The sequence below is a fragment of the Treponema sp. OMZ 857 genome (genome assembly GCF_024181085.1).
In the GTDB taxonomy this organism is placed as follows: Bacteria; Spirochaetota; Spirochaetia; order Treponematales; family Treponemataceae; genus Treponema.
On record NZ_CP051147.1, the window covers coordinates 2,652,891 to 2,709,403 of the forward strand.

At 45.0% G+C, this 56,513-nt stretch carries 67 protein-coding genes and 1 tRNA gene (2 of these 68 cut by a window edge); 19 read left to right on the plus strand and 49 right to left on the minus strand.

Going from position 1 to position 56,513, the window contains the following annotated elements; all coding sequences use genetic code 11:
- From E4N66_RS11975 to E4N66_RS11985, 3 genes are all read left to right on the plus strand, one after another.
- Positions 1-1,871, plus strand: partial view of an asparaginase domain-containing protein gene (locus tag E4N66_RS11975; RefSeq protein ID WP_253728207.1) — the 3' portion only. The gene continues 514 nt to the left of window position 1, outside the view; only the last 1,871 of its 2,385 coding nucleotides appear in the window; the start codon falls outside the window, past its left edge; the stop codon is at positions 1,869-1,871.
- A gap of 13 nt (positions 1,872-1,884) precedes the next feature.
- Entirely contained in the window at positions 1,885-2,277 is a 393-nt protein-coding gene (locus tag E4N66_RS11980) for a GrdX family protein (protein WP_253728208.1), read from the plus strand.
- 62 nt (positions 2,278-2,339) lie between these two features.
- The gene (locus E4N66_RS11985; RefSeq protein ID WP_253728210.1) at positions 2,340-2,975 is read left to right on the plus strand and encodes a HEAT repeat domain-containing protein; all 636 of its coding nucleotides are present in this window, start codon (positions 2,340-2,342) and stop codon (positions 2,973-2,975) included.
- 54 nt (positions 2,976-3,029) lie between these two features.
- Here E4N66_RS11985 and E4N66_RS11990 read toward each other — a convergent pair whose 3' ends face one another.
- The 4 genes from E4N66_RS11990 to E4N66_RS12005 form a co-directional block, all read right to left on the minus strand.
- Entirely contained in the window at positions 3,030-3,971 is a 942-nt protein-coding gene (locus E4N66_RS11990; RefSeq protein WP_253673530.1) for a hypothetical protein, read from the minus strand.
- 140 nt (positions 3,972-4,111) lie between these two features.
- A complete protein-coding gene (locus E4N66_RS11995) occupies positions 4,112-4,510 on the minus strand; it encodes an ISAs1 family transposase (protein WP_253728211.1) in 399 nt (132 codons plus the stop codon).
- On the minus strand, positions 4,491-4,958 hold the full coding sequence (locus tag E4N66_RS12000) for an ISAs1 family transposase (protein ID WP_253728213.1): 468 nt from the start codon (positions 4,956-4,958) through the stop codon (positions 4,491-4,493). The genes E4N66_RS11995 and E4N66_RS12000 overlap by 20 nt, the downstream gene beginning before the upstream one ends.
- Positions 4,959-5,002: 44 nt before the next feature.
- Complete coding sequence (locus E4N66_RS12005) at positions 5,003-5,266, minus strand: transposase family protein (RefSeq protein WP_253728214.1); 264 nt, start codon at positions 5,264-5,266, stop codon at positions 5,003-5,005.
- Positions 5,267-5,445: 179 nt separating this feature from the next.
- Here E4N66_RS12005 and E4N66_RS12010 point away from each other — a divergent pair, with 179 nt between their 5' ends.
- Entirely contained in the window at positions 5,446-5,937 is a 492-nt protein-coding gene (locus tag E4N66_RS12010; protein WP_253728215.1) for a prolyl-tRNA synthetase associated domain-containing protein, read from the plus strand.
- A gap of 58 nt (positions 5,938-5,995) precedes the next feature.
- On the opposite strand, the gene E4N66_RS12015 is transcribed toward E4N66_RS12010, so the two are convergent.
- A complete protein-coding gene (locus E4N66_RS12015; protein WP_044017019.1) occupies positions 5,996-6,928 on the minus strand; it encodes a hypothetical protein in 933 nt (310 codons plus the stop codon).
- A 154-nt stretch (positions 6,929-7,082) separates the two neighbouring features.
- On the opposite strand from E4N66_RS12015, the gene E4N66_RS12020 reads away from it, so the two are divergent.
- The 4 genes from E4N66_RS12020 to E4N66_RS12035 all read left to right on the plus strand — a co-directional run bounded on the left by E4N66_RS12020 (position 7,083) and on the right by E4N66_RS12035 (position 11,500).
- On the plus strand, positions 7,083-8,576 hold the full coding sequence (locus E4N66_RS12020; RefSeq protein WP_253728216.1) for a S41 family peptidase: 1,494 nt from the start codon (positions 7,083-7,085) through the stop codon (positions 8,574-8,576).
- Positions 8,577-8,593: 17 nt separating this feature from the next.
- The gene (locus tag E4N66_RS12025; protein ID WP_253728217.1) at positions 8,594-9,418 is read left to right on the plus strand and encodes an RsmE family RNA methyltransferase; all 825 of its coding nucleotides are present in this window, start codon (positions 8,594-8,596) and stop codon (positions 9,416-9,418) included.
- The gene (locus tag E4N66_RS12030) at positions 9,400-10,137 is read left to right on the plus strand and encodes a WecB/TagA/CpsF family glycosyltransferase (protein WP_253728218.1); all 738 of its coding nucleotides are present in this window, start codon (positions 9,400-9,402) and stop codon (positions 10,135-10,137) included. Before E4N66_RS12025 ends, E4N66_RS12030 begins: the two co-directional genes overlap by 19 nt.
- A gap of 76 nt (positions 10,138-10,213) precedes the next feature.
- Positions 10,214-11,500 carry an S-methyl-5-thioribose kinase gene (locus E4N66_RS12035; RefSeq protein WP_253728220.1) on the plus strand — a complete coding sequence of 429 codons (1,287 nt, stop codon included), beginning with the start codon at positions 10,214-10,216 and terminating at the stop codon, positions 11,498-11,500.
- A 79-nt stretch (positions 11,501-11,579) separates the two neighbouring features.
- Here E4N66_RS12035 and E4N66_RS12040 read toward each other — a convergent pair whose 3' ends face one another.
- From E4N66_RS12040 to tuf, 30 genes are all read right to left on the minus strand, one after another.
- The gene (locus tag E4N66_RS12040; RefSeq protein ID WP_253728222.1) at positions 11,580-12,689 is read right to left on the minus strand and encodes an SAM-dependent methyltransferase; all 1,110 of its coding nucleotides are present in this window, start codon (positions 12,687-12,689) and stop codon (positions 11,580-11,582) included.
- A gap of 715 nt (positions 12,690-13,404) precedes the next feature.
- The gene (locus tag E4N66_RS12045) at positions 13,405-13,593 is read right to left on the minus strand and encodes a hypothetical protein (protein ID WP_006188395.1); all 189 of its coding nucleotides are present in this window, start codon (positions 13,591-13,593) and stop codon (positions 13,405-13,407) included.
- A 3-nt stretch (positions 13,594-13,596) separates the two neighbouring features.
- On the minus strand, positions 13,597-14,040 hold the full coding sequence (gene rplQ / locus E4N66_RS12050) for a 50S ribosomal protein L17 (RefSeq protein WP_253728223.1): 444 nt from the start codon (positions 14,038-14,040) through the stop codon (positions 13,597-13,599).
- Positions 14,030-15,085, minus strand: coding sequence for a DNA-directed RNA polymerase subunit alpha (locus E4N66_RS12055; RefSeq protein ID WP_253728224.1), 1,056 nt, complete (start codon positions 15,083-15,085; stop codon positions 14,030-14,032). The genes rplQ and E4N66_RS12055 overlap by 11 nt, the downstream gene beginning before the upstream one ends.
- Positions 15,086-15,100: 15 nt before the next feature.
- Positions 15,101-15,484 (minus strand): 30S ribosomal protein S11, encoded by a 384-nt coding sequence (gene rpsK, locus E4N66_RS12060; RefSeq protein ID WP_006188392.1) that lies wholly within the window; start codon positions 15,482-15,484, stop codon positions 15,101-15,103.
- 16 nt (positions 15,485-15,500) lie between these two features.
- A complete protein-coding gene (rpsM, locus tag E4N66_RS12065; protein WP_016519026.1) occupies positions 15,501-15,866 on the minus strand; it encodes a 30S ribosomal protein S13 in 366 nt (121 codons plus the stop codon).
- A 16-nt stretch (positions 15,867-15,882) separates the two neighbouring features.
- Positions 15,883-15,996, minus strand: coding sequence for a 50S ribosomal protein L36 (rpmJ, locus tag E4N66_RS12070; protein WP_002672206.1), 114 nt, complete (start codon positions 15,994-15,996; stop codon positions 15,883-15,885).
- 42 nt (positions 15,997-16,038) lie between these two features.
- Positions 16,039-17,358 (minus strand): preprotein translocase subunit SecY, encoded by a 1,320-nt coding sequence (gene secY / locus E4N66_RS12075; RefSeq protein ID WP_253673522.1) that lies wholly within the window; start codon positions 17,356-17,358, stop codon positions 16,039-16,041.
- 17 nt (positions 17,359-17,375) lie between these two features.
- Entirely contained in the window at positions 17,376-17,828 is a 453-nt protein-coding gene (gene rplO, locus E4N66_RS12080) for a 50S ribosomal protein L15 (protein WP_044014170.1), read from the minus strand.
- On the minus strand, positions 17,828-18,013 hold the full coding sequence (rpmD, locus tag E4N66_RS12085) for a 50S ribosomal protein L30 (RefSeq protein ID WP_006188388.1): 186 nt from the start codon (positions 18,011-18,013) through the stop codon (positions 17,828-17,830). The genes rplO and rpmD overlap by 1 nt, the downstream gene beginning before the upstream one ends.
- 3 nt (positions 18,014-18,016) lie before the next feature.
- Positions 18,017-18,538: a 30S ribosomal protein S5 gene (rpsE, locus tag E4N66_RS12090; protein ID WP_016522586.1), complete on the minus strand. Its 522-nt coding sequence runs from the start codon at positions 18,536-18,538 to the stop codon at positions 18,017-18,019.
- Positions 18,539-18,546: 8 nt separating this feature from the next.
- Positions 18,547-18,909, minus strand: a complete 363-nt coding sequence (rplR, locus tag E4N66_RS12095; RefSeq protein ID WP_044014173.1) for a 50S ribosomal protein L18 — start codon at positions 18,907-18,909, stop codon at positions 18,547-18,549.
- Between the two features lie 11 nt (positions 18,910-18,920).
- A complete protein-coding gene (rplF, locus tag E4N66_RS12100) occupies positions 18,921-19,463 on the minus strand; it encodes a 50S ribosomal protein L6 (protein WP_253673519.1) in 543 nt (180 codons plus the stop codon).
- 9 nt (positions 19,464-19,472) lie between these two features.
- Positions 19,473-19,871 (minus strand): 30S ribosomal protein S8, encoded by a 399-nt coding sequence (rpsH, locus tag E4N66_RS12105; protein WP_006188384.1) that lies wholly within the window; start codon positions 19,869-19,871, stop codon positions 19,473-19,475.
- Positions 19,872-19,881: 10 nt separating this feature from the next.
- Entirely contained in the window at positions 19,882-20,067 is a 186-nt protein-coding gene (locus E4N66_RS12110) for a type Z 30S ribosomal protein S14 (RefSeq protein ID WP_081984397.1), read from the minus strand.
- Positions 20,068-20,078: 11 nt separating this feature from the next.
- A complete protein-coding gene (rplE, locus tag E4N66_RS12115) occupies positions 20,079-20,630 on the minus strand; it encodes a 50S ribosomal protein L5 (RefSeq protein ID WP_006188382.1) in 552 nt (183 codons plus the stop codon).
- Positions 20,630-20,944, minus strand: coding sequence for a 50S ribosomal protein L24 (gene rplX, locus E4N66_RS12120; protein ID WP_253728225.1), 315 nt, complete (start codon positions 20,942-20,944; stop codon positions 20,630-20,632). The genes rplE and rplX overlap by 1 nt, the downstream gene beginning before the upstream one ends.
- A 15-nt stretch (positions 20,945-20,959) precedes the next feature.
- Complete coding sequence (gene rplN, locus E4N66_RS12125; protein WP_044014180.1) at positions 20,960-21,328, minus strand: 50S ribosomal protein L14; 369 nt, start codon at positions 21,326-21,328, stop codon at positions 20,960-20,962.
- A gap of 21 nt (positions 21,329-21,349) precedes the next feature.
- Positions 21,350-21,622: a 30S ribosomal protein S17 gene (gene rpsQ / locus E4N66_RS12130; protein WP_006188379.1), complete on the minus strand. Its 273-nt coding sequence runs from the start codon at positions 21,620-21,622 to the stop codon at positions 21,350-21,352.
- Positions 21,623-21,632: 10 nt separating this feature from the next.
- A complete protein-coding gene (rpmC, locus tag E4N66_RS12135; protein WP_162664401.1) occupies positions 21,633-21,839 on the minus strand; it encodes a 50S ribosomal protein L29 in 207 nt (68 codons plus the stop codon).
- Positions 21,840-21,854: 15 nt separating this feature from the next.
- Entirely contained in the window at positions 21,855-22,274 is a 420-nt protein-coding gene (gene rplP, locus E4N66_RS12140; protein ID WP_006188377.1) for a 50S ribosomal protein L16, read from the minus strand.
- A gap of 3 nt (positions 22,275-22,277) precedes the next feature.
- A complete protein-coding gene (gene rpsC / locus E4N66_RS12145; protein ID WP_253728226.1) occupies positions 22,278-23,018 on the minus strand; it encodes a 30S ribosomal protein S3 in 741 nt (246 codons plus the stop codon).
- 2 nt (positions 23,019-23,020) lie between these two features.
- The gene (rplV, locus tag E4N66_RS12150; RefSeq protein WP_253728227.1) at positions 23,021-23,386 is read right to left on the minus strand and encodes a 50S ribosomal protein L22; all 366 of its coding nucleotides are present in this window, start codon (positions 23,384-23,386) and stop codon (positions 23,021-23,023) included.
- Positions 23,387-23,395: 9 nt separating this feature from the next.
- The gene (gene rpsS / locus E4N66_RS12155; RefSeq protein ID WP_006188374.1) at positions 23,396-23,686 is read right to left on the minus strand and encodes a 30S ribosomal protein S19; all 291 of its coding nucleotides are present in this window, start codon (positions 23,684-23,686) and stop codon (positions 23,396-23,398) included.
- A 10-nt stretch (positions 23,687-23,696) separates the two neighbouring features.
- Positions 23,697-24,518, minus strand: coding sequence for a 50S ribosomal protein L2 (gene rplB / locus E4N66_RS12160; protein WP_044014188.1), 822 nt, complete (start codon positions 24,516-24,518; stop codon positions 23,697-23,699).
- 33 nt (positions 24,519-24,551) lie between these two features.
- The gene (locus E4N66_RS12165; RefSeq protein WP_044014190.1) at positions 24,552-24,836 is read right to left on the minus strand and encodes a 50S ribosomal protein L23; all 285 of its coding nucleotides are present in this window, start codon (positions 24,834-24,836) and stop codon (positions 24,552-24,554) included.
- Complete coding sequence (rplD, locus tag E4N66_RS12170) at positions 24,836-25,474, minus strand: 50S ribosomal protein L4 (protein WP_044014192.1); 639 nt, start codon at positions 25,472-25,474, stop codon at positions 24,836-24,838. Before rplD ends, E4N66_RS12165 begins: the two co-directional genes overlap by 1 nt.
- Positions 25,475-25,489: 15 nt before the next feature.
- Entirely contained in the window at positions 25,490-26,116 is a 627-nt protein-coding gene (rplC, locus tag E4N66_RS12175; RefSeq protein ID WP_044014194.1) for a 50S ribosomal protein L3, read from the minus strand.
- Positions 26,117-26,189: 73 nt separating this feature from the next.
- On the minus strand, positions 26,190-26,498 hold the full coding sequence (gene rpsJ, locus E4N66_RS12180) for a 30S ribosomal protein S10 (RefSeq protein ID WP_044014196.1): 309 nt from the start codon (positions 26,496-26,498) through the stop codon (positions 26,190-26,192).
- Positions 26,499-26,557: 59 nt separating this feature from the next.
- Positions 26,558-27,745, minus strand: coding sequence for an elongation factor Tu (gene tuf / locus E4N66_RS12185; RefSeq protein ID WP_044014198.1), 1,188 nt, complete (start codon positions 27,743-27,745; stop codon positions 26,558-26,560).
- Positions 27,746-28,280: 535 nt separating this feature from the next.
- Here tuf and E4N66_RS12190 point away from each other — a divergent pair.
- The 3 genes from E4N66_RS12190 (at position 28,281) to E4N66_RS12200 (ending at position 32,970) form a co-directional block, all read left to right on the plus strand.
- Positions 28,281-30,299, plus strand: coding sequence for a DUF4139 domain-containing protein (locus tag E4N66_RS12190; RefSeq protein ID WP_253728228.1), 2,019 nt, complete (start codon positions 28,281-28,283; stop codon positions 30,297-30,299).
- A 90-nt stretch (positions 30,300-30,389) separates the two neighbouring features.
- The gene (locus tag E4N66_RS12195; protein ID WP_253728229.1) at positions 30,390-31,184 is read left to right on the plus strand and encodes a hypothetical protein; all 795 of its coding nucleotides are present in this window, start codon (positions 30,390-30,392) and stop codon (positions 31,182-31,184) included.
- Between the two features lies 1 nt (position 31,185).
- A complete protein-coding gene (locus E4N66_RS12200; RefSeq protein WP_253728230.1) occupies positions 31,186-32,970 on the plus strand; it encodes a hypothetical protein in 1,785 nt (594 codons plus the stop codon).
- Here E4N66_RS12200 and pheT read toward each other — a convergent pair.
- Complete coding sequence (gene pheT, locus E4N66_RS12205) at positions 32,945-34,693, minus strand: phenylalanine--tRNA ligase subunit beta (RefSeq protein WP_253728231.1); 1,749 nt, start codon at positions 34,691-34,693, stop codon at positions 32,945-32,947. The genes E4N66_RS12200 and pheT overlap by 26 nt on opposite strands.
- 151 nt (positions 34,694-34,844) lie before the next feature.
- Positions 34,845-35,522: a YoaK family protein gene (locus E4N66_RS12210; protein WP_253728232.1), complete on the minus strand. Its 678-nt coding sequence runs from the start codon at positions 35,520-35,522 to the stop codon at positions 34,845-34,847.
- Between the two features lie 316 nt (positions 35,523-35,838).
- On the opposite strand from E4N66_RS12210, the gene E4N66_RS12215 reads away from it, so the two are divergent.
- The 4 genes from E4N66_RS12215 to E4N66_RS12230 are packed head-to-tail and all read left to right on the plus strand — an operon-like array spanning position 35,839 to position 43,113.
- On the plus strand, positions 35,839-36,876 hold the full coding sequence (locus tag E4N66_RS12215; RefSeq protein ID WP_253728233.1) for an Hsp70 family protein: 1,038 nt from the start codon (positions 35,839-35,841) through the stop codon (positions 36,874-36,876).
- A 40-nt stretch (positions 36,877-36,916) separates the two neighbouring features.
- Entirely contained in the window at positions 36,917-39,085 is a 2,169-nt protein-coding gene (locus E4N66_RS12220) for a flagellar assembly lytic transglycosylase (RefSeq protein WP_253728235.1), read from the plus strand.
- Positions 39,082-39,891: an undecaprenyl-diphosphate phosphatase gene (locus E4N66_RS12225; protein WP_253728236.1), complete on the plus strand. Its 810-nt coding sequence runs from the start codon at positions 39,082-39,084 to the stop codon at positions 39,889-39,891. Before E4N66_RS12220 ends, E4N66_RS12225 begins: the two co-directional genes overlap by 4 nt.
- Positions 39,892-39,927: 36 nt before the next feature.
- Positions 39,928-43,113, plus strand: a complete 3,186-nt coding sequence (locus E4N66_RS12230) for a DNA translocase FtsK (protein WP_253728238.1) — start codon at positions 39,928-39,930, stop codon at positions 43,111-43,113.
- A 95-nt stretch (positions 43,114-43,208) separates the two neighbouring features.
- On the opposite strand, the gene E4N66_RS12235 is transcribed toward E4N66_RS12230, so the two are convergent.
- The 6 genes from E4N66_RS12235 to E4N66_RS12260 all read right to left on the minus strand — a co-directional run bounded on the left by E4N66_RS12235 (position 43,209) and on the right by E4N66_RS12260 (position 50,184).
- Entirely contained in the window at positions 43,209-43,961 is a 753-nt protein-coding gene (locus tag E4N66_RS12235; protein ID WP_253728239.1) for a class I SAM-dependent methyltransferase, read from the minus strand.
- 48 nt (positions 43,962-44,009) lie between these two features.
- Positions 44,010-45,749 (minus strand): tetratricopeptide repeat protein, encoded by a 1,740-nt coding sequence (locus E4N66_RS12240; protein WP_253728240.1) that lies wholly within the window; start codon positions 45,747-45,749, stop codon positions 44,010-44,012.
- The gene (gene nusB, locus E4N66_RS12245; protein ID WP_044014219.1) at positions 45,730-46,173 is read right to left on the minus strand and encodes a transcription antitermination factor NusB; all 444 of its coding nucleotides are present in this window, start codon (positions 46,171-46,173) and stop codon (positions 45,730-45,732) included. The genes E4N66_RS12240 and nusB overlap by 20 nt, the downstream gene beginning before the upstream one ends.
- 2 nt (positions 46,174-46,175) lie before the next feature.
- A complete protein-coding gene (locus E4N66_RS12250; protein ID WP_253728241.1) occupies positions 46,176-47,261 on the minus strand; it encodes an MOSP complex formation periplasmic protein, TDE1658 family in 1,086 nt (361 codons plus the stop codon).
- Positions 47,262-47,334: 73 nt separating this feature from the next.
- Complete coding sequence (locus E4N66_RS12255) at positions 47,335-49,137, minus strand: alanine--tRNA ligase (RefSeq protein ID WP_253728242.1); 1,803 nt, start codon at positions 49,135-49,137, stop codon at positions 47,335-47,337.
- Between the two features lie 171 nt (positions 49,138-49,308).
- Positions 49,309-50,184 carry a TatD family hydrolase gene (locus E4N66_RS12260; protein ID WP_253728243.1) on the minus strand — a complete coding sequence of 292 codons (876 nt, stop codon included), beginning with the start codon at positions 50,182-50,184 and terminating at the stop codon, positions 49,309-49,311.
- A 42-nt stretch (positions 50,185-50,226) separates the two neighbouring features.
- On the opposite strand from E4N66_RS12260, the gene E4N66_RS12265 reads away from it, so the two are divergent.
- Together E4N66_RS12265 and E4N66_RS12270 are read left to right on the plus strand one after the other, a co-directional pair.
- Positions 50,227-50,312 (plus strand) — tRNA-Leu (locus E4N66_RS12265).
- A gap of 177 nt (positions 50,313-50,489) precedes the next feature.
- Positions 50,490-51,428, plus strand: coding sequence for a septal ring lytic transglycosylase RlpA family protein (locus E4N66_RS12270; protein ID WP_253728245.1), 939 nt, complete (start codon positions 50,490-50,492; stop codon positions 51,426-51,428).
- 217 nt (positions 51,429-51,645) lie between these two features.
- On the opposite strand, the gene E4N66_RS12275 is transcribed toward E4N66_RS12270, so the two are convergent.
- The 5 genes from E4N66_RS12275 to E4N66_RS12295 form a co-directional block, all read right to left on the minus strand.
- Positions 51,646-52,782: a zinc ribbon domain-containing protein gene (locus E4N66_RS12275; protein ID WP_253728246.1), complete on the minus strand. Its 1,137-nt coding sequence runs from the start codon at positions 52,780-52,782 to the stop codon at positions 51,646-51,648.
- Positions 52,731-53,054: a hypothetical protein gene (locus tag E4N66_RS12280; protein ID WP_253728247.1), complete on the minus strand. Its 324-nt coding sequence runs from the start codon at positions 53,052-53,054 to the stop codon at positions 52,731-52,733. The genes E4N66_RS12275 and E4N66_RS12280 overlap by 52 nt, the downstream gene beginning before the upstream one ends.
- Positions 53,047-53,667: a zinc ribbon domain-containing protein gene (locus E4N66_RS12285; RefSeq protein WP_253728248.1), complete on the minus strand. Its 621-nt coding sequence runs from the start codon at positions 53,665-53,667 to the stop codon at positions 53,047-53,049. Before E4N66_RS12285 ends, E4N66_RS12280 begins: the two co-directional genes overlap by 8 nt.
- Positions 53,668-53,739: 72 nt before the next feature.
- Positions 53,740-54,159: a hypothetical protein gene (locus E4N66_RS12290; protein ID WP_253728249.1), complete on the minus strand. Its 420-nt coding sequence runs from the start codon at positions 54,157-54,159 to the stop codon at positions 53,740-53,742.
- Positions 54,160-54,420: 261 nt separating this feature from the next.
- Positions 54,421-55,104 (minus strand): DUF2715 domain-containing protein, encoded by a 684-nt coding sequence (locus tag E4N66_RS12295; protein ID WP_253728251.1) that lies wholly within the window; start codon positions 55,102-55,104, stop codon positions 54,421-54,423.
- Between the two features lie 233 nt (positions 55,105-55,337).
- Between E4N66_RS12295 and E4N66_RS12300 the strand changes: the two genes are divergently transcribed.
- Both E4N66_RS12300 and E4N66_RS12305 read left to right on the plus strand, forming a co-directional pair.
- Positions 55,338-55,580, plus strand: a complete 243-nt coding sequence (locus E4N66_RS12300) for a DUF6364 family protein (RefSeq protein WP_253728252.1) — start codon at positions 55,338-55,340, stop codon at positions 55,578-55,580.
- Positions 55,561-55,968: a PIN domain-containing protein gene (locus E4N66_RS12305; RefSeq protein ID WP_253728254.1), complete on the plus strand. Its 408-nt coding sequence runs from the start codon at positions 55,561-55,563 to the stop codon at positions 55,966-55,968. Before E4N66_RS12300 ends, E4N66_RS12305 begins: the two co-directional genes overlap by 20 nt.
- A gap of 144 nt (positions 55,969-56,112) precedes the next feature.
- Here E4N66_RS12305 and E4N66_RS12310 read toward each other — a convergent pair whose 3' ends face one another.
- On the minus strand, positions 56,113-56,513 hold the 3' end of the coding sequence (locus E4N66_RS12310) for a tetratricopeptide repeat protein (protein ID WP_253728256.1). Its footprint extends 1,465 nt past the window's final position; the window shows 401 of its 1,866 coding nt (coding positions 1,466-1,866); the start codon falls outside the window, past its right edge — the gene reads right to left on this strand; its stop codon occupies positions 56,113-56,115.

The window sequence follows — 56,513 nt, forward strand, 5'->3', positions numbered from 1 at the left end:
GACTCCTCACCGATTCCGACAGCAGTCATAAAATCCGCTGCAATGCCTATGTTGCTTCTACCGAATTTCCCAATCCGCCGCAGCACTACGTAAAACTGAGGAACCTTAACTCTTTTAACTTTGTACGGAAGGCGGTAAACGAAGATTTACGGCGGCAGGAAGATATGCTCAAACAGGGGAAGGAGCCGATTTCAGAAAGCCGGTTGTGGAATGCCCGCATGGAGCGTACCGAACCGTATAAAACACGGGATTTTATCGATTACGTTAAAACAAAACCGGTAGAAGAGCAGGCTTTTTACACCGCGCCGGATACGCTGCTGCAAGAGGTATTGCAGACTGCCCCGGAAAATCAACAATCACGGAAGCTGCGCTATATTCAATCCTTCGGCCTGTCCATCCCGATTGTACGGGCGCTGTGTACCGAGGCGCGGCTTGCGAATTTTTTTGAAGCGGTGCTGCAATTCGGAATTGAGCCGAAAATCGCCGCAAACGGCATCCTTGAAGATATTCTCCCACTGCTGAAGCGTGCCGGCAAAACAATCGATTGCCTTGTTTTACAGCCTGAATACTTTGCCCGTATTTTGCGGCTTGCGCAGGAAGGAACGATTAACCATCCGATTAGCCGCACGCTGCTACAAAAGATTATCATAGACGGCGCTGACCCCGCAGCCCTGCTTGCTCAAGATGAATGGATAAAGATATCGGACGAAACAACGCTGAGGACTCTCGTGCAAGAGATGCTTAGCAAACATCCGAAAGAAGCGGAACTGCTCAAAACCGGTTCGATGAAATACCTTGAAATCTTGTGCGGCGCGGTGATGAAGCGGACAAAAGGGTTTGCCGACCAGCAATTGGTAAAACAACTCATTAAAGAAGAATTGAATATCCGCATTATCTATGTGCTTTCGATGGGCGGCGCAATTTCGGCTACCATACAAAACGGACAGGTGAAAGCGGGAAATACCAAAATTTTGTCCGAGCTTTTGGATACCGATATTGCAAAACGGCATATCCGTATCGAACCGAGTATTTCCGACGGGCTTTTTAGCGAAGAGTTGGAACCCGCGGATTGGGCGCAGCTTATTCACGCAATCTGCGAAAAGATCACTTCGGGTACGGCAAACGGCATCGTCATAACACATGGAACCGATACCCTCGTCTATACTGCGCCGCTGATATACTGGCTTTTTGCCGACACACCGGTTTCCATCGTATTGACCGCATCCGGTACCGCCCCTTCGGAATCTGAAGAAGCGCGGCGCAACTTCAACGCGGCAATCAAACTTGCGTGGGAGAAAGAAAACGGCGTCTATGTTTCTTTTAACGGTAAGGTGCTTTCGCCGCTCAATCTCAAGTTCGTCGATTCAGGCGATATCGGCTTTGTAAACTGGAATATGCAAGCGCCGCTCTTTAGAGGTGAAGGCCTGCTTTCGGATTATGAGGAAAGCGATAGCCTTGTTTTTGAAAGCTTATTGAGCGAAGCTGCCGACAATATGTTTTTGATTAAAACCTATCCCGGCATTAGAAGCGACCGGCTCATTCCGTTGCAAAAAGATATACGCACATTCTTCTTAGAGCTGTATGAAAACGGTACGGCAAATATGAAAGACAGTTCGTATTCTATAAAGGAATTTCTTAAACGCGGCAAAAAACGGCAATGCAGGTTTTACTGTACTTCCCAACAGGAAGAAGTCATCGATTTTTCCAGCTATGCCAGCGCACGGAATTTATGGAAGGAAGGAGCCGTACCGATGGGGATGCTCACAACCGAAACAGCCATTGCACTGTACTATGCAGCGTCTCTCGTGTGCGACACCCAAGAAGAACTCGATCGCATTATGGAAACGGCAGCACTCTTAAACGAAAGATAAAAAGGAAAATTACGTGAAGCAACTGATTATCACCAACAACCCTCAAATTGCAGAATATATCGAACGCAACCACGGAGATTCGAATAACAGCACCGAAGCCAAGGATATTAAATTGATCTTCTGTGCCACCCGTGAGGAGCTGTATATACAAGTGCGCGACTATATTCACCGGAACTGGAAGCTGCAAAATCATGCAATGTATGGAAATATTCAGCTGCACAAGCAGCCGTACCGCAGTATGGTGTTAACGGAAGGAACCGAACTGGACACCCGATCTTTGCAGTTATGGGAGCAGGCTATGGAGCGGGTAAACCGCACTAATCCGCCGACTTATTCGGAGAAAGTACTGAAAGATTTTCAAGCACTTGATTTTTCTTTATTTCACAGTATAGTATCACCCACTTAAAAATACATCAGCATTGAACATCTTGCTACATCATCCTCATTATTCATTCATAGGGAGAACACATGAATAGAAATATTGAACGTCTTCAAAGTATTGCGTATACAGCGCAAACAACTCCCACGGAACTGACGAGTGAAGATATTGCATTCGTTACCAAAAGTATTAAAAGCAGCAATGAAAAAGAAGTCGCGCAAGCTTACGAGACTTTAGGCCGCATAGGAAATCATATCCCTGAAAAAATTACACATTTGATAGACGGTGCTTTTACAGCATTAAAAGACAGAAATTGGGAAATTCGGGAACAGGCTGTTTTGGCGATCGGCCGCACGGGGAGGGCGGATATCAATACGGTCAAAAGCAGGTTGGATAAGATTATTCAGCTACACTGCGACCCCATCCCCAAAGTACGGGCGGCCATGCTGGATGCGTGTCAAAGTATTGCTCATGCTAAGGCAGCCGTTTTTAAACCGTACATCGGCTTATTCGAACGTATGCTGGACGATCCTGACAAGCAAGGGGTTCGCGAGCATGCTCCGGACATATTCCGCGTAATCGGGAAGTACGAACCGGAAATGGTTGAACGTTCGTTGGTATTGCTAAAGGAAAAGCTGCGCGATCCTTCCCCTGCAACACAAGCTCACGCCGTCGAAGCCATACGCACAATCGAAACATTTTTGCGCAGGACACCGACGGTGTAAAGCATTCATAAGGGCATTGTTAAAAAAATCTAGCCAAGTTTTTAGAGATGCCCATTAGTTATTGGGGAGATTCACATCGAAGATAATCCCCACACGCTTAAAGACTATCTTGTCCAGCTTACTTTTATCGATTGTACGTTTTTGATAAAATGTTTTTAAATCACCGACTGTATAGTTATGAGCGGTCTTCCATTGTGCAATCAACATGATCGTCAGCTGATCGATCGGTTTAAAGCTGATGATTGGTCCGAATACGACATTATAACGATCTTCACCCCATATACTTTTATCGGCACCGGTAGGAACTTTAAAAAAAGTTTTCTCCGTTTCCAGTCTAAAGGCAATCATATTCATCGGTAGGGGCATTTGATAGCCAAGCACGTATGAAGCACAATAGGTCAAGCCGTTTCTGTTTTCGCCGTCATCATTCTGAAACACCCATGATGTAAGAGGGTCAACACCTGTAACACCCCTATATAAAAAGTACTGATCAACCCTCGCGATTATATGAGTCCAATCAGTCGGGATAATTGCGCCCAAATCAAATTGCAAAGCACCGCCGAAATTTGCAGTGTAAAATGCGTTTTTAAAGTTAATAGGAACTTTGTGCGTTGTGCCGGAAACATCCTGATTTAAGGCAAGGCCGTGCCATCCTGCAAGTGTCCACCCGGATCCAATACTGGCACCTCCATATACTTCCAAAAAGGCGAGCGGAGTCCAGACCACATCAAACTTTCCTTCGACGGTAACCGGCGTAAGTTCCGCCCCTAGTTTAAATTTAATATTATTACCACGCATAAACGGATTATCAAAGTTCAAAACCGGAACTTTAATAACTTCTGTCACATTCAGCTTGCCGGCCCAAGGATAGGTAATAGCCAGATTGATATTTGTCGAATATTTTACCTTTGACTTTTCCTCTGCCCCTTCTTCCTGTGCAGAAAGCGTACTGAGAATCAGCAGGGCACCAATCACCGATGCAATCAGTTTCTTCATAAAACACTCCTTAGACTGCTCGTTTTTTTCACGACAACGTAATATAAAAACAACATTGCATAAAAACGGCACACTATCAAGCCTACACGGATGCTGCTTTTTATGCAAGACCTGCCCAGCCCCCATCCAGGGATTCCGCATTATAACGAGAGCAATACTCTATCAAGGCAATCTTCTCGTTTGTTGCACAGATGTTGCTTATGGAGAAGCGGCATTTTCTTTGTGCTTATGATATCCGAGAAGTCAACCTGTTTGAGAATATTCAAGACAATTTTTCGTAAGACGCTTAAGTTTGCTGCCGCATTGTCTTTCCGTACAAGACAATAATCCTCATCGAGAATCGCATCGAGAACCCAATGCAGGTTATTTTCTATCCCCCAATGAGCCCTCATCGCAAATGCGGCCTTGTGCACATCTGTCAGTGAGGTCAAGAAATATCTTTGTTCAACGGATTTCTTCCCAGTCTTCTTTACCGTTCTTTCGCACACGAGCATTCCAACTCCATTGAGATTCTTCCATTCATCTTTTCTGAAAGCCAATCAATATTCCCGCAAAGATAACAGGTGCGTTTTCAATTCGCCCGTGTCCAATTTCAATGGTATATTCTCCTCGCTGAATATGGTAACACTGACAATACGCACCATCACAAGGGTGCTCAAAGAACTCTTTTACATCCCGGTGTATCGATTGCTGATTTCCTTTCAGAGAAATAACATACTCCGCTTCCTTTTCTGCTATTTTCTCAACGATTTTTTTCTGACAGCCCATCGCATCTATAGTAATAATCATGCCTTTTAAGTCTAACAGATCCAGAAGTTCAGGAATGGCGGTAATTTCATTTGATTTTTCTTCTGTTTTCACCTGCCCGAAGCACACACCCAGAGAATGCGCCCAAGCCGAAACAACATGAGCAGCTTTATGCGGTTTTATTTTCGCCTGTCGATACATATTCAGAGCGCCGGATAGTTTTCCATCAATCGCGACCACTTCATTTTCTGCAATATGCTTGCCAAATGTCTCTCGTGCATATTCTATGAATACTTTTCAAGCTGCTTTGCATCAATCCTTGCAAGCACTCGCAGAATCGTATCGCTGCTGGGGATGCCATTTTCCAGTTTCAGATATTTTTTGAGGGTTTGCTCGCTTAATGTCGCATAAAACTGTATTTGTTCTATACTTTTATAGCCGCACAATACTCCCATAAACACAAGCATTAATATATCGATGAGATTGTGTTTCTTGCATCTGTCGATTCTTTCGTCTTTAATGTTTTCAAATGCTTCTTGTAATGTCATTGTTCCACTCCAAGAACATTTTACCATTATTTATACCATGGGGGCTACTATTTTTTTTGACACGATTTATAATGCGGAATCCCTGAGCCCCCATCCCCCAAAGTATATTCCTGTGTTGTCTTTTCTTTTATTTATGCTATAGTATTTAAAGAACCGGATAAGGTACAAGGAGATTTTTTATGACACCTGCCGAACACGTTTACAAAGCATTGCAAGATATGGGTATCAGTTACGAAGTTGTCGAACACCCGCCGGCTTTAACTACAGAAGAAGCAGACAAATACATTGAAGGCAAAGAAGGGTGCCGGACAAAAACGCTCTTTTTGCGAAACAGAAATAAAAAACAGTGCATTCTACTCATTATGGACGAAATGAAACGGCTTGATATGAAAAAGTGTGCGGAAATGCTCGAAGAAAAAGAATTTAAATTTGCTTCAGCAGAATTATTGGCAGAAAAGCTCGGTCTCGCAGCAGGAGTTGTGTCGCCGTTTGGCCTATTAAACAACACCGCACACGATGTCCCCGTATACTTTGATAAATCAATGCTTGACGAATATCGCATTTTAACCTTTCATCCGAATGAAAATACAGCGACGGTTTTTATCGATTCCGGCGACCTGCAGCGTTTTATCAAAAACACGGGACACGAGTATTTTATCATTAATGCATAAGACTTCTAAAAACAGCTTGATGCGTTTACCCGATGTAGACATCAGGCATATTGGTAAGTTATGTAAGCGGCAAGCGATCGATCTGCAAAACGGCATTTTTTGAGCGTGCATAGCTTTGCAGCCATCGTTTTACGGGAATAGTCCAATCATTTTCATGGGCACCCTCTAAAAGGAGGCGTTCAAACATAAAGTGAATGTGTGACCTCACTTCTTGTTTGACCTGCTCAGAAAGTGTCTTGTCGTCGGCAAACAAACTGTTGATAATATCGACTCCTGCGCTTATCGTAAATCGGCCTTTCAGCACATACAGCATCATATACATTGCCGCAGGAATGCAATTTACACTGTGCTGCTTGATATACAATACACTTTCAATAATATGCCGCGCTCCTTCTTGTAATTCTTCCGTATAGAATTCCCGCTCTTCTTGTGTAAAATCCTCCTGTTTAAACACTTCGGCATAATAAACCGATGCAAGAACAACGATAGAAACGTGCAGACTTGGCACGCACAACAAATGAGGGTCTAAGGCATGAATTATTTTGAATGCCTTATCCGCTTTATAATCAGGGCGGTTTGTTGTCGTCATGCAAAAGCGGTATATCTTTGCAGCCCCTGAATATGCTTGTTCGATAATCGAAAGATATTCGGTGCAATACGGCAGCGCTTTTTTTATTCCAATCCGACGGAACAAAAAGGTCATCGGCCGGATCCAAAAATTCGTAAAATTCAAATAAATTTGTACTTTGTCGGGTGTAAAAGGAATTAATTCATCGAGAGAGTGGGATACGTCCAAAATGGGAATCGTTTTAAAGTGCCATTTTACCGAAAACTGTAGCCAAAAAAAATCGCGTATAACGGTACGTAAAAAACGGAAGAGTACTTTTGCACTTTTGATCCGGAAAGGAATAATCAAATACGGAAGGAACACGCCGTAAGAGTTAATTGTCCGCAGAGAGGATGCTTTTCCACTGACAGTACTTTTTATCATCAGTAATATTGTATCGAAAAGCACAGCGCTATACAAGGCATCGTGTGTTGTACTATCCCATATATCAGGTACTTTACCTCATTTAAATATGCGAACAAAGATACAAACTCGCTAAAGGCTTGACAATTTTCCAATATAATAGAAAATATTTTCTATGAAACCTCGAAAAATTTGGATTATTACCTGTTTATTTTCCGTTATTCTCATTTCTACCGTATCGTATGCACCGTCTATCTTTGCTCAATCTCAGCAGGATCGGACTCAAAGTACGATACCGTATATGCAATACCTGCAATACTTAAATGAGGCGCTTCAACGCTATTATGTCGATGAGGTAAATCCGGAGGTGCTCTTTCAGGGCGCCGCGGAAGGAATGCTCAATGCACTCAAAGACCCGTATACCATGTATATCGACAACGGCAGTTTAACCGGCGTAGGATTGCAGGATACCACAACCGGCTACTTCGGCGGCATCGGTATTACCTTTACCAAGCCTACGGCTTCGGCAGCTGAACGCCCATCCTATATTGAAGTTGCGTCCGCCCTCGAAGGAACCCCTGCATGGAAAGCCGGTATTCAGGCAGATGACTTCATTACCGAAATCGAAGGAGAATCCGTTATCGAGATGACACAGGCGGATGTTGTAGCAAAGCTCCGCGGCAAAATCGGTACATCCGTTACCGTAACCGTTCGGCGCGGAAAGAATATGGAGTTTCCGGTTAAGCTGGTACGGGCTCGGATTGAAGTGCCGACCATTAAATACATGAAGCTCGATAAGGATATCGGCTATATCCGCCTGATAGAGTTTAATCCGAACGGTAGCCGCCGCATACGGGAAGCAATGGAAAGCCTACAAGCGGAAGGAGCAACCAAACTGGTACTCGATCTCCGGAATAATCCGGGTGGACTCATCACCGCAGCAGTTGATACGGCAAGCCTTTTTATTAAAGAAGGATTGATCGTTTCTACAAAATCGCGTATCCCGCAGAATAACCTTGAGTTTAACAAAAACGCTGCGATCGATGCGGTGTTTGCGGATGTGCCGCTTGTTGTGCTTATCAATAAAGGTTCGGCGAGCGCGTCGGAGATATTGGCGGGGGCATTAAAAGATTATAAGCGTGCATACCTCATCGGAGAAACCAGCTATGGAAAAGGTTCCGTGCAGCAGATATTCGATTTGACACAAAAAGATTCTTTTAAGATGACGACTTCACGCTATTATACACCGAGCGACGCAAATATCGACAAAACCGGCATCAAACCGGACAAAGAGGTGCTGCTGTTTCCGCCGCTATCGGCAGATGACGAAAAACAGCTGGAAAAACTGTTCAAAGATGAAAAACTTTCCACCTTTGTCAAGAAGAACCAGGATTTAACCGCGGCACAAATTACCCGATATGCGGAATCGCTCGCAAAAGAATATTCTCTGAACAAAGAATTGCTCCGCATTTTGATTCGGCAGGAATATAATAGAACTCACACCGCTCCCGCGGCTGATATTGAATATGACGCACCGCTACAGGAAGCTGTCAAAATTCTTAAAAGCGGGACATTGCCGCAACTGCTGCGGAACAGCAAAACCGTGCGTCAAATGCAGGACGAAGCAGCTCAAGAAAAAGCCGTAACCGGCTTGAAGAAGGCTTCATAAATCGGTATCACGAAACGATGAAGCAATTTATTATCGAGCAAGAGCCGGACAGTAATGGTATGCTCACCTTGAGCGGCAAGGCTTTTGTATACTTGGTAAAGGTACGGCGTATGAGGGAAGGTGATATACTGTCGGCGGTACTGCCGCAAAGCGGCGCTGCCGATATGGTCATCGATTCGATAAACACCGCAAAGAAAACGCTGCGGTTAAAGCGACGTCCAACGCCCTTCAGTGTGTGCGGGACGGCTGCTGCGGATGCAACCAACGAAGCCGCAAACACTTCGCCTGCGTATGTTGCACCTGCTGCCGAACTTATCTTGCTGCAATGGGTGCTCAAAGGCTCTAAAACCGACACCATTATTAGGCAGGCAACGGAGGCAGGCGTGCGCGCCGTTTTACCGGTAATCGGAGAATTTTCCATTGCAAAAAAACAAAACCCTGCACAGCTGGAACGGTTCAGGCGCATTATCAAAGAGGCGCGGCAGCAATCGGGCTCTCCGATCGATACCATCGTTATGGAACCGGCTCCGCTTGCCGAAATGCTCAACACCTTAAAAACGCTTGTACCGGCTGCTACTACCGTGTTTGCTCAGTGCAGCGAAGCCGCCGCGACATCCGTCGGATTTCACCAACTGCTTGCAGAAAAGCCTTCCCATATCGTGCTCGCAATCGGAGCGGAGGGAGGCATTAGCCCCGCGGAAGCAGCAGTACTTCGCGACGCGGAATTCCAAACCATTCATTTTAAAACGAACGTATTACGTGCAGAAACCGCCGCACTGTATGCAATTGCAGCGGTGCAAACTACTATAAACGAGGCTGACCTGTGGCACTTACCCGTATAAACCTTTTAACAATTCCTATCGATATTCTCCCCGACGAAGATATTGAGCAAACCATATTAGATATGCTGAGCAAAGGAGAACCTCAACATATCGTGTTCATTACAATCTGGGATTTGCTCAGAGCGCGCCGCGATGCGGAATACCGCGCAATGCTTGAACAAGCAGCGCTCTGTCTTCCGCTTTCAAGAAGTTTATTAAAAGCGGCGCAGTTCCTCAAACTTCCCGTACCGATCAGACGCGATTCTTTTGATATGATTATCAGAATTCTCAACATCATCGACTCGCATTATAAATCGCTCTACTTACTGGGCGGACGGGCGCAAAACCTGCTTGATGCCGAACGCAATGTACACGTAACTTTTCCGGGTATCGGTATTGTCGGCCGTTTTAACGGTTTCTACCGCAAGACTATGGAACAGGACATTATCCTTTCGATTGTCAAAGCCCATCCCGCTCTGTTGATTGCCGGAAACGGGCTTCCCGGCGGCGTCCGATGGATTTATCGGAATAAAGCGAAATTACCCGCAAGCATCTTTATCCATGACAACGATATCATCGATATTTTTGCAAAACGTAAAAAGCGTATTTCGGACGCTGCATTTCGGAAAGGTCACGAGTTTTTACCGCAACTGCTGCGTAATCCTTTTAAAGTATTTTACGTATTCCGTTACGCCCTCTTTTTGCTGATTGTGCTGTTCTATCGATTGTTCAGAACATAACGCGGTCTAACTTCGGCTGCTGATACAAAATTCACATTTTGTTCGACCGGTACATTTAAAGGACATACATACAACCATGAAAGCGCATTATTTACTTGATACGGAAACAGTAAAGACCTACCTCGTTGAACAGCTGCGGTTATTTTCCCACGATGACCCGCTCAATGCGGAAGAAATCGGGGACGGAAACATCAACTATGTATTCCAAGTGCGCTCTCGTATCAGTGGAAAAAGCATTATTGTAAAACAAGCAGACCGGTTGCTCCGTTCATCAGGGCGTCCGCTCGACATTACCCGCAGCAAAAGAGAGGCGGACGCGCTCCGCATTTATGCCGCCCTTACCCCGCAGTTCATACCCCGTATTTATGCCTACGATGATACGATGAGCGCTATCTGTATGGAAGATATTTCCTATTGCGGTAATCTACGAAAGGAACTGATGGTGGGGCATTCGCTTCCGGCAAGTTTTGTGGAAAACGTCGCATCCTTTCTGGCGGATGCGGTTTTCGCAACAAGCGATTTGTTTTTGTCTCCGGAAGAAAAGAAGGAGCGGGTAAAAGCTTTTATCAATCCCGAACTATGCGCAATTTCCGAAACGCTCGTGTTTTCCGAACCGTACTGCAACGGAAAAAACCGCAACCGCATCACCCCCGGTAACGAGAGCTTTATTCGAAAAACACTTTACACCGACGAAGCGCTTAAAGCCGAAGTCGCTTCACTGCGGGAAACCTTTATGAATAAGGCAGAGGCGCTTATCCACGGTGATTTACACACCGGTTCGATTTTTATCGGCAATACTATCGGCATACCTATCGATACGAATGCCACTCCCGATAAGAATGCAACGAGCGAACCGTGTATGAAAATTATCGACCCCGAATTTGCCTTTTACGGTCCAATCGGATATGACCTCGGTAATATTATCGCAAATCTTTATTGTTCTTTGATGTACGCTGCTTTCAGCCGCAAAAAGCTCTCCGCTGCTGATGATTTTGATGATTTTATTGAGCGGATAGCCGCCGCAATAGAAGCACTCCCGCAGCTTTTTACCGCAAAGGCGTTGGAACGGTGTAAAACAGTTCCGTTAAGCGACCCGCTCTACAACGAACGGTATATCCGGTGGCGGCTTTCTGAAATACTTGCCGATGCCTACGGCTTTGCCGGTACGGAAATAATCCGCCGCGCGGTCGGGGACACAAAAACCGCTGAATTCGATGCGATGGGGCAGGACACACACCGCATTACTATGGAACGCATCATCATAAAGACAGCCTGTAGGTTAATTAAGCGGCGGCGGCAAGCGAATATCGGAGCGCACACAGTTGCATACTTTAAAAAAACGCTTTTAAACAGCGGTATATAAACGGGAGAAGCATCCCGCTAAACTTGCAAAGCCTTCAGCAATGCCCCCATACCGGTACCCATCATCCATGATATAACGGTCATCCATCAATGAACGGTGCGCACAGCCAAGTCAGCTCATGTTTGTTTGCTGTAAGATGAACAATTTTTGAATGAGAAATTTCCGCAAAACGGCGGATCGTATCGAAGTCGGGTGCTCCCTGCATTTTGATTGTGCAGATAAATTTTGAACAAAGACCGCTTGCTCGCCACCGTTCAATCCATTCCAGTAAACGGGGCGGATAACAAATAACATCGGAACATACCCAATCCTGTTTACCGAGACTTTCGGGAGTTAATGTAAACGCGTCATGCTGCATAAAGGTAATCCGCGGTTCACGCATCAAAAAATCCGCCAGCGGGCTCCGGTCGATAGCGGTTATCTCTGCCCCCAGATTATTCAGTACCCATGTCCAGCCGCCGGGACAGGCCCCCGCATCCACACAATGGGAACCGCGCTGAGGTAATGCCCAGTCTACCGGTATTACCGATGGAACAGCCCCTCCCTTTTGCTCTGCAGCACGCCGATAGTAAAAGTCTAACAGAGTTAAGGCTTCCCATAATTTAAGGTAGGCACGGCTTGGTGGATTTTGATGGTCTTCGGTAAAGCGGATAACGCCGAGCGGAAACGGTGAGGAGGTTTTCGCAGACGCAAGCAAGGTATGTTCATCTAGCAACGACCACACCCCCATACCGGCAAGCGGCACGGTATAAGGAAACGGTTTTTCTTTTTTGCTGATATACGGCAGCTTTGCACCAATCAATTCCGCCCGCCTAAAACAGTTCAGCGGATAGTGCGCCCAATTCCGCTGAACACCTCGCAATAGCTCCGCAGCTTCTCCAATACTACGGAACCGCACTACAAACGGTTCTTCCCAGCACAGCTGCTTCCAAAATACTTCCTGCCGTATATCCTCACAGTACACAAGCTTGCTTGACTGAACCGGTACATCGCTCAACTTAAAATCACTCTGGACTTCGGAAGCGGAAGAAAAGCGCCACATACGCCCGGACGAACCATCAGCCTGCAAAGCCAGCTCATCATCCAAATGCGATTCAAAACCTTGTACCGGTATCCATGCCTTACCGGCTAACTTACAAACAGAACCATAAGGTTTTGCAGCAGCAATTTTACACAAATCAATCATCATAATAGTCTTTTCTTTTGTATCGGCAAAAACAATAGGGCATAAATGAGATTAAATCAATAGTATGGTATAATAAGAATCCGAGGTATAAGCAATGAACAGATATAAACAATTGTATTATAAGCTTTTTACAAAATTTGATCATGTTCATCACAGTTGGACAAACTTACATTTCTATTATTATGATTATTCCATAACAGTAGATTTTTCGGCGATAATGGATTCATTTCCGAATTTTTTACAATGGATTAAGCGTGTCGAAAATTTAGAAATACATAAAAGGGCATATGTGAATATCGATCAGGAAGGATACTATAAAAGATTAACATGCAAAAAAATTAGTGAAACGTTGCTGAGTTTTACTATTCAATCCGATAACCGTTTTAGTTTTAAAATTGAGGGAATCGATTCAAGATATTTTATATGTCAATTACTTAAAACGTTACATAATTACACTGTACAGTTTCCGAACGAGCCATGGACAGGAATCAAGCTTGATAAATTAATATATACTGAATGCGGCTCTCTAATAGAAAAATATAAAACGACCTGTAACGCCTGCCTAAAACAATGCGAGCAATTTCAAAATTCAGTTTGTTTATATGATACATGAGCAAAACTATCAGTATGACGAGCCGCACTACCGCTATGGCAAAAACAATAGGGCATAAAAAAACGCTCGGCAGAGCGAGCGTTTTTATTCAGAGCGCAGCGTTATTTACGCCTTAGCTTCGGCGGCCTTCTTGTTTTTTAGCATTGCACGGCCGACTTTTGAGATATTGACTTTCTTTCCGTCAATTTCCTGTTCATACAGGAGTTTAACACCGGTTTGGCCGGTTACGGGACAGGTTCCCCGCCCATGGTTGGGAACACTTTTAATTCCCTTTCCGCGATGTGCTTTCGACATAGTTTAGCCCTCCGCTGCCTTTGACTTTGCAGCACCCTTGTCTGCACTGTCTTTCTTTGCGTCTGCCGACTTCTTCGTGCTCTTATCGAGCGTATAGTCAACCAGCTCTAAAATTGCAACCTGTGCGGCATCGCCCTCGCGTAACCCTAATTTAAGCACACGAGTATATCCGCCGTTCCGCTCCTTCATACGCGGCCCGATGTCGGTAAACAATTTATTCAAGATTGCCTTATCCCAAATATAGGTTGCAGCCTGCCGCCGATTATGTACTGAATCGACCTTAGCACGGGTAATAAGCTTTTCTGCGGTTCGCCGAATCTCCATCGCCTTTTGTTTTGTCGTAGTAATCCGCTCGTACTTAAACAGTGATGTAACCATGTTACGATGCAATGCGCGGCGATGTGCACTGGTACGTGAAAGCGGATTAAAGCCGTTTTTATGCTTCATCTGTTTCTTCCTTCTGTCTCGATAACTTGATCGAATTCTTTAAATGACTGTAATCAGTCATACCCAAACTCAAATTACGTTCCGCCAACTTTTCTTGTATTTCCTGCAAACTCTTCTTTCCGACATTTCGAGTTTTCGAAATCTCATCCTCGGTCATCATTGTCAAATCACGGATTGTTGAAACGTTTGCGTTTTTCAAACAATTAGAAGCCCGCACGGAAAGATCAAGCTCAGTTATCGGTGTGTCAAGCAACTGCTTTATCATTTCATCGCTTTCATCGGATTCATCATCGCTGATCAATTCATTTTCGTTAAAATTGACAAAAACGGTAAAATGTTCTTTTGCAATTTTTGCAGCTTCCGCTAGTGCATCTTCAGGCCGTATAGTACCGTCCGTCCAGATTTCAAGTACAAGCTTATCGTAATCGTTACGCTGCCCTACTCTGCACGGCTGAATTTCATAACTGACTTTTCGAACCGGACTAAAAATGGTATCTAACGAGATTGTCCCGACAACTTCGACATATTTTTCATTCGTTTCCGCCGGTACATAACCGCGGCCAAAATCAACCTGAACTTCCAGCTCAACATGAGCATTATCCATTAACTCCATAATATGAAGATCATCGGATAAAATCTCAAGCTGGCCGGGTTTAGCAAAATTGGCTGCGCTAACCGAGCAGGGACCTTTAAAATCAAACAAAAAAACGTCTTGTTCAATTTCATTAGGAAGTCTCAACCGCATTTGCTTGAGGTTATTCAAAACTTCCATCGTGTCTTCGGTTACGTTTGGAATTGCTTCAAACTCGCTCGATATACCATGCGGAACATCATCAGCGCCGTAAGAGGTAATTTTTACAGCGGAAATAGCATACCCTTGTATCGAAGACAACAAAACACGCCGCAAACAATTGCCGATCGTTGTGCCGAATCCTGTTTCAAAGGGAGACGCCGTAAACTTACCATAGCTGTCATTTGAGACATCTGCTGCAAATTCCAGACCTTTTGGTTTTTTGAATCCTTTCAAAAGATTTTTACGAGCCATTTAAACTCCTTTTTATTAGATGCGGCGGGTCTTGCGGGGACGGCAACCGTTATGCGGAATAGGGGTTACGTCATTAATGGAGCGAACTTTAAGCCCCATAACGCCAAGTGTTCTGATTGCAGATTCGCGGCCGACACCCGGCCCCTTCACAAATACGTGAACTTCCCGTAATCCATACTGCTGAACGCGCTGTACAGCCGTTTCTGCGACTGTTTGTGCAGCGAAGGGGGTAGATTTTTTCGCACCGTTAAATCCCAAGCCGCCGGAGGATGCCCAAGACAACGCATTGCCCTTCAAATCGGTTATGGTAATAATGGTATTGTTAAAGGTTGCCTGAATATAGACATTTCCTTCATATACGCTTTTCTTTTCTTTTCGTTTTTTTGCGGTTGTAGCCACAGCTTATCCTCCAAAATTACTTCTTCTTACCGGCAACGGTCTTTTTCTTACCTTTGCGAGTACGAGAATTAGTTCTTGTGCGTTGTCCGCGGACGGGCAAGCCTTTACGATGTCGTAAACCGCGATAGCAGCCGATATCCATCAAGCGCTTGATGTTCAGAGCGACTTCGGTACGAAGCCGGCCTTCAACCTTGTAATCCTGGTCGATAACGGCACGGATGGCGGCAAGTTCATCCTGATTTAAATCGTTGATCATCCGCATCGGATCAATTTTTGACTTTTCGCAAATTGCTTTTGCAGATGAGTGAGATATTCCATAGATATACGTCAACGCGATATTAACATGTTTATTGGGGAGGTCGACCCCAGAAATACGAGCCATTCTTCAGTTTCCTCCATTAGCCTTGTCGCTGCTTGTGTTTGGGATTCGTGCAGATAATCCGCACAATTCCGTTGCGTTTAATAACCTTACATTTATCGCAAATAGGCTTTACGCTGGTTCTTACTTTCATATTGTTCTTCTCCTTAACAAAAGAATAACCTTTCCTGAAATACTACAGATTCCGTGATCTGAGCTTTCCTCGTTTTACCAACCCCTCATGATGGTGCATTTTAAGCTGCGCTTCAATTTGACTCATCGTATCAAGATCAACGCCAACCAAGATGAGAAGCGATGTTCCACCCATCAGCATTGAAATCGACTGAGGGAAGCCGAAAATAGTCTGTATCACAGTCGGTAAGACGGCGATCAGCGCCAGATACAAAGAACCGGGCAAAATCAAACGATTTAGAATTCTTTGCAAGTATTCCTCAGTTTTATCGGTTCTAATTCCGGGAATCGAGCCTCCATTTTCCCTTATCTGCTTTGCAATTTCTGTGGGGTTTAACGAAATCTGTGTATAAAAATATGCAAAGAACACAATAAGGATCAAATAGAAAATATTGTACCACAAACCGTTCGGACGCAAAAAATGCGCAAGACTGTTCAACCATCGGACATTCGGTCCTATCGTTGTCGCAATCGAAATCGGGAAGGTCAAAAACGATGATGCAAAGATGATCGGAATAACACCTGATGGATTAATCTTAAACGGAATATAGGTGTTTTGACCACCATACATTTTTCGCCCGACAACCCGCTTCGCATAGTGCACCGGTATCTTCCGCTGTCCTTGCTGCTCATAAACAACCAGTACGATAATGCCGACAAACATAATCAATGCTATCACGACAAATACAAGGTTCAACTCACCGAGCCGCACCAGCCGGATCATCTGAGAAACGGCATGAGGCAACCGGACAATAATACCGGCAAAGATAATCATTGAAATACCGTTTCCGATACCGCGAGCTGTAATCTGCTCACCCAGCCAAACCGTTATCATCGTACCTGTTGTTACGGTAAGCATCGTAACAAAGATGTACATAAACCGGCTCTGAAGTACAATAGCGCCGGGTATCATATACGCATAAAAGGTTACCGCATACGATTGAATCAATGCGACAAATACGGTAAGGATACGCGTCCATACCTGTATCTTTTTCCGGCCGCCGTCATCTTCCGCAATCTTTTTCAAACTCGGAAATACGAACAACGCAAGCTGCATCAAAATTTGAGTTGAGATATACGGCATAACGCCAAGCATGAATACGGAAAAGTTGGAGAACGCCCCGCCGACAAAGAAGTCCATATAATCGACAAAAGCATTTCCCCGTACCTGCGATTGGAAATATGCCGATAAAGCATGGGGATCAATACCGGGAATAGTAAGTACCGATCCCAAGCGGAAAACGATCAAAACTCCAATCGTAAACAGGATACGATCGCGTAATTCTTTTATCCGAAATACATTTACAAGTGCATTGTTAGCCATGTATGAAGCCCGCCTGTTTAGCCGTTTTGTTTAACGACCGTCCCGCCGGCTTTTTCAATCTTTGCCTGCGCCTGTGCGGAAACTTTATCTACATCAACCGTCAACTTTTTTGTAAGCTCTCCGGAAGCGAGCACTTTTACCAAAGCAGTCTGCTTTTTTACCAGTCCCTTTGCTTTCAGCGTTTCTTTATTAACGGTTTCCCCATCGGAATATTTTTCGTCGATCATAAATAAATTTACAACCGAATAAACTTCCTTAAAGGGATAGTTAGAAAAGCCTTTTTTCGCAACGCGACGATACAACGGCATTTGTCCGCCTTCAAAACCGATATAGGTTTTACCGCCGGAGCGTGCATTCTGGCCTTTGTTTCCCTTACCCGATGTCGTTCCCCGACCGGATGAAGAACCGCGGCCTACAATGCGCTTCTTTTTATTTGCCCCTTTCGGCGCATTCAATATAAAATCAGACATTAATCAAGCTCCTCTGTTTCAACTAAGTGAGAAACCGCCCGTACCATACCCAAGATAGCGGGAGAAGCGGAGTGCTCAACTACGGAATGCAATTTTCCAAGTCCCAAGGAACGAACGGTTGCGCGAACCGGCTTTTTTTGTCCAATGGTACTTTTAACTAACGTAATCCTAATTTTCTTTGCCATAGTTTACCCCCAGACATCCGTAATAGACTTTCCGCGGTTCTTAGCAATAGTTTTAGCATCCATTAATTCCGATGCAGCCTCGAAGGTCGCACGAACCACATTTACTGCGGAGTTTGACCCCAAGGACTTTGAAAGAACATTCGCCGCTCCGGCTGCTTCCATAATCGCACGGATAGTACCACCTGCAATAATTCCCGTACCGGAACGAGCAGGGCGAAGCAATACTGAAGAACCCTTGAACTTAGCCTGCACTTCATGCGGGATAGTACCGTTTTTCAGCGGAATATAAATCATATTGGCTTTCGCCTTTTCAATGCTCTTCTTAATAGCCTGACTTACATCATTCGCCTTGCCGAAACCGTATCCCACGTGTCCATTCTGATCACCGACAACCGTTAAAGCAGAAAAAGAGAAACGGCGTCCGCCCTTTACAACCTTTGCAGTCCGGTTTAACTTAACCAGCTTTTCTACCAGTTCCTTCTCGCGATGTGAACTGTCTCTGTTAAAATCTTTCTGACGATCCATATCCGCTCCTAGAAATTTATTCCCGCTTTCCGGGCACCGTCTGCAACTGCCTGTACCACACCGTGATACAGATAACCGTTTCGATCAAAAACAACCGTCGTAATATTCTTTTCTTTAAGACGCCGACCGAGTTCTTCCCCGATTTTTGCTCCGGACTCGATATTTGCTTTTAAGGGCTTAAAATCTTTTTCGAGTGTGGATACCGACGCAACAGTTACACGTGCATCATCATCGATAACCTGCACCGAAATATTCTTATTACTGCGGAAGACAGTCATACGCGGACGTTCAGCTGTTCCATAAATCCGTTTACGGATATGAACTTTACGCTTAAATCTCTTTCTATCTTTCTCGATTCGCTTTTTAAACATAGTACCTATCCTTATTTAACACCGGTCTTACCGACTTTGCGTTTAATGACTTCGGTTTCATAACGGATACCCTTTCCCTTGTAGGGTTCGGGTAATCTGAGTTTACGGATCTGCGCTGCAAATTCGCCGACTTTTTCCTTATCAATACCGGAGATAATAATTTTATTTCCCTGCGGTTCAACCTTTACTTCAATGCCTTCGGGGATCAATGCGATAAAATCGTTTGAATAGCCCAAAGCCATTACCAACAGTTTGCCCTGTACTTCGGCACGGTAACCAACGCCGTTTACAACCAAGGTTTTAGAAAAACCCTGACTGACGCCCACGACCATATTGTGAATTAAATTCCGATACAGACCGTGAAACGAACGGGCTTCTTTGGTATCGTTCACCCGTGTTACGGAAACCTCAGAGTTTTCAAACTTTACCTGTACCAGAGAATTATAGGTACGGGAAAGCTTCCCCTTGGGGCCTTCAACGGTCAATGCACCATCGGCAATATTGATTTTTACTCCGGCAGGAACAGCTACCGGAAGTTTTCCAATTCTTGACACACTCGCCTCCTACCAAACTTTGCAGATAAGCTCGCCGCCAACCTGCTTTTCGCTTGCGTGCTTGCCGGTGATAACGCCCACCGAAGTTGAAAGAATAAGAGTGCCGTACCCGTTATATACGCGGGGAAGCATCTTATATCCTGAATATACGCGGCGTCCGGGTGTAGACACTTTTTCAATACCATGAATAACGGGTAATTCGTTATCATCATATTTTAAGAACATCCGGATTGTACTTTCGCCGGCTTCGTTAAGTCTTTTAAAATTCTTAATAAAACCTTCGGTTTTCAAAATCTTCACAATTTCAAGTTTTAACTTTGAAGAAGGCACATCGACTTTCTCATGACCGGCTGCCGCTGCATTCCGAATCTTTGTAAGCATATCTGCGACGGGATCTGAAACGCTCATCTTTTACCTCCTACCAACTTGATTTTGTAACGCCAGGTATCTGGCCTTCACTTGCTAATTTGCGAAAACAAATACGGCACATCTGAAATTTCCTCATATATCCGCGCGGACGACCACATACTCTGCAGCGGTTGTATTGGCGGCTGGAATACTTCGGCGTACTGTTTGCCTTATTTATCATTGCTGTTGTTGCCATGAAAACCTCTCTTACTTTCTAAAGGGCATACCGAACTTCAAAAGAAGCGCCCGTGCTTCTTTATCGGTTTTTGCCGTCGTTACGACGTTGATATTCAACCCCGCAATCTTTTCGATTTTATCGAAGTCGATTTCAGGGAAAATAATCTGTTCCGTAACACCTAATGAATAATTTCCTCTCCCGTCAAACCCGTTCGGATTGACACCGCGGAAATCCTTAACACGAGGCAGCGCAACATTAATAAAACGATCCAAAAATTCATACATTTTGGCGCCGCGTAATGTTACCATCGCCCCGATTTCATGCCCTTCACGAAGTTTAAAGTTAGCGATACTTTTCTTTGCCTTTGTTTTTACCGCTTTTTGGCCGGTAATAGTACCAAGATCGGTTACCGCAGCATCAAGCAATTTCTTATTTGTCAATGCTTCGCCAACTCCCATACTGAGTACGATTTTAACAAGCTTCGGCACCTGCATAACCGTAGTATAGCCGAACTCTTTTGTAAGCTCAGGCGTTATCGTTTCCGTATAGATTTTCTTAAGCCGTGGCACATAATTGCTCATTATAATACTTCTCCACCCTTACGGCAAAAACGCACTTTTTTATCGCCGTCCATCTTATATCCAATGCGGGATACGCCACTTTTCTTACCGACTATCATGACATTTGAAATATGTATCGGCATCTCAATTTCGGCAATTCCGCCCTGATCCTGCTGAGAACGCTTGCGCATTGCTTTTTTACCCATATTAACGCCCTGAATAATCACTTGATTTTTTTCAGGTAAAACACGCAATACGGTGCCGCGCTTTCCTTTCTCGCTGCCCGCAATCACTTCTACCGTATCGTTCTTACGGATCTTGATTTTTCCTTCCATAAACACTCAATCTCCTTATAGAACTTCAGGCGCAAGCGATACGATTTTCATAAAATCCATATCACGCAGCTCACGTGCAACAGGCCCGAAAACACGCTTACCCTTGGGGTTTTTATTCGCATCAACCAACACACAGGCGTTATCGTCAAAGCGGATATATGTCCCGTCAGGACGGCGATATTCTTTAGAAACGCGAACGATAACCGCTTTTTCTACAGAACCCTTTTTAATTGTAGACGTCGGAAGCGCATCCTTTACCGCTACTACAATAATATCACCGATACCGGCATACCGGCGGTGAGATCCGCCGAGCACCTTAATACACTGTACAATTTTTGCACCCGAGTTATCGGCAACGTTTAATCTTGTTTCTACTTGAACCATAATATAGACGCTCCTTACTCGTTATTTTGCACGCTCAATAATCTCCGCCAAACGCCAGCATTTTTCTTTGCTGATCGGACGGTTCTCTACAATACGCACCGTATCACCAATGTGAGCTGTATTTTGTTCGTCATGCGCCTTATACTTTTTTGTATTGAGCACATACTTTTTATACAGCCGATGAAGTTTCTTGGTAGCGACCTGCACAACAATGGTTTTATCCATTTTATCGCTGGTTACCAAACCAACAAACTCGCGGTTCCCGGATTTCTTTTTTGCCGTTGTTTCTTCCACGGGCCTGCTCCTACTCTGCACTTACGCCGGCCAATTCTTTCTGCCGGATAAATGTGTTCAGCGCTGCAATTTCGCGGCGCATAGACCGTTTCAGCATAGGGTTCTCTACGTGTCCCACTACAAACTGAAACCTCAAATCCATATATTTTTGTTTAAGTTCGCTCCGCTTTGCCTGCAATTCGGCAAGGGATAAATCTTTATAGTTCGGCTTTTTCATTCGGAAAACTCCATCTTAGTTATCGCGCGGCTGCTCGGCAAAGCGTGTCTTAAACGGAAGTTTACTTCCTGCCAAACGCATAGCCTCTTCCGCAAGCGAGCGATCAATACCGGTAAGCTCAAACAGCACCGTTCCGGGCTTTACAACAGCAACCCAATACTCCGGAGCTCCCTTACCTTTACCCATACGTGTTTCAGCCGGTTTTTTTGTATACGGCTTATCGGGAAATACGCGAATCCACAACTTACCGCCGCGCTTTACCTTTCTGTTTAAAGCAACACGAGCAGCTTCGAGCTGGCGATTAGTCAGCCAAAAGGGTTCAAGCGATACCAATGCAAACTCACCAAAGTCAATATGATTACACCGTGTTGCGTTTCCCTTAACTCTACCGCGCTGAATTTTGCGGTATTTTACTCTCTTAGGACTTAAAGCCATCGCTTAATCCCTCCCTGCTTCCGCACGCTCGCCGCGGCTTTTTTCCGACCGAGGAGCGCGTTCCTTGCGCTGTTTTTTTAACAACAAACCGGCGTCATCTTTTTGGTCGCTGCCGTACATCATACCGCTATAGAGCCAAACTTTTACACCGATTTTTCCGTAGGTGGTATGCGCTTCCGCAAAACCGTAGTCGATATCCGCACGGAGTGTGTGCAAGGGTATCCGCCCTTCCTTCATTTCTTCGGTTCGGGACATTTCCGCACCGCCAAGACGGCCTGAAACACGGATTTTAATTCCCTGGGCACCGGCTTTCATCGTAGAAAAGCAGCCTTGCTTTAAGGCTTTTCTAAAGGAAGCACGTCCCATCAGCTGACGGGCAACATTCTGGGCAACGAGAGAAGCATTCAATTCAGCACGCTTCACCTCTTTAATCTTGATCTGAACTTTTTTATTCAGTTCTTTCTGAATAATAGCACCGATTTTTTCAATATTGGCACCTTTGGTTCCGATGATCACACCCGGCCGCGCGGTATGAATAACAATTGTTACACGCTGGGGATGACGAATAATTTCGATATCGGCAACATCCGCATTTTTACACTCAGGCATTGTCTGGAGCATTGCACGAATCTTTAAGTCTTCATGCAATAAATCAGCATACTCTCTCGGACTTGCATACCAGCGAGACGACCATGTTTTATTAATTCCAAGTCTTAACCCGATAGGGTTTACTTTCTGTCCCATACTTACGCTCCCGCCTTTTCGTCAACTATTACCGTAATGTGACACATTCGTTTTAATTGAACATCCGCACGTCCGCGACCGCGGCACCATAAGCGCTTGAGTCTCGGGCCTTCATCGATACGGATCTCTTTGATATAGAGCATATCTTCATCCAATTTTTTATTACCGTTCAAAGCATTCGAGGCAGCCGACTTAACTGTTTGTGAAATCAGTGCAGCCCCTTTATTGGGTATATGCTCTAAGATCGCCATTGCATCGGTATAAGACTTACGTTTAATCACATTTGCAACCGGCCGAACTTTTGTCGGAGAAGCAATAAAATACTTTATCGTAGCGCGGTAACCGTTCTTTGCAGTCGTATCAGTCATTATATCCACCTACTTTTTTGCCACTTTCTTATCCGAGCCGCCGTGCCCGCGGAAAATACGGGTAGGAGCGAACTCGCCAAGCTTATGTCCAACAAATTCCTCTGTGATATACACAGGGATCCATGATTTACCGTTATATACCGAAATAGTAAAACCAACCATCTCAGGTATAATCGTGGAGCATCGGGAGTAAGACTTAACCATCTTTTTTGTTTTCTGATCTCCCGTCTTGCTCATTTCAACAACCTTTTTGTACAAGCTTTTTTCTACAAAAGGGCCTTTTTTAACAGATCTTGACATTCTCTACTCCCTACTTCCGCCGTGAAACAATAAACCGATCCGAAGTATTCTTCTTCTTACGGGTTTTATATCCCTTACAAGGCTGACCCCACGGAGTAACAGGATTGCGTCCCTTTCCGCGTCCTTCACCACCACCAAGCGGGTGATCGACAGGGTTCATAGCCATACCGCGTACGGAAGGACGAATACCGCGCCAACGTGCACGTCCCGCCTTTCCTAAATTGATATTCATGTGATCGGCATTTCCAACCTCACCGATTGTTGCATAGCATTTTTTATGCACCAAACGGGTCTCACCTGAAGGAAGGCGCAACGTTACATAATCGCCTTCTTTTGCAGCAATAAGCGCAGCAGCACCGGCAGAACGAGCCATTTGTCCACCCTTTCCAAGCGTCAACTCAACATTATGGACGGTAAAACCGACCGGTATGGATTCAAGCGGTAACGCATTCGCAAGCTCAAGCGCAGCCATCGTGCCGCTCATAATCTTTTGTCCGACCTTCAAACCTTTAGGAGCAAGGATGTATCGTTTTTCGCCGTCAGCGTAAAAGATCAATGCGATATTTGCACTGCGGTTCGGATCATATTCGATAGTTCGGACAGTTCCCGGAATACCGTACTTGTTACGTTTAAAATCAATTTCACGATACTTCCGCTTATGTCCACCGCCCTGATGCCGAACAGAAATACGCCCATGGCTATCCCGCCCCGCATTGGCTTTTTTTCCGGTTGTAAGGCTTTTTTCAGGTTTCTGCGCAGTGATTTCATCACGCAGCAAGTCAATTCGACCGCGCATACCCGGTGTTATAGGCTTATATAATTTAAGAGCCATTTATCTTCCCCTTCAAAGCAGCGATAAGTGCTGTTATGCACCTTCAAAAACTTTAATCGATTCGCCTTCAGCAAGCGTCACAATAGCTTTTTTCCAGCTTGCAGTCTTACCTGCCCGATAGCGAACTCGACGCATTTTTCCGTCGACGTTTACAACAGCACAATCAAGCACTTTAACATTAAAAAGCTTCCGTACTGCTTCCTTAATCTGCACCTTTGTAGAGCGCGGATCCACCTTAAAAACATACTTACGCTGCTCACGCATCTCGTTTGATTTTTCCGTAAGCACAGGCGCTATAATAACATCAGTATATTGCATTACTCAGCCCCCTCAACCGCATAAAAACTCGAAAGATTTTTTGCAGCAGACTCAAGCATCAGCACTTTCCGCCCATAAAACAGATCATGCGCACGCAAACGGTTATACGTCAAAAACGACAGTGTAGGAATATTCTTCCCCGCACGCTTCAACATTGCATCATCATCTTTCAACACAAGCACAGTGCGCTCATCCTGAACAAATGCCTGCAATATCTTCACAAGATCTTTCGTTTTACCGGTTTCAACCGTAAAATCTTCTATGACAACAAGGCGATCTTCATCCTGAGCCTTCAAACTCAAGATAGATTTCATTGCCAACCGCTTTGCTTTTTTCGGAATTGCATAGCTATAATCACGCGGCTTCGGCCCAAAAATCGTACCGCCGCCGACCAAAAGCGGTGATTTTTTATCACCACGGCGGGCACGCCCGGTACCCTTCTGCTTATACGGCTTCGCATTAGAACCGTTTACCTCAGCACGACCTTTTGTACATGCCGTACCGACACGCATATTTGCTAATTCATTTGTAATGGCATAGTAAATGACATCTTCATTAACAGGCAAACCGAACACAGCATCGTTAAGCTCAATTGTCCGCAATTCCTTACCATCAATCGAATAGACTTTCTTTTCCATTCTCTTCTCCTGCCGTTATCTTTCCCGTTTTACAGCGGATTTAAGGAACACAACCGCATCCTTTTTACCGGGAACGGAACCACGTACCATAACGACGCCCAATTCGGGATCTATTTTTTCAATCCTCAAATTCTGTACCGTTACTCGTTCGGCACCCATGTGACCGGGCATCTTAACGTTTTTAAACGATCGCCCCGGACTGGTACACTGCCCTGTCGAACCAGGCTCACGGTGAAACTTTGAACCATGAGAAGCGCGTCCACCGCCGAAACCATAGCGCTTTACAACACCCTGAAAGCCCTTTCCTTTTGAAATTGCGGTAATATCAAGATACCGGACAGATTCCAAAACTTCGACGCCAATTTTCGCACCAACGGTAACTTCTTTATCAAAACCTCTAAATTCTTTTAAAAGACGGACAGGCGCAACACCTTCTGCAAACTGATTTGCATATACCTTTGAAACACGTCCTTCTTTCAATTCACCCGTTCCCAACACAACTGCTTCATAACCGAAATGATCCGCATCTTTTACTGCGACCACTGTATTCGGCACTACTTGCAAAACGGTAACAGGTGTCAGCCGCCCCTCGTCATCAAACAACTGGGTCATGCCGATTTTTTTACCAATCAGACCAACCATAACTCACAACTCCTTGAGAAACTCATCGCTTCTCCGGTACGCACATCCTGATTAAATGCCGTCTACCGTTCTTTTATTGTTTAATTTCTACATCAACCCCTGCCGAAAGCTCTAATGCCATCAAAGCATTCATCACTTCTGCAGAAGGTTCAATAATATCGATCAACCGCTTGTGCGTCCGCATTTCAAACTGCTCACGCGACTTTTTATTTACGTGCGGAGAGCGAAGCACGGTAAATTTATTAATACGTGTAGGAAGCGGAACGGGACCTAACACCTTCGCCCCAACCTTCTGCACAGCCTGCACAATCGCTTTAGAACTTTGATCAACCAACTCAACATCAAATCCGCGAAGCTTAACGCGAATCTTTTCCTTAGCCATATTTCCTCCGTACAAAAACAAGCGGCCGAATAGCGCCTACCCGACCGCCTTGTTTTTTATTACGCTAAAATCTCCGTAACCTGTCCGGAGGCGATAGTCCGGCCGCCTTCACGAATAGCAAGCTTAAGACCCTTATCCATAGCGATAGGATGGATCAGCTCACCGATAATCTTGGTATTATCACCCGGCTTAACCATATCAACGCCCTGAGGCAGCGTAACGGTTCCGGTAATATCGGTTGTTCTGAAATAGAACTGCGGGCGATAACCCGAGAAGAACGGGCTGTGACGACCGCCTTCATCCTTAGAAAGAACGTAAATTTGCGCTTCAAATTTAGTGTGCGGCTGAATAGTACCCGGCTTAGCCAATACCTGACCTCTTTCAACCTCTTTCTTATCAATACCGCGGAGCAAGAGACCGACGTTATCACCGGCCATACCCTGATCAAGCAGCTTGTTGAACATTTCGATACCGGTAACAACGGTTTTCTTCGTCGGCTTAATACCGACGATTTCGACTTCTTCGTTAAGATTGATAACACCACGCTCGATACGTCCGGTAACAACAGTACCACGTCCGGAAATCGTGAAGATATCTTCAATCGGCATCAAGAAGGGCTTTGCATCATCACGGACAGGATCAACAAAGTAGCTATCCATAGTCTTCAGCAATTCATCGATACAAGCAGTATCTTCAACGGAAGCGCCGTCAGCCAATGCCTTAAATGCGGAACCTTTGATAATCGGCGTATCGCGGGGGAAGCCGTAAGACTCAAGAGTTTCGCGAACTTCTTCTTCTACCAATTCGATAAGTTCAGGATCATCAACAAGGTCAACCTTATTAAGGAAAACGATAATAGAAGGAACACCAACCTGACGAGCAAGCAGAATGTGCTCTTTAGTCTGAGGCATAACCGAGTCCGGAGCAGAAACAACAAGGATTGCACCATCCATCTGAGCAGCACCGGTGATCATGTTCTTAACATAGTCAGCGTGTCCGGGACAGTCAATGTGAGCATAGTGGCGCTTGTCGGACTGATACTCCAAGTGACGAGTATTAATAGTAATACCGCGAGCCTTTTCCTCCGGCGCATTATCAATCTCATCATATTTAAGAAGCTTATCACCATACTTCTTTGCACAATGAGTAGTGATCGCTGCCGAAAGAGTTGTCTTACCATGGTCAACGTGACCGATGGTACCAACATTCATGTGAACTTTTGTTCTCTCGAACTTTTCCTTTGCCATGTAAATCCTCCTAACAGACAATAGGCAACTAACAAAAACCCCGCCCATCAAACAGCGAGACCATTTCCATATTGAAAATGAAAAAATGTTATAAACCGGATACCAAATACAGAAAAGAATAGAATGCGGATAATCAGACAGTAAACACCGTTGTAAAAGACGTGTTGCGTAAGCCCGTCATAGCAATTCGACAAGCCTTATTCGGATCCACCTGATCATCATCAGAATCCATTCCGATGACTGGTTTGGCATCCTGCAGAGTAATAGGGCGAACCCCTTAATACTTTTAACAGTATTAACACGGAAACCTGCCTTAAAAAGGCTTTACGGCACCGGAGAACTCTTAAAGAATACCGGATAAACGACTTTTAGCCATTTATCCAATTGAACAGAGCGACTATACTATTTTGAATAACAAATGTCAAGGCTTTTGAAAATATACACACATCTCTATAAATTACAAGAGGGATTGCCGCATACCCTTTCATTTTTCCCCATCGGTTAGTATAATCAGAATATGAATAAGGGAGCTTTCATGAAGAATATGATTTGTATGATTTTATCTGCTGCTTGTATAGTCGGTGTCGCAGCCGACCCTGCGAAAAACTTTAGCGGGGACGATATTCCGCTTAAAAAGGTAACACTCTATTCGTCAGGCGTTGCACACTATATGCATGAAGGGACTGTGTCCGGTTCGGGGAATATAGAGCTATTATTTTCACCCGCTCAAATTAACGATGTGCTAAAGTCTCTTGTCGTTACTGATCCCGGTGCAAAAAACTTAGCAGTCAATTATCAATCCGAAGACACGCTGAGGAAAACGCTGGAAAGTTTAAAAATAGACCTTTCCGCCGCTACAACGCTCTACGATATTTTAAAAGCGCAAAAGGGCGCCGAAGTGGAACTGTTTACGCCTCATCAAATTACCGGAAAGATTTTGAGCGTCGATAAAAACAGCTCAAAAGAAACGGACTCTTTCTTTATTTCGCTTGCAGCGAAAGACGGCATCCACCTTATCGCTTTTTCGGACATTCAATCCTTTAAATTTACCGATGCCAGACGAAATGAAGATTTAAATACCGCTTTGGCGCTCATCCTCGACGCTTCGGCAAAGAACCGCAAAAAACTGGACATTAAAATCGATGCGCAAGGTGAGCGGAAAATCGGTCTTTCATACGTTATGGAAGCGCCGGTATGGAAAGCAAGCTATCGGCTCGATATGGGTACCGATAAAGCAGCGTTTCAGGCATGGGCGATTATCGACAATTCAACCGACCTCGACTGGAAGAATATTACACTCACCCTCACGACGGGAAGGCCGGTCGGTTTTACGCAAAACCTCTATGTGCCTTACTATACATACCGCCCCGAAGTACCGCTTGCAATTGCGCAAACTGCGAAAGCGGAAACATTTGCCTCGGCTGATACGGCTGTCGAATATGCCGCAGCTATGCCTCTCGCAGAAAACCGGTCGATGATGATGAAAAAAGAAGCGTCTAGATATGCATCTGAAGCGTATGATGAAGCGGAATATCAAGACTTAGAGGAAAGAAACAATTCAGCTTATTTTGAAAATCAAGCTGAAGCCGGTAATGCGGGAGAAATGTTTGCCTTTACGCCGTCAAAACCGATTACACTTGAGCGGCAGCAAAGCACGATGATTCCCCTCACCATAGCCTCTCTTCCTGCAGAAAAGTATTCGGTATTTTCTTCCATTCCATACAACGAGCGTGTTAATCCCAAATTCTGTATCAGTATTGAAAACACATCGGGCTTAAAACTTCCTGCCGGTCCCATTACGGTTCTTGACGGGGGGGAATATGCAGGCGATGCTCTTTTGGAGTTTTTACCCGAAGCCGAAAAACGCCTAATTGCTTACGGAGACGATATTGAAGTAACCGGTTCAAAGCGAGCCGACTCCACAAGGACGATTGAAACTATAAAGCTGGCTGACGGAGTGATGACAACTTCGTACCGGCAAGTCCAAAGCACGATCTATTTGATACGAAATGCCAATAAGAAAGAAAGAACCGTTATCGTCGAACACGCGAAGAACGCAGGGTTTGAGCTTACGACAAAACAAGCCCTTGCGGAAACGACTGCAAACAAATATCGGTTTAAGTTTAAAGCTGCAGGCAATACCGGCACCGAGTTAAAAGTAGAAGAAGCTCGCACCTATCAATCAACTCAAAAAATATTCGATATGAATTCAAATACATTCATTTCCTACACGACCAATTCCGAAATTCCCGAAAAGGTTCGAAAAGCCTTTGCTTCGATTATAACGGAAAAAGAAAAAGTGACTGCGGCAGAAAAAGCGCTCAAGACTTTGCAGGATCGTCAGACGGAAATCGGAAAGGAACAAGACCGTGTACGGAGGAATCTTGAGGCAGTCGGTTCGGAAAGCCAGCAAGGGAGAGCGTTCTTAACCAAGCTGCTCAAGCTCGAAACCGAACTGGATAACCTAAAAACAGACATTGCTGACGCAACAGAGCAGCTCAACAAAGCACAGCAAAAATTTACCGCATTCGTAAAGAATATTCGGATCGAATAGTAAAATCGATATGTAACAAAGGAGATGCGCCGTTTATTTCAAAAGGCACCCTTGAGATTGTATCTATAACGTGTTACTCTAAGGATACCTATGAAGAATGCTTTACTGGTTCCCGGCGTTTTTTTCTTAAGCCTTTTAAGCACGGTTGTTATCTTTGCCTTTTTCGGCGGAATAGCCTTGCGCTATGAAATGGCCGTTCCGTTTGCATCAGAATCGGCGGGATTGCTGCTTCTCTGCATGGCGCAAAAGGCATGTTACGTACTCCCATTAGCGGTAATGATGGCCATTATCGGAGTGTATACATTTTTGATGAGACACCCTGCAAAGCTGGGTGTAGCCCTTACACTGTTCCTCGCATGTTTGCTATTTACCGTAACGGTTATTATACCGACCTGTTATGCGCAGTTTCCCGTCATCGAGAAAGCAATAGCAGCCTACAAAACAACGGCACCCATCGACAAAGCGTTGGCCGCTTTTACAAGCAAACCGTTATTTCTAGCTTTATTACAGCAAGGTTCCGACAGCCTCTTTTCCGATGTATATGCTGCCTATGCCTATACATTACATTTTACAACATACCTCTTGTTCGCAGGTGCGCTTTTTTTCTGCGTCAGCTCATTTTGGTTTGCATGCATCATAACACGATGGAATCTGTTCAACCTTCTTTTCTTACTTCTTCTTTCAGGGGCACTGTTGCTCGTATATCCGTATATGCAGTTGGAAGGATTCAAGACAGCGCTCTTTAATCTCCATATAACAAATTCGGAAAACGGTATTTACGGAATTCCGCTCGTTTTGTGTGTTGTTGCCGTAGTATTTCATTCTATAGGCGGTTTAAAACTACTGCTGATATATTCAAAGACCAAAAAAAGGAGCGCTGCATAAAATGCCTGAGATGCTAAAAGGCTGGCTGTCCGTTCTTATTCATTTTGTGATCGGACTTGGGTGCTGCCTAATATATGTGTTTTTTTTCAAAAAAATTGATGTACTGCCGCAGTTTTTGTTCAGCCGGAGATTAGCGGAAACAGGAATCTTGTTTATACGGATTATGCCGAGCTTGCTCGTTTCCGCTATATTGATAGGGTATGCCGTTATTTTCGGTACATCCGGCCAAAATACCGTACCGCGATTTTCTGATATATTACTTCGCTACTTAAAAGAAGCATTTATTATGCTTTTTGCGTGCGTTACTATTTATATCATATTGATAGAAATAGTATTGCCGTTACTGGCAGACTACCGGCGCTACAGCGAACTGAAAACACATGATTATTACGATTTTATAAAAGAGACTGATAATTCATTACGAAACGGAGATGCCGAAAAAGCGTATGATAAGGCGAAGGCTGCCTTAGGAATCTGGAAAAACAATCCTGAAGCATTACAACTTTTCGATAAGGCTAAGATATTGCATGAATCATACAATGCAGATCGCAAGCAAAACAATAAAAGTGAACCCTCTTCTGAAACAGCTGAGCCGGAAAACTTAACAGCGGAAGGGGCATTGTTCATCAGCAAGCGGTTTATGAACAAATATGATTTTTACACCGCACACTATTATGCCATGCGAGCATATCAGCTTAGTGCCGAAAATGCACCCTATCATGAAGAAGCGTTACGGCTGGCTGCACAGGCGTGGAATCAAATTGAAAAAGGGATCGCCGAGCTTACCGCCGAATTTGATATCCGCTTATACCAAGCAAAGAAAGCCGGATACGAGATGATCCAGCAAGAAAACTACATCAAAGCCTACTATCAATTTGTGAACGCGAAGCGAATGCTTGAACAGAATAATCCGCTCAAAAAAGACCCTGATATAGACCGTTTTATAGATATTACCCGAAAAAAACTATTGGAAGAAGTTTTCTTTATCGATGAAACAGCCTCTCTGCCGCTTTTTGAAACAGCACGTAATATTCATTTTACCATTCCTGCATCAGGCACGAGGGCACCGGCACAGATAACAATAGAAGGTCTTTCTTATATCACCAACAACAGTATTAAGGAAATATATGGAAGAAATTGTGAACTTACACAATACACCGCCGACGGTAAGATTCTTTATCGGGCACGGATTCCTTTCATCAAACTTATTCCGATTGAGAGTGCTGATGGAGTTCCTATGCTCCGCATGCTGTTCCGCGCTGTGGATAAGCAGCGTGATACAGTAGTGTTAAAACCGTTCATTCTGGAAGGAACAATGCCGATTGAGCGGCAGACCTCTCTGAGGCTGCCGTTTTCATACAGCGATTTTGAGCTGATTATCGCGGCCAACGAAGGTGAAAAATCTATGACGCTCCCTCAGCTCTATGCCTTTCGGCAGCGGGGAACACAATACGGCTTCCCCGCGCAAATATATCATCGGGAATTATTGGCGAGAATTATCGATGTGTTTCTTATTTGGATTATTTCGATTTATATGCTCGTATTGGCATGGCGCTTCAGAGTTCCACCGCACCGGCCATTTAAGCATACATGGGCACTGGCATTTCCGCTCTTTTTTGTACTGGCAACAGGACTGGTAGAGGCGGGACGGTATTGCGCCCGCCTTGTCATCGCCCTGCTTACCGATATATCCTACAGCTTGTCCCCGCTACTGTTATTGCTTGCATACATGCTCTGTTTTATCGGAATGTGTTTTTTCTTTATCGGTCAGCGTTCGGAAGCGTAAGAATAAGGATGCTTTCGATATCGAGTTCTCCCGCAAATGCCGGAACGGCAACAGACCAGTTTTCCAGCACTTGCGGATGCAATTCGCCGAAAATACCGATCTGTTTTCCATCGGCAAGAACGCCCGCCTGCCGCCCTTCGATAAAGCGCGGGTCATGCGTTTCGCATACGTTGTAGTCCATTTGCAGATAGTACAGTAGGCCGGCGACAAGACTGGCGGCTTCATTAAAGTTAGCATCTTGGTTTACGCTCAGAAAGCCGAGGCTTTGGCGGGTGCGCGTACCGGTATTTTCTTCGGGAGCAAGGTACGCGATTTTTCCCGTTTCAAAGATACGGTGCGGATAGACCGCATTGCCCGAAACCGTTTCCGCGGATAAAAGCGACGGAATGATGGACGGGCGGACAAACTGATAGTTTTCCGACATGGGGTTGGCAATTTCAATTACCGACGCTCCGTCTATATTCATGCGGTCGATATAGTCTTTCTTTGAACCGAGATAATTAAAAATCATCTCTTGATAACCGAAGCCGACCATCAAACTTTTAATCTTTCTGCTCAGCTGGGTAACCGGCAACAACCTTCCAATGGTAAATTCCCGCGGCGTTTCCGGTTCAAAGAACTCGACGGTTTTCCCCATCATCACATCTTCGATAATATCCACTTCGTGTAAAAAGTCATTCCGATACGCGGGCGGCATCAGCGTCAGACAATCCCCCTCGACGGTAACGGTGTTGTCCATACGCTCCAACGCTTCCACAATATCCTGCGCCGGAAGCTCAGTTCCGAGGAGTTTATTCACGGCATGAATCGTCGTCTTTGTCGGCTCTTGGAAGTAAAGCGGCGTGGTAATCGTCTTACCGAATCCGGTTTCATAGGGATATTCTACGCTGACCGGTAAAATCGTGTATCCCGCATCGGAAAAATCGCAGGCAACGATGTTGGTTGCAAGCAGCAGAGAGGGCATATCGGTACCGGTCAGCTCAACCAACAGGTCGGCATCCCCCGGCTGTACCGCGCCGATCTCCGCACTATTGATAATCGGAGCCATTGAAAGCACGCCGCCCTTTGCATCCGATAGGAGCGGCACTTTCTTCATATCCTTGAGTATCCAGCCGTATTCCTTGCCCTTCGGGTGTTCGGTGATAATGCGTTCACACGTCATTTCGGTGTCGAAGCCGAGCGGCGTAAACGAGGTTGTGTGCGGGTCAACAGCACGGTAGTGTACCGGCCAATTGATCAGTTCGCTGCGGTACACCCCCATCGACACGGAACGGCGTTTCCGGCCGAAGTTCCAGCACAGTTTTTCCTGTGTTTGGATAATATCTTTCAACATAGCATCGTCGATGGGCTTGCCCGAAATGACAAATGCCGTCATAAAGGGGCGGATATGCTGTAATTCGGGGTTTACGGTTACTGTCCGTTTTCCGGAATCCTTCCGCTCACTCAATGTCGATAAAAATGCTTGATACCGAGCTTTGTTTGAAGCTCCTCCCGTGTGCATACGCAAAAGGCGCGCAAGCCCCGCTGTTGACCACAGGTCGGGGCGGTTGGTATCATTTAATTCAATTTTTATAATGCGTTCATCTTGAGGCGCCGCTGCGGACGGCACTTCGTCAAGTTCCGCTTTTGCAGAGCTTAATAAATGTTCAAATTCGGGGGAATAATCGTATTTTTTTCCTAATAAATTGAAAAAAAGCTGTTCATTTACATCGATCTTGGGCATAGTCTATCCTTTTTTAATATGACTGAGCTGAGGCAAAGGTTAAAACACACGGTTCACAATGCCTCTGAGACAATTCACATATAATAATATTGAAAGAGTATATGCAATATGTCCCTGTTTGGCAAGAATGATGCCTCTGCGGCCTTTCACACTACACAAGCCGTTCCTCTCTTTGTAACATCACAAATGCGATAATAATGAAGAGTTCGCACAATAAAATCGATTTTTCCGCATAGTATTGTATAGCAATAAATCCAACAGAAACACCGATACCGAAGCTTGCGATGATAAGAAGATACTTAAAAAAAGAATACAGATATTTGATGTCTTTTATAGCTCGATACTTCGCAAGGTTTATCATACTGCTTTTTAAGTTACCGGTAATCATTGTGGTGGCTATCGGATTGCCGTCAACCTTATCGAAGTTGGCGACTTGCAGCGCTGCAATAAAAGAGATAACGGAATTGATAATGTCATACCTAAAATACGTACCGGTTAATCCGATTGCGGCAATAACCAATACTTCAAATACCAAGACTGTAACCATTCGGGTGTAGTTTTTAACGTAATGTTTGTTTTTGAGAAATTCTGAAATAAATATGCCGAACGCAAACGTAACAATAGGTATGATATATTTAAGAAACTTATGAAGTTCCCCATTTGCAGCAGAGATAAACAGCAGCACAAGATTACCGGTTTGGGCATTTGCAAACACCTTACCTTTTAATAGATAAGAGTAAGCGTCCAAAAAGCCTCCCACTAACGAGAGGCATACGCCGATTACGATATTGTCATGCAGTTTTTCTTCTTGTATTTGTACCGTATCCACCTGTACATCCGCTAAAAAGTCTTTAAAAGTTGAAATCTTTAAAAATGTATAGGTATGATAGGGCTAAACCTATCACCTGTCAACATATAGAAAACAGAGAACCTTTCCGTAAGCATTCCGTAAGCCTTTTGAAATAGGCGAGGTAGATCCGAGGCGCGAGAAAAAATTAACCGCAGGCGTATCTTTGATACGTTGAGGATTAATTTTTTCGAAGCAACGAAGGAGATACCCGCATATTTCAAAAGGAATTTCCTTTTGTATTGACTAAGATATGCCGATACTATAAAAGTAAGGTTTTAATAGAAGGAGTAGTGTAATGGCAGCTAAAATAGGCATAAAACTCGCAGATGGAATGTTTCTTCCCATTATGGACGACGATGCATCAGCCTCTGAAACGCTTGAATTAACTACGGTACGCGATAATCAACGAAGTGTACAAATTAATTTGTTCAAAAAAGAGGATGATACTTCAGACCCTTTGTATATCGGCTCACTGATTGTTGAAGATATTCAAGAGAAGACCGCTGGAGAACCGACAATAGAATTACGATTAGTGCTCGACGAAGATAAAAATCTTTCTGCCGAGGCTGTTGATAAAGATTCCGGTTCGCATCAAGCCCTGCGAGTGTCATTAGAAACATTTGCGGATCAAGCATTTGATGATCTTGATTTTGATTTAAGTTCGGAAACGGCCGATGCCGATATCAATCTTTCCTCAACTAACATAAACACTGATGATAATTCCGGCACCCATGATGAATTTTCCACTGCGACTTTTTATACTGATGAAGACGATGAACAAGAAACTAAACCGAAACGCGGAATGCCGATTTGGCTTTTAATTCTCCTTATTTTGCTCGGTATTGCTGCATTAGTCTTGGGCATTCTGCTACTAACAAAAAAGACTCTTAGCGAAGATAGCCGTCCGATGGCTGTGGAGCCTGGGGTAGCCGCGGTTATACCGGCTCAAAATCCCCCCGCACAAGAACAACCTGCTCCAAATACGGCGCCGTCATTGCCCGCAGACAAAGCGGTAACCGAACCGCCTGCTCCTCAACCGACAGGCGCCGCTCCAATAGAGCAGCCGGTGCCGCCGCAGCCTGTTCAGCCGGAGCAACCGGTAAAACAAGAGCAGCCTGTTCAGCAGACTAAACCAGCGGTAAAAGAGCCGGCAGCTTCCGTATCAGGACAAAAAGCCGTCCGCTATAAGATCCGTTGGGGCGATACGCTTTGGGATTTATCGGAAACTTATTACCGTAATCCGTGGTTGTACACAAAGATTGCAAAGCATAACAAACTTAAAAATCCTGATTTAATCATTTCGGGAACTTATATTGAAATCCCTCCGCAGTAAGATACTACGCAACAAGCAAGAACGATTTTTTCGTTCTTGCTTGCTCCTTTTTTTTCAGCTCCGTATTCCTTTTTTTTGTCTTTTCCTCTTCATCGGTTCCGTCACAGCCTGTGCCGCAGATAGAAGTGCTGCTTTATTAAAAGACTTAAAAGCAGGAAATTACGGTTTTTTCTTAAAAGCAGACAAAGCCGCCTATCGCAGTATTAAAATGATGGGGCACGGCAGCGCCTATTATGTCGGTTTGCATCTGAAACGCGCAGGACACGAACAAGCTGCCCGTTTCTACTTTGACCTTGGAGAAAAACTATATGAATCACCGCTGAACCGTCTGTGCCGGGAAGAACTGTACGAAACAGGTTCCCCGGCCGACCGTTTACAGTCGATAGAAAAACGCTTACAGGAACTTTCCAAAGCATCCGATACTTCCGTACAGAACGAAAAAGAACTGTCTGAAAAAGACCGTTTAACCCGCTTGAAAAACCTCCTTCTCTTGCAGATGGGTGCTTATGACAGCATCACGCAATCGCCGGAAACGCTGTATCTTACCGGCCCGCTGACGGCAACACTTGCCGAAGCCTTTCCTCAATTCGGCAAGGATATGCCGCCGTTTTTACATAAGCTTGCCGAAATCCGTATCGCAGTTTTTAGCAAACACTATACGGAAGCATGGGCATCTGTTCCGGATACTTTCAGGATGGAGAATGCCTTTGCAGATTTTACCTTTCCAAGTCTGCTCTCCGATATCGGCAAGGCAGGCGTCTATGGGACTGAGAACGCCGCCGAGGCAGCGGCTTTTTTTGAAGATTTTGCAATACGAATACAAAGCGGGGTCAATAAGAAGCTTTCCGGTACGGATATGCGCCGGTGCCTTTTTTATGCATCCTTTTATGAAGCCCGCTGCCGGGTAAAAATCGGCGGCGCAGAACAACAAGAACGCGCTATAAAACTTTTCTTACAGGCAGCTGAACTGGCCGACACCGATTCCAATCTTGATTCTGCATTGTGGTACTATTTAGATACCATAAAACTACGGGACATTCCCCGTTATCTAAAAGCACTGACAGATACGGCGCCCCGCTGGAAAAAACCTGAATGGTATGCCGATTTGATACAATCATTGAGGGCGCAGCTGACTGCGGCAAAGGATTGGAAACACTTAAAAACGCTCTATGATGTGCTGACAAAAACAAACTTGCCGGAACAACAAGCCGCTGTTGCCTATACACTTGCCTGCACCGATTCGCTCCCGCCGGATCAGACGGTACGGTTACTGCAAGAAGCATCCGGAGAGTCCCATGACTCGTTGTACTACAGGATTTTAGCCGCATATCGGCTCGGCGGGGCGCAGTTGTTACAAGATGTGTTCCAGTTCCGCAGTACACTCCCATCCGGTGCACAAACACAATCCGTCCGACGCCCGCAGACGCAAGCCGGTGAAGCACAGTCTCAATCCGGCGGACAAGCGCAAACCAGCGAATTTTCCGTACAAGAGGCGCGGGCGTATATCGGCGGCTTGCTTCATTTCAGTTTATACGATATGGTCTACCCCCGCATTGTTGCCGTATATCCGGCGATTCCCGCCGAAGAGGCACTACAAATCGCCCGCGTATTGGCTGATGACGGCCTCTATGCCGATTCAATACGGGTAATACGCTTCTCGTTAAGAAATCAGGAAGATGCGGCAACAAAAGAACAGCTGGAGCTGCTGTACCCCCGTCCGTGGCACGAAATTGTCTCGAAATACGCCGCGGAATACCGGCTGCCGGAATATCTTTTATACGCGCTGATAAGAAGCGAAAGCTTTTTTCAGCATCGGGTGGTATCCGGAGCGGGAGCCGTCGGTCTTACACAGCTGATGCCTGCTACGGCTGCGGATATCGCAAAGAGGTTAAAGGTTGCAGATTACAGCCTTACCGATCCCGAAATAAATATCAGATTCGGTGCATATTATCTTGCGGAAATGATCCGCCGATCCGATAACCGTATTATGCCTGCCTGCTTTGCGTACAATGCAGGCATATCACGCGTTCGCGGATGGCAAAAAAAAGCGCAAGGTCTATCGGCAGATCTCTTTTTGGAGAGTTTGGAATACGCTGAAACGCGGGATTACGGTCGAAAGATACTGTCCGCAGCAGCAATATACGGAGCACTCTATTATTCCGAAAAACCGGAGGATATTGTACTGCTCTTTTTCAAGGAACTATTATGACGGTTATACAAGCAATTTTTCTCGGCGCCGTTCAAGGCATTGCCGAATTTCTTCCTATTTCAAGCTCCGGCCATCTCGCCGTAGCAGAGTACTTTTTGGGGCATACCGATGTCCCCATCATTTTTGATATTCTACTGCATATCGCGACACTCGGAGCAGTTTGTATTGTGTTTTACAAACAGATATGGCGGCTTTTAACCGTACTCGGCCGGTTTATCATCAGAAAAAATACAATAGAAGACAGCGCAGACCTTAAACTAATTGCTGCGCTGCTTATTTCGACTGCCGTTACCGGCGTTATCGGTATCGTACTAAAAGATATCGTACAGGCAAAAAATATGCTGTTTATCGCGATCTGTTTTATTATTACCGGTATCGTACTTTTAGTTTCAGTTAAAATTCAACCGAAAAAAAACGTTTCCGTGCCGTCTATGCTGCAAGCGGTGATTATCGGAGCAGCGCAAGGTATCGGCGTACTACCGGGTATTTCCCGCTCAGGCTCTACCATCGCAGCGGCGCTCTTAACCGGTGTAGACCGCGAAAAAGCCGGAGAGTACTCGTTCCTTCTTTCTATTCCGGCGATTCTTGCAGCGTTTATCTTTGAACTGAAATCAGCCGATACCATAAGCGGTTCTGTCGGCATCGCAGCGCTCGCAGCAGGAATGTTGACTGCCTTTATCGTAGGTTTTTTTGCATTGACCTTTTTGCTTAAATTGATACGGAAGGGAAAGCTCGGGATATTTGCCTACTATTTGATTCCTGCAGGAATTATATTATTCAGCGCAGTCGGCATCTTTCAATTCTAGGGGTGTTCAAAAGGAACGGGAGGGGAAATAACATTGATGGGAAACCGAGATCATCGATTTAGAATTTTAGCGGTCTTTTTAAGTATACTGTTTTTTTGTATCGGGATTATCTTGACGCTCGGCATTTTTTTGCCGATTGCCGGACTGACTCAATCAAACTATGGATTGTTTGCCGTAGGACTGCGCGTATTTTCGGTATACGGTTTCTCTTCTTTTCTGATTCCGCTTCTCTTTTTATATGGAGCCGTATTATTGCTGATTCCCGGCTGGACGCGCGAATCTAAAGCGGTTTTGCTCGGCGTCCCGCTCTATTTTGTTACAGCCATCATCGGTGAGCGGCTTATCTACGCTTTTGCTCCATCGGTTTCCATTCCGCTTGTCCGGCAATTTGTAACCGTTTCGATATTGATCTGTGCGCTGCTGCTTGTCTGCTTTGAAATCTTTTTAATGCTCATACTGAGCGAAAAGCTATCAAGCAAACACTTCTCTCTGAGCACCATTCCTACGGAAGATACCGTTTCCGAAAACGCTGAGCCGGATAGCAGCGATACGAAAGATACAACGGCGTCTTTTACTCCGCCGGTACCGGCACCAGAAGACACACCGACGAATTCACCGGAAGAAAACAGTACTGAAGCTCCGACTTCTGTGGAAAATGATACGGACACAACATTCACAGCTCCGATCAATACGGCCGGTACGGTTCAAGAACAACCGGAGGCAGCCGCTGTATCCGGCTCATCTACGGATACGGAAGAAACGGCGTTTAATCCGCTCTCGGCTGACAGTACCGTTGATACCCTTAACGAACATACTACCGATACACTTGAGTACCGCTCCGAACAAGATATATCAATTGAAACCGGCATTCCGGATACTGAAGATATGTACAGCGAAACACCACAGAGTGAACCGATGCATTCTGCTCAAGCGGTAGATACTCTTGAACCTACGGATATGGAGGAAGATGATGTGCAGCCGCTCCCGCTGTCAACTCCATTATCAGCCGTTATGGATATGCAGGAAGAAGATACTGCCCGTCCGGTATTTGACCCCTCCGATCCGAACAACCTCTTTGCAAGCTTAGAAGAAATTACCGCTCCGGTTGAACGCATCAAACAGACCGGCCATTCCGAAGCACAGCACAATCCCTTGCCGCAGAGAGAAGACGCGGCGACTCCTATACCGCCGGAAGACGATGTACCGGCTGCATCGGAAGAAGTCGCAGATACCATCGCTCAAATGGATATTATTCCCGAAGAAATGATTTCGGAACAACAATCGATAGCCGCAGCTTCTCAAACAGAAGCCGAGTTTTCCGATACCAACAGCGCTGCTGAAACCGAAAGCGCCGCCGAGCCGGATATGCCGCTTGTTTTTGTAAACGGCGTACCGCTGCCGAATGAACGCTCAGACCTGCTCGACACAATGGTGGTGATCGACTCGGAAACGCACACAAACTCAAAAACTATGCAAGAAGAGCAATCCGTTTCATCGGAAACCGGCAGCATCACCCAAAACCGGACGGTAATGCAGGAGGAAACTGCGCCGGTTGCGCCGGTTGAAGAGTTCCAAGACGAAACGTTTGTATCCGATATCGATATCAATGAGGCAGATGTACCGGCTGAAAATATTTCGGAATCGGATATCGCCATTGACGGTTTGGATATACAGGATGAAGAAGATATCGATGACAGCGAGACTGATATCGGCGCCGAAGCCGCACAGGATACTGATGAGAAGTTGTTAGAAACCATCGAACAAACCGTACCGGTCATTCCGGCGAAACCGGTACCCCCGCCGCCGCCGCGGAAAAAATATGCCATCCCGTTTGATCTTTTAACGAATTACCCCGACGGTGAATACTGGATTGTTGACGATGCGACACGACGGGCTGCACTCATGTTGAAATCGACCTTTAACGAATTTAAAATCGATGTGTCCATCACCGGTATCCGTAAAGGGCCTGTCGTAACAATGTTTGAAATGTTGCCTTCGCCGGGTATCAAACTATCCAAGATTACCAATCTGCAGGATAATATCGCATTGCGTCTCGCTGCCTCCAGCGTCCGTATCGTTGCGCCTATTCCGGGTAAACACGCAGTCGGTATCGAAGTTCCCAATAAGAAACGCTCTATCGTCAGCTTTCGGGAACTGATAGAAACCGATTTGCCGGAAGCCGCTAAGATGGCCATTCCCGTTGCTCTCGGAAAAGACGTAACAGGCAATCCGCAAGTCCTTGACCTTGCACAGACCCCACATCTACTCATTGCAGGCGCAACCGGTTCGGGGAAATCAGTCTGTGTTAATTCAATCATATTGTCGATTCTCTATAACCGCCGTCCCGATGAGGTAAAGCTGATTTTAGTCGATCCCAAAATCGTCGAGCTCAAGCTCTATAACGACATTGCACATCTTTTAACCCCCGTTATTACCGAACCGAAGCGGGCATTCCAAGCGTTACAATATGCGCTCTGCGAAATGGAGCGGCGCTACGCCTTACTCGATAACATGGGTGTGCGCGACATAAAAACCTTCAATGCGAAAATCAAATCGGAGCGGATTGCGGCGGAAACCCTGCCCTATATCGTCATCATCATCGATGAATTTGCAGACCTTATGGCAACATCCGGTAAGGAGCTTGAAGCTACAGTCGCACGCTTGTGTGCAATGAGCCGCGCAGTCGGTATTCATCTGGTGCTTGCAACACAACGCCCCTCCATCGACGTCATCACCGGTTTGATTAAGGCAAATATTCCGAGCAGAATTGCTTTTATGGTTGCATCAAAAACCGATAGCCGAATCATCCTGGATGAGATGGGTGCGGAAAAACTGCTGGGAAAAGGTGATATGCTGTACGTAAGCGCCGCTCGTCCGTTCCCGACCCGTATGCAGGGAGCCTTTGTTTCCGAACAAGAAGTAGAGCGTGTTGTCGCCTGCGTGAAGGAATACTGCGAACCCGAATATATCGATGAAGAAATCTTTGTCGATGATGATGACGAGCCGTATGATAATGCCGTGTTCTCTGACGATAACGATCCGCTGTATGAGCAAGCATTGGAAATTGTTACCTTTGCAGGCAAAGCGTCTGCTTCCTATGTACAGCGCAAACTGAAAATCGGGTACAACCGCGCGGCTCGTCTTATCGAAGAGATGGAAGCCCGCGGCATCGTCGGCCCCGCAAACGGTTCAAAAGCCCGCGAGGTCATCAGACGAGTGTAGGGATGCTTAATAATCCCTTGTTAAACAAAAGAACGGACGCAATACGGTCTTCGGCCTTGTCGATCGGCAAGGTCTTCTTTTTGAAATGACTTCCCTTACTTACACCCGACCAGTATCATGGTTCGGGCGCGTTCGTTATAGGGGGAGCGATCAAAGTCTCCGTATATTTCGACGGAAGTAAAACCGGCAGACAGCATAAGCTGCCGTAATTCGGTTGCGGCATAGAGACGCTGCACAAAGGTGTGGTCTGCCTTGAGTCCGTCTTTTGTGTAGAGCTGCCAATGCGAACGTAAGCCCTCCCATGCGCCTTCTACCGTAAAATCGGTGAGTACGGTATACCCAGCCCGCTCAAACCATTCTCCGGGAGTAAAATCCCGCACGGCTATTTCCCGTCCCACCATTTCGAGGATAAAACAGCCGCCTTTTTTTAGGGATTGCGCAATATTACGGATAATGAGTGCATCTTCTTCAATGGTTTTGCAATAGCCGAAACTGGTATACATATTGACTGCAATATCGAAGGCGGCGGGGCGTACAAACTCTCGTAAATCCGCTTGCACCCATTTGATAGTTACATTTTCTGCCGCCGCTGCCTCTGCCGCTGCATCTAAGAACGGCTTGATAAGATCGACACCGGTAACCTGCGCCCCAAGAACGGCAAGTTCAACAGCGATACGGCCTAAACCGCATCCGGCATCAAAAATTTTTAACTCCTGCGGCGGACGACCTATCCCTGCAAGTGTAAAAATACCTTCGGCAACGGCGGAAGCCTCTTTCCATCGCGAGGTGTCAAACATGATAGGGGCATACTGTACCCAAAAAGATTCATTTTCAAACCAATCGTTCATATCGAATCCTCACGCACCTCTGTTTTTTTTCCCCAGCTGCCGTTTGTATTACTGCGAATTGGCATCCGTATCGGTTGATAAAAACGCATCTAAACCGGAATTCCGATTCACGCTGCCATCGGCAATCAATTTTTGCTTCAACACATTGGCCCGATGATTTTCAGGATCAAGTTTCAGCGCCCGATTCAACAGTGCAATTGCTTCCGGCATCCCATTGCGTTCGGCATATATCCGCGCGGCTTCGTAGAGCATCTTACTCTGTGAGCGTTTATCGGAAAGGAGCTCCGCAGCGCGGGAGAAATACTTAATTGCCATATCAGGTTCATTGCGGGCATCATAGATATAGGCTTGGTCAACCGTGGCAGGAATTTTATAGCGGTTCTCCGTTTCCACCTCGGCAAAATGCTTCAGCGCCGCAGTCGAATACCCCTGCACCGCACGCCGGATACCGTTGTAGAATACATCTTCATCATGATTATCAGCCTTATCAATTCCGAAACAAGCGTTAAAATCACCTGAAGAAGCAAAGTACCAGCGTGCATACGCCTTGATCAACGGATTGTGGGGATGTGCTTCCAGAATTTTCCACATTTCTCCGTTTCCCTGTGTATAGTTTTTCGGCTGGACATAACGGTACCGGAAGTCTTCCAGCAGGAACCGTATATCATCACTATCGGCCGCCATTGCCCCCTCAAGCACTTGCTCTGCAGAAAGCGTAAAAGCCGAAGAAACAAACAAGTTTTTTTCCATCTCTAACGAGAAAAAATCTTTGCTTTGCAGATACTCATCCAACGGATTGTTTTGATTATGTACTGCATTAATAGCGGAACAAGCACGGACATACTGTGCAACAGCCGGATAATATCCCGGATTTTGCGAAATACAATCAATCAGAACTTCGGCTTTTTCTTCTTCCGTAGCGGCAGTCATCGCTAAGTTATAAAACACTTCGCTTGAGGAATCCGTATAACGATCGACATATATGTGCCAAAAACCGCGTGCCTGCTCCATATCACCAAGCCCTGCGCTTGCATCGGCAGCAAGCAAAAGGTGACGGCGGGCGTATTCAAAAGCTTTAGGATTATTTTCAGGAATACCTGCCATGTCGGCATACGCGAGCGAGTAGACTAAATCATCCAGTACCGGCTGGAAGTTTCCCATATCATAAGCCAAACATGACCAAAAATAGGGGGAACGCAGCGCTTCTTCTTTGGCGATCCGGGAACGGAGCGCAGCAGCTTGTGCAATGTCGCCTTGATGAGCAAGCATTACGGCAGCATTCTCCAAGAAAATATGTTCGCCCGTAAGCCGAAATCCCTCTTGCCAAAATGAAACGGGTGTCCGGTACGTTCGTTTTTCCTTATCTGCAAGGATAAGCGCCTCCGTCCCAACACCGGCATAAGAAGTACCGAGCAAAGATTCAGCAGCCGCGGCCGCATCTTCTATCCGGTCTTCCCGTATCAGTGTATGAGTAAGAGCCGCTTTAAGCATCGGATCATCGGGATATTTTTTCAGACCAGCCTGAATTGATTGTAAGGCTTGCACGGGACTATGCAGCCGCAATTCCCGTTTTGCAATGCTTAAATACTGAATAGGAATCTGTGCTTTTTTACGCAATGCACGTAAGCTATTCAGCGCTTTTTGAGTATTACCTTCTTGCACAACACCGTCAATGACATTCAGTTTTTGTTGAAAAAGCTCATTTTTATCTGTTTTTGAACATGCTGCGGCAATGACGCAGAGGAAAAGACTTCCTATAAGGAAGAGATTAGTTTTTGTCCTTTTCATAAGAGCAGTCTAAACACTCTCGTTTGATACTGTCAAGTACTGCGTTTACAAACTTGAAGGAATCATCGGTACCATACGTGCGGGCTATGGAGACTGCTTCGTTAATCACTATTCTGGGATCGGTATCTTGTTGGAAGAGAAGCGAATAAGTACCAAGCCGAAGAATCGCTTTGTCAACCAATTTAAGCCGATTAAAATCCCAGTTTTCCAAGTTTTTGGTAATGAGGCTATCGATTTTATTGATATGCTCAACAGTACCCAAAAAAAGAAGCTGCGAAAATAAAAAATCTTCGTCATGCACCTCTTTACCGGTACGTTCCTCCCAGGGAAAGAGCAATAAATCATCAGGAGGCAATGATCCTGCATCCCAAGCAAATAATGCCTGAAACGCCAGGATCCTCCCGCGTCGTCTTCCGATCGCCATTTTTACCACGAAAGCGTTTTTTCAAGATCGGCGCCGGTTTTGAATATGACGAAATTATCAGGTTTACGGAGATCATTGGTTACCGAAACCAACGCATCGTTAAGCGCTTCATTTTGACGCTGCATGATCACCATCTGTTTTATATATTCGTAGAGACTGACATTCCCGCCGGGTTGTACGACATCACTTAAACCGAGTATTTTCGCATCTTTTTTCTCCAGAACAACAAAGCACTGGTAATTAACACCCGTTTCGGTTATCGGAGACACCTCGCCTACTTTCATGTTAAAAATCTTGAGAAGTTCTTCCATCGGAATACCGAGCTGTTCGGCTGCCAATGCGGTTTTACTGACAAACATTTCTCCAGCTTGATAAGCTGAATTCTTTTCCTGCGATTTTGTACGGATATCAGCCGTTGCCTTCGGGTTTGCCGTCAGCTTTTTCTGAATATCTTTTATCGTTTTTTCCGCAGTACTTGCTTTGTCGCCTTTCGGGGCTACCACAAGGAAAAGCTGTACTGTGTCAGGCTGCACGAAAGACTGTTTATTTACCTCATAATACGAACGGATTTGATCATCGCTCGGACTGGGAATCGATTGCAGCTCTTTTTGTTTTTTCTGCATCACATATCTTTGCGCAGTCAGTTGGGTTCGTAAAAAGCTCTTAAACTCAGCAAGGGTCATACCGTTTTGTGCTTTCATATATTCGTCAAGCGACATATTCGTTTTTTCTTTAATAAGTTTCGCAAAATCCGCTTCGGATACCTGCTGACCCAATTGATTGGATACGTATTCGGTGAAGTAATTGTTTACTTCCGAATCCATGATTTTTATCCCGTCTTTTTCAGCCGCTTGGACGATCAACCGTTCATTGATAAGACCATCCAGCGTTTGCTGCCGTTCCGGAACGGTCATCTTCCGTCCGATTTCCTTTTCTAAGGCTGAAACACGGGTTTTAAGCTGACCAAGCGTAATAGGTGTCCGACCACTGAGTTTCACCTCTGCAATAGGCAGCAGATTAGTTTGGGCAAAAACGCCGCTTATAGACAAACTTAATACAATAAACAATGTAATTACAGGTTTTTTCATCATATCCTCTTCAGGTTTTTGATATTAGTAAACAACCGAACCGCCAGTAAGTTACTTACAGATCCCGTGTGTCCTATTTTGTAAGCACCGCACGGATACGTCTAATCCCGGCCGATGACGATTGTTCTTTCTGGATTACAAACCGGCCGAGTACTCCTGTGTGTTCTACGTGAGGGCCGCCGCATACTTCTTTGGAAAAGTTCCCGATGGAGTATACTTTGACGGTATCTTCGTATTTTTCACCGAAGAGCGCCATCGCACCGGATTGTTTTGCTTCTTCAAGCGACATTATTTCCATAGTAACCGGTAAATCAGCTTGGATCTGCTCGTTGACAATGCGCTCAACTTCCGCCTTTTCTTCGGCAGTCATTGGTTGCGGATGAGAAAAGTCGAAGCGGAGCCGTTCTACCGTAATATTAGACCCTTTCTGTTCAACATGATCACCAAGAACCATTCGCAGCGCCTTATGCAAAAGATGCGTTGCCGTATGATATGCAGTGGTTTGCTCGGAATGATCGGCTAAACCGCCCTTAAAAATTTGCTCACTGCCCGCACGGGATAGTTCTTGATGCTTCTTAAAGGCCTCTTCAAATTCCGCTTTGTCAACGGTTAACCCCGATTCCCGCGCAAGCTCTTCGGTAAGCTCGATGGGAAAGCCGTACGTATCGTAGAGTTTAAAGGCAAGCCTGCCCGGGATAATTTTTTTAGCATTCTTTAACAGGTTCGGCTTCATTTTTTCATATTCCGCCTCGCCTTTTTTCAACGTTTCGAGGAAGCGTTTTTCTTCCGCCTCAAGCTCGGCAGTGATGACCGCTTCTTTTTCTTTTAATTCGGGATATGCGCCCTTGTACTGCTCAATGAACACCTTTGCCGGAGTTGCCAAAAAAGTACCTTCGATACCGAGTTTCCTGCCGTGGCGAACAGCCCGTCTGATAATACGGCGGAGTACATACCCTGCTCCGATATTGGACGGCAGCACCGCTTTCGGGTCTCCCAAGATAACGGTAGCGGCTCGCGTATGATCGCAAATGATACGGACGGATACATCTTTTTCAGCATCGCTGCCGTATTGGTAGCCGGTTATCTTTTCGATTGCGGCAATCAGCGGGGTAAAAATCTCGGTTTCGTACACGGATTTCTTGCCTTGCAGCATCGCAACGGTACGTTCAATCCCCATACCGGTATCGACACAGTGCCGCTCCAGCGTGTGATACGAACCGTCTTGTTCCTTGCGATACTGCATAAAAACATCGTTCCATATTTCGACGTATTTACCGCAGCTGCAACCCGGACGGCATTCGGCGCCGCACGCAGGCTTTCCCGTGTCGATGAACATTTCGGTGTCGGGACCGCACGGACCTGTTTCTCCTGCGGGACCCCACCAGTTATCCTCGCGGGGCAAAAAGTGAATCCGTTCTTTCGGGATACCGTGCTTTTCCCAAATCTCCGCCGATTCGGTGTCGCGCGGCACTTTGTCATCTCCTGCAAAGACCGTTACCGAAAGGAGATCGATCGGGATATTAAGATATTGCGGACTGGTTAAAAATTCAAAACTGAATCCGATTGCTTCTTTTTTGAAGTAGTCGCCGAGCGACCAGTTTCCCAACATTTCAAAAAAGGTAAGGTGAGAAGCATCTCCTACCGCGTCAATATCTCCGGTACGGATACACTTTTGATAGTCTGTTAAACGGTTTCCGGCAGGATGCGGTTCGCCCATCAAATAGGGAACAAGCGGGTGCATACCTGCGGTGGTAAACAATACGGTAGGATCATTTTCCGGAATTACCGACTTACCGGAAATTTCCACATGATTTTTGCTTTTAAAAAATGCAATATACTTGGAACGAAGTTCGTCTGCTGTAATGTGTTTATTCATATCCTATCATAGTAAGAAAAGATATTGAGCCTGTCAACTGTGCTTTTGAAAATATGCATACCGTCTACGGCGTTGCTACACAAAAATAAATGCTCGACGTACAACAAGTACGCCTCCACTTTATTTTTGTTCGCGCCTTGTATCCGGTATCACTATTTTCAAAAGCGCTGGCTATGCAGAACGGACACGGCTGTCCGGGGTTTTACACAGCAGCGAAAAGAGGCGGCGGCAGTTCCGGTGCACAATTTTGCATAAGTGTTCTACCGTACATTGCCGGTATTCGCTTGCAGCTTGATAGGTATACGGAATATTTAACGGGGTGTTTACCGCCCGCCTAACCGGTTGAGGGGCGAGGTACGGGGCATCCGTCTCCAATAGTAGTTTATCGTTAGGCACCATGCGCACCAGTTCCGCTATTTCAGAACCCGCTTTCGCATTGTCAGTGTATGTGATGGTACCCGGAAATGAAAGATACCAGCCCCGTTCTAAAAAAGCTGCGGCTTCCTTCTTCCCATAAGAGAAACAGTGAATGACACCTCGATGCCAGCCTACTTCGTCGATACAACGGAGCGTCGGTTCAAAACCGTCGCGTGAATGAATAATCACAGCCAATCCGTACCGTTTGGCAAGGGCAAGCTGTTCTTTAAAAAGCGTTTCTTCACCGGCGAGATCACCGGTTCCCGTACCCGTTGCTCCTGCATGGTTCCAATACCGGTCGATACCGCATTCTCCGACTGCCGTATACAACTGTCCGCTTTTGAGGATTGCTTGAATATCGGCTTCAAGCTTTTGCAATGCCTCTGCCTGATGTTCAATAGCGGCACGCCCCGGCCACAATCCCGCAGAAAAATGGATAAAATCGGGTATAGAGCCGTCTTTGCCGCAAGCTTCCGCAACGGCATTATACCGTGGCGTAAAATCTTCGGCATCGGTTCCTATATCCATTATAAAAGGATACCCTTCTTCCTGCATTGCTTTCAATATAAGCGGAAAGTGTGCCGTTTTTTGAGAAATATGGTGTAAATGACAATGAGAGTCTGTAAACAATCTTGACCGCCTCTATAATTTCCGGTATAGTATATCATCTTTGCCGGAGTGGTGGAATTGGTAGACACCAGGGACTTAAAATCCCTTGACTGGAAACGGTCGTACGAGTTCAAGTCTCGTCTCCGGCAGCTTCTTTCATCTTCTGCCTTATCTCTGCACAATGTTTATATAGCATCCCGTATCATCAAGCTTCAAGCTCAATAGAGTATATTTCCCGTTAATTCCTTAAAAATGCTTTCCTCTTTTGCACTTAATTTTTTTTCTTGTTTTCCGATACTGTCTATATGAAGCTATGGGAGGATCTTATGAGAAAATACCATGTACTGTCAGCTCTAGTGGGGGCATTGTTGTTATTACCCCTTGGAGCGGAAGAATTACTCACAGCAGAAACTTATGCATCTTATTACGGAGAGGCTTTTAACGGCCGGCCGACGTCAAGCGGCGAAATTTTCGATATGAATGCCTATACGGCAGCCCACAAAACACTGCCGTTCGGAACTTTTCTTGAAGTAACCAATCTTGAAAACGGGAAAAAAGTGGTGGTACGCGTAAACGACCGCGGCCCATTCGTCCCAAACCGCGAGATAGATTTATCAAAAGCTGCCGCTAAATCGTTGGGAATGATTAGCCGCGGTATTACACGAGTTTCGATTAAAAAGGTTGATTCGCTTGATCATGCAGCACTCGTTGCGACAACTGATGTTTACAGCGACACACCGGCAAAATCTGCACAAAAAGAAACGCCTCTCGCCTCAGGTACGCAACCTGAAGTAGTGCCTGTTCAGAAGGAGGCGGTGTCCGACATACCTGCTAAAGGTTCCGGGACAGCAGCAGAAGCGCAAACGGCACCGTCTAAAGTAACACAAGCTCAAGCATCGCAGCCTAACACAACACAAAGACAACCGGCATCTGTAGATCAACAAACAGCAAAGCCCGACACCGTCAAAGGTGTTGCAAACCGTTCAGCTTCCGCACAACCGGCACAAACTCCGGCTCCGGTTTATTCACAAGGTACTTCAGGCGTGTTGTGGAGAATTCAGCTGGGCGCTTTTGCACGGGAAGAAAATGCGCTGCGGCTTGTTGTCCAACTGAGAAAAGCAGGATTCGACCCTGCGTATGAGCGTACTGAAAAATCGGTACGGGTTGTTCTTCCGGGTATACAACCTGACGATCTTGAAAAAGTAAAAGAAGCACTGGCAAATCATTCCTTCATCGACTACGTAATCAGACAGGAAAGCTGGTAAGCCGGTTTTTTATCAAAGTAAATGTATTAGATAAATCGACAACTCCGAGACGCAAGATGCAGGGGTTGTCGATTGTTATGTGCTATAACGACCATGTCCCCGGCGACAGATGTGCTCCGTAACCAGTCATTATTTCTGCTTTAAACTTTCCCCGCCAGCAAAATCTTTGTTATAAAGAGCTTTCTCCTTAACTTTCGTACTTCAAGTATTGGGCTATCTACTTTATTTCGTAGCCTGTCCCAATTTCTTCCTTCCATGTCCACCCTCGCTCATTGTAATTATTCCATTCCCACTCTCTTAAAGTGCCATACTTCTCAAATTGTTCTGCATTGTTGATACAATAGCTTTTTTGAAATCTCTCACCCCAATAATCTTTTGGAGCTATATAGTAATTTACCGATGTTTCAACAATCCGTATAACTTTTTTATTAGGATTCGTTCCATCTTCATAGCCAACAAATAAATGGTTTAATCCACCAGTTGCTTGATTATTATGCCAAACAAAAACAGTTAGTGGCATAATCTCATAAAAGCGTACTGCTTGGTCAATACAGTTTATCTTTCCATCTCCATTTACATCACGGAGCGTTGCATGAGCACGCTTTAAGGCTTCCTCTACTGTCGGCTGCTTAAAAGGTTTTGAATGATAATAAATATAATTTTCATATCTTTTTTGCTCTGCCGGTTGAGCTTTCTTACTTTGTGGAGCTGCCTTTTTTTCATTTGTTTTGGCATAGCTTTCCACTTCTTCCGCCCATTTCTTGCATGCCGGATAAAAGTCTTGCTTTTCAAGCCATTCTTGCCGCTCTTTCTGCTGATATTCTGCTCTTATAGCATCCATCTTTACATCGATTGGTCTTTCTACTTTGACGCTTTCAGTTTTCTTTGCTGTAAACTTTTCTACTGTAGAAGTGTAGCAATTTTTAACTGATACACATACCCAAATACAGATTGCTATAAGAATAAGTGAACCCCACGGAATTTTAGAATCTTTTTTGTCCTTGTATTCATAATAAGCATTTGCTTTTGCAAGGGCAAACGCTTTCTCATCCGGTGAGGCATTATAGTTATCCACATTGTACACACATCTTGCACAATTTCCATTGCAAGAACCCTCACGCTGCCGGTGAAAGCAAAGCTGTGCAACATTCACTAAATCAATATTCTGTTTTTTAGTAGACCTTTTACGGGGCGATTTTCCTTTCGACTGTGCATTGTGTTCAGTATTTTTCGCTGCGGACTGTGAAGAATGCGGGCCTGATAAGCCGCTACTGCAATACCTACACTTAATAGCTCTCTTTTTTATTTGTTCACCGCAGTAAGGACATGTTTTATATTCACCGCTCTGTTCCATCGTTTTATCTCCTTCGGTATAAACCGTATCAAATAGAGGTTATCAAATCCGCATCCTCCCGAAACGACAGGGAAATCTTCAATACTATCGGGGATGACGATATCGCCGCCTTTCCCAACGTACTTTAAAATAACTACTCCCGTACCATCTCCGTTTAAGTCGCACTCAAAGTCCGAAGCGGGAGAGACATTTTGCGCTACCGCTTGTACCGTATCGATACCGCTGAGCAAAATAATAGACAGTACCGCCATAGAAAAAAGTTTTTTATTCATTTTTTATAGCTCCATATACAGTAGGTAACGATTCCGGTAAGTCTCGTTTACAGTACCGGCATTTAATAGCTATCTTTTTTATCTGCTCACCGCAATACGGGCAGGTTTTGTATTCATCGCTCTGCTCTATCATTTTATTTCCTTCGTTGTAAACCGTATCAAACGACATGTTCTCTATCAAATAATACCGGGTCGTTTTGTACTGCCTCCATTTTGCCAGATGCTCATTTACTACAACATACATATAATCGACTTCGTCAACGAGCGCCATGCTGACATCGCAGCCGCGTTGTGCCATTAAAGCCTTTACGGAAGATGCCAAACGGATATTGGGTTGAGACACTTCTATATTATCAAAGTCGATAACATAACCGAGCCGCTCTATCCAATGCGGGACAATGTGGTTACATATTTCGAAAGTATCTCCACCGTGGTAAGTTTGGGTATCATAGAGCCAATAATGCAGTCTGCGCCCCAGGACAATCGCATAGCCGTCTTGTTCGCGGTACGAATCGGCAAAATTGTTCTGCACCCCATCGGCTTTTGAACCGTAAAAGTACTTACCGTTTAAGATTGTTTTTTCGGTATACGACCAATCATACATCGGTGACATCTAATCCTCCCTGTGCAAAGCATAACGCTGTAATTACAATAAATAGTGCAATCATTATTCGATTTTTCATCTTTAATCTTTCCTCATATAACTTGAATTAACTGATATCTTATCCCCTGCATCATCTTCTATTTTGACACAGATGATAAAGCCTTCTCTTATATCGGAATCAGGGGCGGTCGTGTCTATTAAAATACTGTACACTTCATTTTTGGCGAGATAATATTCCTTAAGCGCTTCGCTAAACAGCCATATTATTTCTTTGGGCAATTTCCGAGTATTGTGGACGCTATATCCTAGCCCGCGTGCTCCAGCTTGTAGCATATCCACCGTGCTATCAAGTAAATTACCATCCGTATCATCTCCGATGAAAGTGATTGAAGCTTCTCCGGAATATCCTGTTTCGTCGTCGTAATAGTATTTCCAATTTTCGGCATACACCGCGCCGATAAAAGCAAGCATACACACGAATAAAAGGCAAATCTTTTTCATAGCACCTCCTCTCTTGCATTATTTACGGTATCGCCGTTATTTCCCGTCAATGCTTGTATCAATATGCTTTTGACCATACATACGAACGGATACCGATATCTTAGCTAAAATTACAAAAATCCCGATAGGAAAAAGCATTTCCCATCGGGATACGTGGTGATACATGATGTTTGCGGTAAGCAAACCCGATAGTTCAGCCCCGCCGTAAACGGCAGGGCTATAAACAGAAGCGTTGTCGTTTATCCTTTACCTTTACCTGTCTTACATTTTCACATTAAACCTGAATACCGGTCCGACCTTTAGAACAAAGGTATTGATAAAATTTGAATCTCTAGTAGTGGTGAGGAATAAAAAAGAATTTATGGCCGTCGCCTCAATTCCAACTAAGTCGGTAAAGAAATACTTTACGCTTAGATACAGGGGAATGGATATGCCAGCCTCGTATATTCCCTCATAGCCGGCTTCAATACGATAAACCCCACTCCCCAAGCCGATGGCAGGAACAAGATATCCATCTTTAAACGGCTCAAAGGTATATCCGACAAGTGCATTTATAAGGAATGACACAGCCTTTTCAGGCTTTGCTGATGCAGAACCCGCCTCTGTTTTCAGTGTGAGCTTACCTCCCATTCCAATCTCAGCATCAAGCATTAATGTTGTTCGTTTCCCACGGACTCCAAAACCTGAAGCCGTAGGCCATGGGATACCGATCATCGTTGCATTCAAACCAAGATCAAATTGAGCTATGGACAAAGTACCATTGATCTTTTTTTCCGGGTATACGGCTGCCGAAAGCCCTATTGCCGGCGACATATTAAATTCCAACTGATCAGATGCAGCCTTGTCTTGCTTTTTGGCATCCTCCTTTGCCTCTGCTGCAAAAAGGGTGCTGCAGCACATAACGACTATTACTACAAGTACTGTAACAATTTTTTTGCTTTTCATACAAAACTCCTTTCAGAATACTTTCTTCCATAATACCCCCCCCCCCCCCCTCAAAAGTCAAGAGGAAAATTCAAGATAGGCAAGGCAAATATAACGGAAATACTTAAAGCAGACGTATTCTTTCTATATGAAATTTCGGAGGTGTAAGGGGAGCAGCAGTAAGGTTAGCGAGAAAGTTTGATTCCTTGACAATTATTACGTGCATTATTATATTTTATACGTAGGAGAAGGCTATGCAAAAAAAACTGACACTTAATATCGATGATGAACTCATTAACTTCGCCCATACGTATTCCCGTCAAAACGGTTTATCCATTTCGAAGCTATTTGAACAGTATTTAAGCAAATTAAAAACAAATAATCAAACACAGCCGCTCCAGTCAAAGGTGCAGGCTTTATACGGAATCTTTCATAACTCACCCATTCCGGATAAAACCGAATTAAGGCAAATATTCAATGAAAAAAGTACTCATTGATTTAAATATCATTCTTGATTTTTTAAACAAACGAAATTTTCATCAAGAAGCTGCGCGACTCATTAATATGTGCGCTGAAAGTGTATTAACGGGGTACATTTGTGCACATGAAGTTACAACATTATCATATTTTTTATTCAAAGAACAAAAAGATAAAAATAAAGTAGTGACTACTATTTCAACATTGTTTGATATTTTTCAGATTATTCCAATTGATGAAACAATACTGAAAGCTTCATTACTATCACCAATAACGGATTATAAAGACGCAGTAATCGAAGTCAGTGCCGTTAAATTCAATATTGATTATATACTTTCCCGTAATATTTCCGATTTTAAATTATCACGCATTCCGACATACACACCTGAGCAGTTCTTTTTATTGTGATAGGGAATGGATATACCAGCACCGTCTATTCCCGAAATGCAACTTCCAAGTGTCTTTTTTTCTTTTACACAATCCTTTAGATAATAATTAATTATATTCTGATACGGCATACCTGTTTCCTCTGCCATATTTTTAAAATAATTATTAATTTGTACCTCTATTCACCGCAACTCTAAACAGTCGCTCAGCAAAATGGTTGACGCAGGCAGCTGCCTCATGTTTATCGGCAACGGGAGCGGGATGTTCATAGCGGAAATAGATACTGCCGTCTCGGCCGATAAGACTGAGCCGGACGCCGCTTTCGGTACATACTACCGTGATGGAAAACGGCGCGTGTGCGGAAACCGTAAATAACGATTTGTTTAAAGCGGCGGCAAGGCGTTTCTCGGTTCGTTTGCTAAATCGTTCGTCTGCACCGGTACAGGTCAGCGTAACCGGCAGCCGTATCCAATGTTCCGTAAAGCAGGCCGGATTACTTTGCAGCAGCTCTTGATAGAGCGCTGTTTTCAGTTCGGTGTTTCTCGTGCAGAGTATCAGCGCCGCGG

Bases quoted from the DNA above. Each gene is read 5' to 3' on its own strand.
- E4N66_RS11985 (WP_253728210.1), top strand. From the start codon at position 2,340: ATGAATAGAAATATTGAACGTCTTCAAAGTATTGCGTATACAGCGCAA.
- E4N66_RS12015 (WP_044017019.1), bottom strand. From the start codon at position 6,928: ATGATAAAAAGTACTGTCAGTGGAAAAGCATCCTCTCTGCGGACAATT.
- rpsC (WP_253728226.1), bottom strand. From the start codon at position 23,018: ATGGGACAGAAAGTAAACCCTATCGGGTTAAGACTTGGAATTAATAAA.
- rpsJ (WP_044014196.1), bottom strand. From the start codon at position 26,498: ATGGCTAAGGAAAAGATTCGCGTTAAGCTTCGCGGATTTGATGTTGAG.
- rplX (WP_253728225.1), bottom strand. From the start codon at position 20,944: ATGGAAGGAAAAATCAAGATCCGTAAGAACGATACGGTAGAAGTGATT.
- rplC (WP_044014194.1), bottom strand. From the start codon at position 26,116: ATGGTTGGTCTGATTGGTAAAAAAATCGGCATGACCCAGTTGTTTGAT.
- rplR (WP_044014173.1), bottom strand. From the start codon at position 18,909: ATGTTTAAAAAGCGAATCGAGAAAGATAGAAAGAGATTTAAGCGTAAA.
- E4N66_RS12235 (WP_253728239.1), bottom strand. From the start codon at position 43,961: ATGAACGATTGGTTTGAAAATGAATCTTTTTGGGTACAGTATGCCCCT.
- E4N66_RS12195 (WP_253728229.1), top strand. From the start codon at position 30,390: ATGAAGAATGCTTTACTGGTTCCCGGCGTTTTTTTCTTAAGCCTTTTA.
- rplD (WP_044014192.1), bottom strand. From the start codon at position 25,474: ATGGAAAAGAAAGTCTATTCGATTGATGGTAAGGAATTGCGGACAATT.
- E4N66_RS12255 (WP_253728242.1), bottom strand. From the start codon at position 49,137: ATGAATAAACACATTACAGCAGACGAACTTCGTTCCAAGTATATTGCA.
- E4N66_RS12295 (WP_253728251.1), bottom strand. From the start codon at position 55,104: ATGAAAAGCAAAAAAATTGTTACAGTACTTGTAGTAATAGTCGTTATG.
- E4N66_RS11990 (WP_253673530.1), bottom strand. From the start codon at position 3,971: ATGAAGAAACTGATTGCATCGGTGATTGGTGCCCTGCTGATTCTCAGT.
- secY (WP_253673522.1), bottom strand. From the start codon at position 17,358: ATGGCTAACAATGCACTTGTAAATGTATTTCGGATAAAAGAATTACGC.
- E4N66_RS12230 (WP_253728238.1), top strand. From the start codon at position 39,928: ATGGGAAACCGAGATCATCGATTTAGAATTTTAGCGGTCTTTTTAAGT.
- rpmJ (WP_002672206.1), bottom strand. From the start codon at position 15,996: ATGAAAGTAAGAACCAGCGTAAAGCCTATTTGCGATAAATGTAAGGTT.
- E4N66_RS12190 (WP_253728228.1), top strand. From the start codon at position 28,281: ATGAAGAATATGATTTGTATGATTTTATCTGCTGCTTGTATAGTCGGT.
- E4N66_RS12040 (WP_253728222.1), bottom strand. From the start codon at position 12,689: ATGATGATTGATTTGTGTAAAATTGCTGCTGCAAAACCTTATGGTTCT.
- E4N66_RS12250 (WP_253728241.1), bottom strand. From the start codon at position 47,261: ATGAAAAAACCTGTAATTACATTGTTTATTGTATTAAGTTTGTCTATA.
- E4N66_RS12035 (WP_253728220.1), top strand. From the start codon at position 10,214: ATGAAAGCGCATTATTTACTTGATACGGAAACAGTAAAGACCTACCTC.
- E4N66_RS12045 (WP_006188395.1), bottom strand. From the start codon at position 13,593: ATGTCGAAAGCACATCGCGGAAAGGGAATTAAAAGTGTTCCCAACCAT.
- E4N66_RS12200 (WP_253728230.1), top strand. From the start codon at position 31,186: ATGCCTGAGATGCTAAAAGGCTGGCTGTCCGTTCTTATTCATTTTGTG.
- rplB (WP_044014188.1), bottom strand. From the start codon at position 24,518: ATGGCTCTTAAATTATATAAGCCTATAACACCGGGTATGCGCGGTCGA.
- E4N66_RS12305 (WP_253728254.1), top strand. From the start codon at position 55,561: ATGAAAAAAGTACTCATTGATTTAAATATCATTCTTGATTTTTTAAAC.
- rpsH (WP_006188384.1), bottom strand. From the start codon at position 19,871: ATGAGCGTTTCAGATCCCGTCGCAGATATGCTTACAAAGATTCGGAAT.
- E4N66_RS12215 (WP_253728233.1), top strand. From the start codon at position 35,839: ATGGCAGCTAAAATAGGCATAAAACTCGCAGATGGAATGTTTCTTCCC.
- E4N66_RS12110 (WP_081984397.1), bottom strand. From the start codon at position 20,067: ATGGCAACAACAGCAATGATAAATAAGGCAAACAGTACGCCGAAGTAT.
- E4N66_RS12300 (WP_253728252.1), top strand. From the start codon at position 55,338: ATGCAAAAAAAACTGACACTTAATATCGATGATGAACTCATTAACTTC.
- E4N66_RS12285 (WP_253728248.1), bottom strand. From the start codon at position 53,667: ATGTCACCGATGTATGATTGGTCGTATACCGAAAAAACAATCTTAAAC.
- E4N66_RS12225 (WP_253728236.1), top strand. From the start codon at position 39,082: ATGACGGTTATACAAGCAATTTTTCTCGGCGCCGTTCAAGGCATTGCC.
- E4N66_RS12020 (WP_253728216.1), top strand. From the start codon at position 7,083: ATGAAACCTCGAAAAATTTGGATTATTACCTGTTTATTTTCCGTTATT.
- rplN (WP_044014180.1), bottom strand. From the start codon at position 21,328: ATGGTTCAAGTAGAAACAAGATTAAACGTTGCCGATAACTCGGGTGCA.
- rpsE (WP_016522586.1), bottom strand. From the start codon at position 18,538: ATGGATCGTCAGAAAGATTTTAACAGAGACAGTTCACATCGCGAGAAG.
- E4N66_RS12010 (WP_253728215.1), top strand. From the start codon at position 5,446: ATGACACCTGCCGAACACGTTTACAAAGCATTGCAAGATATGGGTATC.
- rpsS (WP_006188374.1), bottom strand. From the start codon at position 23,686: ATGTCAAGATCTGTTAAAAAAGGCCCTTTTGTAGAAAAAAGCTTGTAC.
- rplO (WP_044014170.1), bottom strand. From the start codon at position 17,828: ATGTCTGATTTTATATTGAATGCGCCGAAAGGGGCAAATAAAAAGAAG.
- rpsM (WP_016519026.1), bottom strand. From the start codon at position 15,866: ATGGCTCGTATTTCTGGGGTCGACCTCCCCAATAAACATGTTAATATC.
- E4N66_RS12280 (WP_253728247.1), bottom strand. From the start codon at position 53,054: ATGAATAAAAAACTTTTTTCTATGGCGGTACTGTCTATTATTTTGCTC.
- pheT (WP_253728231.1), bottom strand. From the start codon at position 34,693: ATGCCCAAGATCGATGTAAATGAACAGCTTTTTTTCAATTTATTAGGA.
- E4N66_RS12275 (WP_253728246.1), bottom strand. From the start codon at position 52,782: ATGGAACAGAGCGGTGAATATAAAACATGTCCTTACTGCGGTGAACAA.
- rpmD (WP_006188388.1), bottom strand. From the start codon at position 18,013: ATGGCAAAGAAAATTAGGATTACGTTAGTTAAAAGTACCATTGGACAA.
- E4N66_RS12025 (WP_253728217.1), top strand. From the start codon at position 8,594: ATGAAGCAATTTATTATCGAGCAAGAGCCGGACAGTAATGGTATGCTC.
- rplP (WP_006188377.1), bottom strand. From the start codon at position 22,274: ATGGCTTTAAGTCCTAAGAGAGTAAAATACCGCAAAATTCAGCGCGGT.
- tuf (WP_044014198.1), bottom strand. From the start codon at position 27,745: ATGGCAAAGGAAAAGTTCGAGAGAACAAAAGTTCACATGAATGTTGGT.
- rplQ (WP_253728223.1), bottom strand. From the start codon at position 14,040: ATGAAGCATAAAAACGGCTTTAATCCGCTTTCACGTACCAGTGCACAT.
- rplV (WP_253728227.1), bottom strand. From the start codon at position 23,386: ATGACTGATACGACTGCAAAGAACGGTTACCGCGCTACGATAAAGTAT.
- rplE (WP_006188382.1), bottom strand. From the start codon at position 20,630: ATGAGCAATTATGTGCCACGGCTTAAGAAAATCTATACGGAAACGATA.
- E4N66_RS12270 (WP_253728245.1), top strand. From the start codon at position 50,490: ATGAGAAAATACCATGTACTGTCAGCTCTAGTGGGGGCATTGTTGTTA.
- E4N66_RS12240 (WP_253728240.1), bottom strand. From the start codon at position 45,749: ATGAAAAGGACAAAAACTAATCTCTTCCTTATAGGAAGTCTTTTCCTC.
- E4N66_RS12165 (WP_044014190.1), bottom strand. From the start codon at position 24,836: ATGCAATATACTGATGTTATTATAGCGCCTGTGCTTACGGAAAAATCA.
- E4N66_RS12290 (WP_253728249.1), bottom strand. From the start codon at position 54,159: ATGAAAAAGATTTGCCTTTTATTCGTGTGTATGCTTGCTTTTATCGGC.
- E4N66_RS12005 (WP_253728214.1), bottom strand. From the start codon at position 5,266: ATGACATTACAAGAAGCATTTGAAAACATTAAAGACGAAAGAATCGAC.
- rpmC (WP_162664401.1), bottom strand. From the start codon at position 21,839: ATGAAAAAGCCGAACTATAAAGATTTATCCCTTGCCGAATTGCAGGCA.
- E4N66_RS12055 (WP_253728224.1), bottom strand. From the start codon at position 15,085: ATGGCTCGTAAAAATCTTTTGAAAGGATTCAAAAAACCAAAAGGTCTG.
- nusB (WP_044014219.1), bottom strand. From the start codon at position 46,173: ATGGCGATCGGAAGACGACGCGGGAGGATCCTGGCGTTTCAGGCATTA.